50 protein-coding genes and 12 tRNA genes (2 of these 62 running past the window's edge) are annotated in these 55,910 nt (G+C 65.2%); 16 read left to right on the top strand and 46 right to left on the bottom strand.

The window, feature by feature from the left end; genetic code table 11:
- On the top strand, positions 1–1,162 hold the 3' portion of the coding sequence (locus ABD024_RS09090) for a 3-hydroxyacyl-CoA dehydrogenase NAD-binding domain-containing protein (RefSeq protein WP_343851815.1). 920 nt of this gene lie to the left of the window's left edge; the window shows 1,162 of its 2,082 coding nt (coding positions 921–2,082); its start codon lies beyond the left edge, outside the window; its stop codon occupies positions 1,160–1,162.
- Between the two features lie 67 nt (positions 1,163–1,229).
- On the opposite strand, the gene ABD024_RS09095 is transcribed toward ABD024_RS09090, so the two are convergent.
- The 5 genes from ABD024_RS09095 to ABD024_RS09115 form a co-directional block, all read right to left on the bottom strand.
- The gene (locus tag ABD024_RS09095; protein WP_343851817.1) at positions 1,230–1,814 is read right to left on the bottom strand and encodes a DUF2058 domain-containing protein; all 585 of its coding nucleotides are present in this window, start codon (positions 1,812–1,814) and stop codon (positions 1,230–1,232) included.
- Between the two features lie 44 nt (positions 1,815–1,858).
- Complete coding sequence (locus ABD024_RS09100) at positions 1,859–2,083, bottom strand: SlyX family protein (RefSeq protein ID WP_343851819.1); 225 nt, start codon at positions 2,081–2,083, stop codon at positions 1,859–1,861.
- Complete coding sequence (locus ABD024_RS09105) at positions 2,080–3,423, bottom strand: UDP-glucose dehydrogenase family protein (protein ID WP_343854580.1); 1,344 nt, start codon at positions 3,421–3,423, stop codon at positions 2,080–2,082. Before ABD024_RS09105 ends, ABD024_RS09100 begins: the two co-directional genes overlap by 4 nt.
- A gap of 150 nt (positions 3,424–3,573) precedes the next feature.
- Positions 3,574–4,326 (bottom strand): FKBP-type peptidyl-prolyl cis-trans isomerase N-terminal domain-containing protein, encoded by a 753-nt coding sequence (locus ABD024_RS09110; protein WP_343851821.1) that lies wholly within the window; start codon positions 4,324–4,326, stop codon positions 3,574–3,576.
- A 162-nt stretch (positions 4,327–4,488) separates the two neighbouring features.
- Positions 4,489–6,255 carry a cation:proton antiporter gene (locus tag ABD024_RS09115; protein WP_343851823.1) on the bottom strand — a complete coding sequence of 589 codons (1,767 nt, stop codon included), beginning with the start codon at positions 6,253–6,255 and terminating at the stop codon, positions 4,489–4,491.
- Positions 6,256–6,425: 170 nt separating this feature from the next.
- Between ABD024_RS09115 and ABD024_RS09120 the strand changes: the two genes are divergently transcribed.
- From ABD024_RS09120 to ABD024_RS09130, 3 genes are all read left to right on the top strand, one after another.
- Positions 6,426–6,501 (top strand) — tRNA-Ala (locus ABD024_RS09120).
- Between the two features lie 9 nt (positions 6,502–6,510).
- Positions 6,511–6,586 (top strand) — tRNA-Glu (locus tag ABD024_RS09125).
- A gap of 36 nt (positions 6,587–6,622) precedes the next feature.
- A tRNA-Asp gene (locus ABD024_RS09130) sits at positions 6,623–6,699 on the top strand.
- 171 nt (positions 6,700–6,870) lie between these two features.
- On the opposite strand, the gene ABD024_RS09135 is transcribed toward ABD024_RS09130, so the two are convergent.
- Together ABD024_RS09135 and ppsR are read right to left on the bottom strand one after the other, a co-directional pair.
- A complete protein-coding gene (locus ABD024_RS09135) occupies positions 6,871–7,359 on the bottom strand; it encodes a DUF1249 domain-containing protein (RefSeq protein WP_343851825.1) in 489 nt (162 codons plus the stop codon).
- Between the two features lie 27 nt (positions 7,360–7,386).
- Entirely contained in the window at positions 7,387–8,202 is an 816-nt protein-coding gene (gene ppsR, locus ABD024_RS09140; RefSeq protein WP_343851827.1) for a posphoenolpyruvate synthetase regulatory kinase/phosphorylase PpsR, read from the bottom strand.
- Between the two features lie 219 nt (positions 8,203–8,421).
- On the opposite strand from ppsR, the gene ppsA reads away from it, so the two are divergent.
- Complete coding sequence (gene ppsA / locus ABD024_RS09145) at positions 8,422–10,794, top strand: phosphoenolpyruvate synthase (RefSeq protein ID WP_343851829.1); 2,373 nt, start codon at positions 8,422–8,424, stop codon at positions 10,792–10,794.
- Between the two features lie 77 nt (positions 10,795–10,871).
- Here ppsA and ABD024_RS09150 read toward each other — a convergent pair whose 3' ends face one another.
- A complete protein-coding gene (locus ABD024_RS09150) occupies positions 10,872–11,573 on the bottom strand; it encodes a PP2C family protein-serine/threonine phosphatase (protein ID WP_343851831.1) in 702 nt (233 codons plus the stop codon).
- A 111-nt stretch (positions 11,574–11,684) separates the two neighbouring features.
- Between ABD024_RS09150 and ABD024_RS09155 the strand changes: the two genes are divergently transcribed.
- Positions 11,685–11,774: transfer RNA gene (locus ABD024_RS09155), tRNA-Ser, on the top strand.
- Between the two features lie 209 nt (positions 11,775–11,983).
- Here ABD024_RS09155 and dnaQ read toward each other — a convergent pair.
- From dnaQ to ABD024_RS09170, 3 genes are read right to left on the bottom strand one after another with little or no spacing between them, the layout of a single operon-like run.
- On the bottom strand, positions 11,984–12,694 hold the full coding sequence (dnaQ, locus tag ABD024_RS09160) for a DNA polymerase III subunit epsilon (protein WP_343851833.1): 711 nt from the start codon (positions 12,692–12,694) through the stop codon (positions 11,984–11,986).
- Positions 12,691–13,134, bottom strand: a complete 444-nt coding sequence (gene rnhA / locus ABD024_RS09165) for a ribonuclease HI (RefSeq protein WP_343851835.1) — start codon at positions 13,132–13,134, stop codon at positions 12,691–12,693. The genes dnaQ and rnhA overlap by 4 nt, the downstream gene beginning before the upstream one ends.
- 25 nt (positions 13,135–13,159) lie before the next feature.
- Positions 13,160–13,846, bottom strand: coding sequence for a methyltransferase domain-containing protein (locus ABD024_RS09170; RefSeq protein WP_343851837.1), 687 nt, complete (start codon positions 13,844–13,846; stop codon positions 13,160–13,162).
- Positions 13,847–14,096: 250 nt separating this feature from the next.
- Here ABD024_RS09170 and gloB point away from each other — a divergent pair, with 250 nt between their 5' ends.
- The 3 genes from gloB (at position 14,097) to ABD024_RS09185 (ending at position 16,938) form a co-directional block, all read left to right on the top strand.
- The gene (gloB, locus tag ABD024_RS09175) at positions 14,097–14,861 is read left to right on the top strand and encodes a hydroxyacylglutathione hydrolase (protein ID WP_343851839.1); all 765 of its coding nucleotides are present in this window, start codon (positions 14,097–14,099) and stop codon (positions 14,859–14,861) included.
- 203 nt (positions 14,862–15,064) lie between these two features.
- A complete protein-coding gene (locus ABD024_RS09180; protein WP_343851841.1) occupies positions 15,065–16,057 on the top strand; it encodes a transglycosylase SLT domain-containing protein in 993 nt (330 codons plus the stop codon).
- Positions 16,058–16,155: 98 nt separating this feature from the next.
- Positions 16,156–16,938, top strand: coding sequence for an enoyl-ACP reductase FabI (locus ABD024_RS09185; protein WP_343851844.1), 783 nt, complete (start codon positions 16,156–16,158; stop codon positions 16,936–16,938).
- A gap of 91 nt (positions 16,939–17,029) precedes the next feature.
- Here the strand turns inward: ABD024_RS09185 and ABD024_RS09190 are convergent, their stop codons facing one another.
- From ABD024_RS09190 to rlmE, 16 genes are all read right to left on the bottom strand, one after another.
- Positions 17,030–18,931, bottom strand: coding sequence for a SurA N-terminal domain-containing protein (locus ABD024_RS09190; protein WP_343851846.1), 1,902 nt, complete (start codon positions 18,929–18,931; stop codon positions 17,030–17,032).
- 149 nt (positions 18,932–19,080) lie between these two features.
- Positions 19,081–19,157: transfer RNA gene (locus ABD024_RS09195), tRNA-Asp, on the bottom strand.
- An 8-nt stretch (positions 19,158–19,165) separates the two neighbouring features.
- A tRNA-Val gene (locus ABD024_RS09200) sits at positions 19,166–19,240 on the bottom strand.
- 19 nt (positions 19,241–19,259) lie between these two features.
- On the bottom strand, positions 19,260–19,532 hold the full coding sequence (locus tag ABD024_RS09205) for an HU family DNA-binding protein (protein WP_007511239.1): 273 nt from the start codon (positions 19,530–19,532) through the stop codon (positions 19,260–19,262).
- A gap of 343 nt (positions 19,533–19,875) precedes the next feature.
- Positions 19,876–22,350: an endopeptidase La gene (gene lon, locus ABD024_RS09210; protein ID WP_343851849.1), complete on the bottom strand. Its 2,475-nt coding sequence runs from the start codon at positions 22,348–22,350 to the stop codon at positions 19,876–19,878.
- A 172-nt stretch (positions 22,351–22,522) separates the two neighbouring features.
- Positions 22,523–23,815 (bottom strand): ATP-dependent Clp protease ATP-binding subunit ClpX, encoded by a 1,293-nt coding sequence (gene clpX / locus ABD024_RS09215; protein ID WP_056385389.1) that lies wholly within the window; start codon positions 23,813–23,815, stop codon positions 22,523–22,525.
- A 109-nt stretch (positions 23,816–23,924) separates the two neighbouring features.
- Positions 23,925–24,554 carry an ATP-dependent Clp endopeptidase proteolytic subunit ClpP gene (clpP, locus tag ABD024_RS09220; RefSeq protein WP_343851852.1) on the bottom strand — a complete coding sequence of 210 codons (630 nt, stop codon included), beginning with the start codon at positions 24,552–24,554 and terminating at the stop codon, positions 23,925–23,927.
- A gap of 38 nt (positions 24,555–24,592) precedes the next feature.
- Positions 24,593–25,885, bottom strand: a complete 1,293-nt coding sequence (tig, locus tag ABD024_RS09225; RefSeq protein ID WP_343851855.1) for a trigger factor — start codon at positions 25,883–25,885, stop codon at positions 24,593–24,595.
- A 90-nt stretch (positions 25,886–25,975) separates the two neighbouring features.
- A tRNA-Leu gene (locus ABD024_RS09230) sits at positions 25,976–26,060 on the bottom strand.
- Positions 26,061–26,332: 272 nt separating this feature from the next.
- Positions 26,333–26,408, bottom strand: a tRNA-Lys gene (locus ABD024_RS09235).
- A 20-nt stretch (positions 26,409–26,428) separates the two neighbouring features.
- Positions 26,429–26,505: transfer RNA gene (locus ABD024_RS09240), tRNA-His, on the bottom strand.
- A 14-nt stretch (positions 26,506–26,519) separates the two neighbouring features.
- Positions 26,520–26,596, bottom strand: a tRNA-Arg gene (locus ABD024_RS09245).
- 25 nt (positions 26,597–26,621) lie between these two features.
- Positions 26,622–26,698: transfer RNA gene (locus ABD024_RS09250), tRNA-Pro, on the bottom strand.
- Between the two features lie 186 nt (positions 26,699–26,884).
- Positions 26,885–26,961 (bottom strand) — tRNA-Arg (locus ABD024_RS09255).
- Positions 26,962–27,231: 270 nt separating this feature from the next.
- Entirely contained in the window at positions 27,232–29,190 is a 1,959-nt protein-coding gene (gene ftsH, locus ABD024_RS09260) for an ATP-dependent zinc metalloprotease FtsH (RefSeq protein WP_343851857.1), read from the bottom strand.
- Positions 29,187–29,837 (bottom strand): 23S rRNA (uridine(2552)-2'-O)-methyltransferase RlmE, encoded by a 651-nt coding sequence (gene rlmE / locus ABD024_RS09265; RefSeq protein WP_343851859.1) that lies wholly within the window; start codon positions 29,835–29,837, stop codon positions 29,187–29,189. The genes ftsH and rlmE overlap by 4 nt, the downstream gene beginning before the upstream one ends.
- An 81-nt stretch (positions 29,838–29,918) precedes the next feature.
- Here rlmE and yhbY point away from each other — a divergent pair, with 81 nt between their 5' ends.
- Both yhbY and ABD024_RS09275 read left to right on the top strand, forming a co-directional pair.
- Positions 29,919–30,215 carry a ribosome assembly RNA-binding protein YhbY gene (gene yhbY / locus ABD024_RS09270; RefSeq protein ID WP_343851861.1) on the top strand — a complete coding sequence of 99 codons (297 nt, stop codon included), beginning with the start codon at positions 29,919–29,921 and terminating at the stop codon, positions 30,213–30,215.
- Positions 30,215–30,592, top strand: coding sequence for an Mth938-like domain-containing protein (locus ABD024_RS09275; protein WP_343851863.1), 378 nt, complete (start codon positions 30,215–30,217; stop codon positions 30,590–30,592). Before yhbY ends, ABD024_RS09275 begins: the two co-directional genes overlap by 1 nt.
- A gap of 39 nt (positions 30,593–30,631) precedes the next feature.
- On the opposite strand, the gene ABD024_RS09280 is transcribed toward ABD024_RS09275, so the two are convergent.
- Genes ABD024_RS09280 through surE form a run of 4 tightly spaced genes read right to left on the bottom strand, consistent with a single transcriptional unit; the run spans position 30,632 to position 33,757 of the window.
- On the bottom strand, positions 30,632–31,615 hold the full coding sequence (locus tag ABD024_RS09280; protein WP_343854584.1) for a peptidoglycan DD-metalloendopeptidase family protein: 984 nt from the start codon (positions 31,613–31,615) through the stop codon (positions 30,632–30,634).
- A 52-nt stretch (positions 31,616–31,667) separates the two neighbouring features.
- Positions 31,668–32,276, bottom strand: a complete 609-nt coding sequence (locus tag ABD024_RS09285; protein WP_343851865.1) for a YqaA family protein — start codon at positions 32,274–32,276, stop codon at positions 31,668–31,670.
- A complete protein-coding gene (locus tag ABD024_RS09290; RefSeq protein WP_343851867.1) occupies positions 32,276–32,956 on the bottom strand; it encodes a protein-L-isoaspartate(D-aspartate) O-methyltransferase in 681 nt (226 codons plus the stop codon). Before ABD024_RS09290 ends, ABD024_RS09285 begins: the two co-directional genes overlap by 1 nt.
- A 3-nt stretch (positions 32,957–32,959) precedes the next feature.
- On the bottom strand, positions 32,960–33,757 hold the full coding sequence (gene surE, locus ABD024_RS09295; protein WP_343851868.1) for a 5'/3'-nucleotidase SurE: 798 nt from the start codon (positions 33,755–33,757) through the stop codon (positions 32,960–32,962).
- 159 nt (positions 33,758–33,916) lie between these two features.
- Here surE and ABD024_RS09300 point away from each other — a divergent pair, with 159 nt between their 5' ends.
- A complete protein-coding gene (locus ABD024_RS09300; RefSeq protein ID WP_343851870.1) occupies positions 33,917–34,462 on the top strand; it encodes a Smr/MutS family protein in 546 nt (181 codons plus the stop codon).
- 96 nt (positions 34,463–34,558) lie between these two features.
- Here the strand turns inward: ABD024_RS09300 and truD are convergent, their stop codons facing one another.
- The 8 genes from truD to pyrG all read right to left on the bottom strand — a co-directional run bounded on the left by truD (position 34,559) and on the right by pyrG (position 42,440).
- The gene (gene truD / locus ABD024_RS09305) at positions 34,559–35,590 is read right to left on the bottom strand and encodes a tRNA pseudouridine(13) synthase TruD (RefSeq protein ID WP_343851872.1); all 1,032 of its coding nucleotides are present in this window, start codon (positions 35,588–35,590) and stop codon (positions 34,559–34,561) included.
- Positions 35,591–35,631: 41 nt separating this feature from the next.
- A complete protein-coding gene (gene mgtE, locus ABD024_RS09310; RefSeq protein WP_343851874.1) occupies positions 35,632–37,026 on the bottom strand; it encodes a magnesium transporter in 1,395 nt (464 codons plus the stop codon).
- Positions 37,023–37,496 carry a 2-C-methyl-D-erythritol 2,4-cyclodiphosphate synthase gene (gene ispF, locus ABD024_RS09315; protein WP_343851876.1) on the bottom strand — a complete coding sequence of 158 codons (474 nt, stop codon included), beginning with the start codon at positions 37,494–37,496 and terminating at the stop codon, positions 37,023–37,025. Before ispF ends, mgtE begins: the two co-directional genes overlap by 4 nt.
- On the bottom strand, positions 37,496–38,191 hold the full coding sequence (ispD, locus tag ABD024_RS09320) for a 2-C-methyl-D-erythritol 4-phosphate cytidylyltransferase (protein ID WP_343851878.1): 696 nt from the start codon (positions 38,189–38,191) through the stop codon (positions 37,496–37,498). Before ispD ends, ispF begins: the two co-directional genes overlap by 1 nt.
- A complete protein-coding gene (ftsB, locus tag ABD024_RS09325; RefSeq protein ID WP_343851881.1) occupies positions 38,188–38,523 on the bottom strand; it encodes a cell division protein FtsB in 336 nt (111 codons plus the stop codon). The genes ispD and ftsB overlap by 4 nt, the downstream gene beginning before the upstream one ends.
- A gap of 10 nt (positions 38,524–38,533) precedes the next feature.
- Positions 38,534–39,832, bottom strand: a complete 1,299-nt coding sequence (gene eno, locus ABD024_RS09330; RefSeq protein ID WP_343851883.1) for a phosphopyruvate hydratase — start codon at positions 39,830–39,832, stop codon at positions 38,534–38,536.
- A gap of 101 nt (positions 39,833–39,933) precedes the next feature.
- Positions 39,934–40,773, bottom strand: a complete 840-nt coding sequence (kdsA, locus tag ABD024_RS09335) for a 3-deoxy-8-phosphooctulonate synthase (protein ID WP_343851885.1) — start codon at positions 40,771–40,773, stop codon at positions 39,934–39,936.
- On the bottom strand, positions 40,770–42,440 hold the full coding sequence (pyrG, locus tag ABD024_RS09340; protein WP_343851887.1) for a CTP synthase: 1,671 nt from the start codon (positions 42,438–42,440) through the stop codon (positions 40,770–40,772). Before pyrG ends, kdsA begins: the two co-directional genes overlap by 4 nt.
- A 146-nt stretch (positions 42,441–42,586) precedes the next feature.
- On the opposite strand from pyrG, the gene ABD024_RS09345 reads away from it, so the two are divergent.
- Positions 42,587–44,386, top strand: coding sequence for a M24 family metallopeptidase (locus ABD024_RS09345; protein WP_343851889.1), 1,800 nt, complete (start codon positions 42,587–42,589; stop codon positions 44,384–44,386).
- A gap of 9 nt (positions 44,387–44,395) precedes the next feature.
- Here the strand turns inward: ABD024_RS09345 and ABD024_RS09350 are convergent, their stop codons facing one another.
- From ABD024_RS09350 to ABD024_RS09370, 5 genes are all read right to left on the bottom strand, one after another.
- Positions 44,396–45,346, bottom strand: a complete 951-nt coding sequence (locus ABD024_RS09350) for a PLP-dependent cysteine synthase family protein (RefSeq protein WP_343851892.1) — start codon at positions 45,344–45,346, stop codon at positions 44,396–44,398.
- 1 nt (position 45,347) lies between these two features.
- Positions 45,348–45,689 carry a carboxymuconolactone decarboxylase family protein gene (locus tag ABD024_RS09355; RefSeq protein WP_343851894.1) on the bottom strand — a complete coding sequence of 114 codons (342 nt, stop codon included), beginning with the start codon at positions 45,687–45,689 and terminating at the stop codon, positions 45,348–45,350.
- A 40-nt stretch (positions 45,690–45,729) separates the two neighbouring features.
- Positions 45,730–46,719, bottom strand: a complete 990-nt coding sequence (gene lipA / locus ABD024_RS09360; protein WP_343851896.1) for a lipoyl synthase — start codon at positions 46,717–46,719, stop codon at positions 45,730–45,732.
- A gap of 105 nt (positions 46,720–46,824) precedes the next feature.
- The gene (locus ABD024_RS09365; RefSeq protein WP_343851898.1) at positions 46,825–49,506 is read right to left on the bottom strand and encodes a putative bifunctional diguanylate cyclase/phosphodiesterase; all 2,682 of its coding nucleotides are present in this window, start codon (positions 49,504–49,506) and stop codon (positions 46,825–46,827) included.
- Between the two features lie 139 nt (positions 49,507–49,645).
- Positions 49,646–50,422: an iron-containing redox enzyme family protein gene (locus ABD024_RS09370; RefSeq protein WP_343854589.1), complete on the bottom strand. Its 777-nt coding sequence runs from the start codon at positions 50,420–50,422 to the stop codon at positions 49,646–49,648.
- Positions 50,423–50,820: 398 nt separating this feature from the next.
- Here ABD024_RS09370 and ABD024_RS09375 point away from each other — a divergent pair, with 398 nt between their 5' ends.
- The 3 genes from ABD024_RS09375 to ABD024_RS09385 all read left to right on the top strand — a co-directional run bounded on the left by ABD024_RS09375 (position 50,821) and on the right by ABD024_RS09385 (position 54,274).
- Positions 50,821–53,115 carry a nitric-oxide reductase large subunit gene (locus ABD024_RS09375; RefSeq protein WP_343851900.1) on the top strand — a complete coding sequence of 765 codons (2,295 nt, stop codon included), beginning with the start codon at positions 50,821–50,823 and terminating at the stop codon, positions 53,113–53,115.
- A gap of 164 nt (positions 53,116–53,279) precedes the next feature.
- A complete protein-coding gene (locus ABD024_RS09380) occupies positions 53,280–53,846 on the top strand; it encodes an SRPBCC family protein (RefSeq protein ID WP_343851902.1) in 567 nt (188 codons plus the stop codon).
- Between the two features lie 68 nt (positions 53,847–53,914).
- A complete protein-coding gene (locus tag ABD024_RS09385; RefSeq protein WP_343851904.1) occupies positions 53,915–54,274 on the top strand; it encodes a DUF1428 domain-containing protein in 360 nt (119 codons plus the stop codon).
- A gap of 3 nt (positions 54,275–54,277) precedes the next feature.
- Here the strand turns inward: ABD024_RS09385 and ABD024_RS09390 are convergent, their stop codons facing one another.
- Positions 54,278–54,943, bottom strand: a complete 666-nt coding sequence (locus tag ABD024_RS09390; RefSeq protein ID WP_343851906.1) for an NAD-dependent epimerase/dehydratase family protein — start codon at positions 54,941–54,943, stop codon at positions 54,278–54,280.
- A gap of 2 nt (positions 54,944–54,945) precedes the next feature.
- Positions 54,946–55,910, bottom strand: the 3' portion of a protein-coding gene (locus ABD024_RS09395) for an FAD-binding oxidoreductase (RefSeq protein WP_343851908.1). It continues 868 nt past the right edge of the window; the window shows 965 of its 1,833 coding nt (coding positions 869–1,833); its start codon lies beyond the right edge, outside the window; the stop codon is at positions 54,946–54,948.

The following is a 55,910-nucleotide window of genomic DNA, read 5'->3' on the forward strand; positions in this document are numbered from 1 at the left end:
GATCAAGCACGTGCACGTGGTCGGCGCCGGCGTGATGGGCGGCGACATCGCCGCGTGGGCCGCATCCAAGGGTTTCGACGTGACCCTGCAGGACCGCGAGATGAAATTCATCCAGCCTGCGCTGGAGCGTGCCCGAGCGCTGTACGAGAAGAAGCTGAAGGCGCCGGAAAAAGTCGAAGCCGCCATGCGGCGCCTGCGCGCGGACGTCGAGGGCAACGGCGTGGCCTCGGCCGACCTGGCGATCGAGGCGATCTATGAGAACGCCCGGGCGAAGGAAGCGCTGTACGCCGGCATCGAACCACGGCTCCAGACCGGCGGGATCCTCGCCAGCAATACCTCCAGCATCCCGCTGGACGAGTTGCGCAAGAACCTCGCCGCACCGCAGCGCTTTCTCGGCCTGCATTTCTTCAACCCGGTGGCGCAGATGCCGCTGGTCGAGGTGGTGCGCCACGACCAGCTCGACCCGGTCATCGAGAAGCGCGCGCTGGCGTTCTGCAAGGCGATCGGCAAGCTGCCCGTGGCGGTCAAGGGCACGCCGGGCTTCCTGGTCAACCGCATCCTGATGCCGTACTTGCTTGAAGCAATGCGCCTGTACAGCGAAGGCGTGCCCGGCCCTGTGCTCGATCGCGAGGCGAAGAAGTTCGGCATGCCGATGGGCCCGATCGAACTGGCCGACACCGTGGGCCTGGACGTCTGCGCCTCGGTCGGCAAGGAACTGGCGCCGTTCCTGGGACTGCAAGTGCCACCGGGGCTCGACGAGAAGCTCGCAGCCGGCAAACGCGGCAAGAAGGACGGCCAGGGCCTGTACGTGTGGCAGGACGGCAAGCCGCAGAAACCCGAAGTCGACAAGGACTACGTGACACCACCGGACCTGCAGGAACGCATGATCCTGCCGATGATCAACGAGGCGATCGCCTGCCTTGCCGACGGCGTGGTCGACGACGCCGACCTGCTCGACGCCGGGGTGATCTTCGGCACCGGCTTCGCGCCGTTCCGCGGCGGTCCGATCCAGTACACGCGCAGCGAAGGCGCCGACAAGCTCAAGGCGAAACTCGAACAGCTGGCACGGCGCTACGGCGATCGGTTCAAGCCGAAGAACGGCTGGGATCATCCGGCGCTGGTGCAGAGTGGTTTCGAGTTGCCGGCCTCTTCCGTCAACTGAGCAGTTCGCGATTACCGGCATGAAAACGCCCGGCATGGCCGGGCGTTTTCGTTGACGCAGATCGACATCACCACATCAGATCGTCGGGCACGCCGTCATCGCCCACGCCAGCGGCCGCCGGGTCAACCAGCAGCGCCAGCTGATGTGGATCGATGTCACGCACCTGCTCGGCAATGTCGCGGTTGACCAGGAGATAACGGCCGCCCTGCTGCACCACGCCGAGTTCGCCGGCATTGAGTGCGGACAGTTGCGCGGCATCCACGTGCACGCGGCGGATCTTGCCGCCGTATTCGAAATTGCGCGGCTGGTCGGCGTCGACCTTGTTCAACACCTTGCCGTCGAGCAACTGCTGGATTTTCTGCTTGCGCTCACGCCGCAGCCGGGCCTGTTCGGCAGCCTCCTGCTCGACCCGCTGGCGTTCGCGAGCTTCGGTTTGCGCGCGCAGCGCATATGCCTTGGCCAAGTCGATGTCCTGCTGGCTCTGCCCCGATGGTCGTGCGGTATGCGACGCGGCGTGTGGCTTGCCGCCCTTGCGTGCGGCAGGCTTGCCAGACGACGGCGGGATCGGGCGCTTCGGCTCGCGCGCCCGGTCCTGTTGAACCTGTTTGACGATGCCGCTCTTGAGCAGCTGATCGCGCAGGGAATCGGCCATGCGGGTATTCCGTGATCGGTGGCTGGGTGCCGGGTGGGTTCGGGTCAGTAATGTGGCGGCGGCGGCTCATTGTGCGGATCGTCGCCTTGCGCGATACGCATCGACGCCATCTCTCCGCGCAGGTCGCGCAAGGCACGCTCCAACGCAGCGATCCGCTGCGACTGGTCGGCATCCGCCGTGGTCAGCGCCTGCACCGCCTCATCGATGAAGGTCAGCTTGACCTCCATCTCGTCGAGTCGACGGACAAGCGCGTCATTCGAGTTGTTCATCGTGAGATCTGCAGGCTGCGGCCCCGGCCGATGCCGTAATAGGCCAAGCCTGCTTCCTCCACCACGACCGGGTCGTACAGGTTACGCCCGTCGAAGATCGCCGGCACGCCCAGCGTGGCACGGATGGCCCTGAAGTCCGGGCTGCGGAAGGCCTTCCATTCGGTGACCACCGCCAGCACATCGGCGCCTTGCAGGGCATCCATGGCGTCTGCGCACAGCACCAGGTCGTCGCGATCGCCGTACAGCCGCTGCGCTTCCTCGCGCGCCTCCGGATCGAACGCGCGGACCTTCGCACCGGCATCCCACAGCAACTCCATCAGGCGCCGGCTGGAGGCTTCGCGCATATCGTCGGTATTCGGCTTGAACGCCAATCCCCACAGCGCCACCGTCCTGCCGGCCAGCTTGCCGTCGAGATGGCGCGAGATCAGGTCGAACAGCTTGCTCTTCTGCTGCCGGTTGACCGCCTCGACCGCACCGAGCAGGCGCGCCTCGTAGCCATGAGCGTACGCGATGCGCTCCAGCGCCTGCACGTCCTTGGGGAAGCACGAACCGCCGTAACCGGCACCCGGATAGATGAAGCTGTAGCCGATGCGCGGGTCCGAGCCGATGCCCTGGCGTACCAGTTCCACGTCGGCGCCCACCCGCTCGGCGATGTTCGCGATCTCGTTCATGAAACTGATCTTGGTCGCCAGCATCGCGTTGGCGGCGTACTTGGTCAGCTCGGCCGAGCGCTCGTCCATCACCACCATGCGGTCGTGATTGCGGTTGAACGGCGCGTACAGCTTGCGCAGCAACGCCACCGCCCGCTCGCTGGAAGCTCCCACGATGATGCGATCGGGGCGCAGGCAGTCTTCCACCGCCGCGCCTTCCTTAAGGAACTCCGGGTTCGACACCACGTCGAACTCCACCGTGGCCTGGCGCGCCGCCAGCTCGGCCGCCACGGCCTCGCGCACGCGATCGGCGGTACCCACCGGCACGGTCGACTTGTTCACCACCACGGCGTAGCGGTCCAGGTGCTGGCCGATCGTGCTGGCCACCTTCTGCACGTATTGCAAGTCGGCACTGCCGTCTTCGTCCGGCGGCGTGCCGACGGCGATGAAGATCAGCTCGCCGTGCGCGATCGCCGGCGCCGCTTCGGTGGTGAAGTCGAGCCGGCCACCGGCGTGGTTGCGCTGCACGATCGATTCCAGGCCCGGCTCGTAGATCGGAATCTCGCCGCGCTTCAGGCGCTCGACCTTGGCCGCATCAATGTCGACGCAAAGCACATGGTTGCCCATCTCGGCCAGGCAGGCACCCGTGACCAGGCCGACATAGCCGGTACCGAAAATCGTGACCTTCATCATCGTCGCAACGTTCCTTGAAAGCGTGAGCCGCCCATTCTAACCGCGCACCACGCGCTGCATGGCATCTGCACCGCTCAAAAGCAGAGGGGCGCGAATCGCTTCGCGCCCCTCCGGCTTGCCACGGCCGTTAAACCGTGCCGACCCAGATTACTTGCCGCCAGGAGCAGCGGCACCTGCCGGCGTCGGGCCGGTCTTGACCAGGGTCACGTCGAAGATCAGCGTGGCATTCGGCGGCATCGGCGGCTGCGGCTCGGCGCCGTAGGCCAGCGCCGCCGGGATGAACAGCTTGTAATGACCACCCACCTGCATCAACTGCAGGCCTTCGCGGAAGCCCGGGATCACGCCAGCCAGCGGAATCTTGGCCGCACCCGGCGGGTTGTGCTTGGCGGAAGCATCGAACACTTGGCCGTCGACGAAGGTACCGGTGTAGTTGATCTCAACGGTATCGTTCGGACCCGGACGGGCGCCCGTACCCTGGCTGACCACCTGGTACTGCAGGCCCGACGCGGTCGTCTTCACACCCGGCGCGGTCTTGTTCTTGGCCAGGAAGGCGTCGCCTTCAGTCTTGTTCTTGGCCGCCAGCTTGGTCATCTCGGCCTGGTACTTGGCCTGGATCTTGGCCATGAAGGCTTCGTGCACCTGCTTGGCTTCGGCTTCGCTCATGGTCGGCTTCTGGCCGGACAGCGCCGCCTTCACCGCATTCGCCACGGCGTTCGGATCCAGCTCATCGCGCATGATCGGCGGAACCTGGGAAGCAATCTCCCAACCCACAACATAGCTGGCCTTCGCCTTGTCGACGGTACCGGCAGCGCCGGCGGTCTGAGCGGCGACGCCGGCCGTCATGCCCAGCGCAACGGCCATCGCGACCGCCGTCAGCGTGGGACGCAGAAAGTGCTTCATTCGTAACTCCCTCATGTATGGATATGCCGGCGTTGCCGGCCGGGCCCCCCCGATGGAGGCAGGCCTCGCATTGTGCGGTGCTTGTCCGGTCTTGGCAACGATTCAGGGTTCAGACCGTCAGTCGGGATAAAGGTTCACGCCACTCCCGGCCGGCCCCGCCTATCAGCCCGCGCCGCCCCCGGAAGGGCCCGGCTTCTCCAGGGTCTCCTTGAGCGCCGCCTGCAGACGCGCATGCATCTTCACCAGGCCGCGCCACAACACCACCGCCAGCACCACGCCCAGCACGACCAGGGACAGCGCGATACCGCGTGGCGGCAGAATCGCCGAACTGAGCCCACTCACCAGCAACGCCAGCGCCAGCAGCGTCGCCAGCGGGATGACCCTGGCCAGCACGTTGCGGATGGCCTGGGTATACGAACCGGCAAACCGCTCGCGTATGCCGATCTCCGCCAGCAACATGCCCAACGCCTCGGCCTTGCGGTAGACCGCGATCAGCATCGGCAGGGACAGGAACAGCGCACCCGCCCAGATCAGCGTATGGCGCAGGTCCCGATCGATGCCGAGCATCGAGAACCAGCTCCAGTTGTGCGCATTGATGTAGGCACCAATGACGAACAGCGCCACCACCAGCAGAACGTTGATCCCGATATGCCACAGCAGGCGCCGGAACATGGCGGCTATCGCTGCGTTTTCGTTGACCGGCTTGAGATTTTCCAGCCAGCCGCTGTAGCTAGTCGCCAGCAACCTCAGTGAGCGCGGCGTCACTCGACGCAGGCCATTCGCCAACCCGTCGGCCGAACGATTCAGATAGGACGATGCGGCCATGCACAGTACCGAGACCGCCACCGCTATCGGATAGATGAAATCGCTGATCACGCCAAGCGAAAGCCCGAGCGTGGCGATCACGAAGGAGAACTCGCCGATCTGCGCCATGCCCAGCCCCGAACGCAGCGCCGTGCGCGCATCGTGCCCGACAACGAAGATACCCAGGCTGCACGCCAGCGTCTTGCCGACGATGACGACCGCCGCGATGAGCAGCGCCGGCAGTGCGTACTGCAGCAACATCGCCGGATCGATCTTCAGACCGATCGCCACGAAGAACAGCGCCGCGAACATGTCGCGCAACGGTTCCACCAGGTGCAGCACACGGCCCACGCTGCGCGACTCGGCCACCACCGCGCCTGCCAGGAAGGCGCCCAGCGCCACGCTGAAACCCATCCAGGCCGCGAACAGGCTGGCACCGAAACAGATGCCGAGCACGCTGACCAGCAACGTTTCGTCGCGATCGAAACCGGCCACGTAATCCACCAGCCGCGGCAACAGCAGCAGGCCGAGGATCATCCCGACGATCACGAACAGGCCCAGGTGGCCAACCAGCGCGAACGCGGTCTCCGCCTGCACCGAGCCGCCGATCGCCACTGCCGTGAGCAAGGTCAGCATGACGATGGCCAGCATGTCCTCGGCCACCAGCAACCCCACCACCAACTGGGCAAACGGTTGCTGTCGCTGCCCGCTCTCCGCCAGCATGCGGGTGGCCACCATCGTGGACGAGAGCGAGATGATCGCGCCAAGAAAGAGCGCGTCCATGCCGGTCCAGCCGAACAGGCCGCCGATGCCGTAGCCGATCCACAGCATCAGCCCGACTTCGGCCACGGCCGCGGCCAGCACGCCGATGCCGACCTCGCGCAGCTTGCGCACGCTGAATTCAAGGCCCAGCGTGAACATCAGCAACACCACGCCGAGATTGGAGATGTCATCGATCGCGCGCGGATCGCCGACCAGCATCCCAGGCGTGTGCGGCCCGATCAGCACGCCGGCCAGGATGTAGCCCAGCAGCACCGGCTGCCGCATCCGCTGAAACAGGATCGTGGTGGCGCCCGCCACGATCATCACCACGGCAAGGTCACGAATGAATCCGATTTCGTGCATTCGTCAATTCTTCAAAACGACGCGAGTCGCTGCAGCTTAAACGAAGCACGGCGGTACTCGGCCGGCCGTCGAACGAGGCGATGGACGACGGACGATTCTTTAGGCCGGGATGCTGAAAAAAAGCTTGACGGATATGTGGCCCGCACCTATTCTTCTCGGCTTCCAGCGGCGGGGCCATAGCTCAGCTGGGAGAGCGCCTGCATGGCATGCAGGAGGTCGGCGGTTCGATCCCGCCTGGCTCCACCAACTTAATCCGTCCCCATCGTCTAGAGGCCTAGGACATCACCCTTTCACGGTGGCGACCGGGGTTCGAATCCCCGTGGGGACGCCAAGTTGGCTCGCAGAAGCTGGAAGCTGTTGCAAATGCGGAGTGGTAGTTCAGTTGGTTAGAATGCTGGCCTGTCACGCCGGAGGTCGCGGGTTCGAGTCCCGTCCACTCCGCCACTCTATCAAGTAGAAAGCCCGCCTTGCGCGGGCTTTTTGCTGTCGTGTATTTGTGCGCTCATCCATGTGCGCAAAGATCAAGAAGCAGCCATCCATGGCTGCACTTGCTGTACTTGTGCGCTCATCCCTGAGCGCGGGAAAGTTAAAAGGCGGCCATCTCTGGCCGCACTTTCAAACGAGGCCGCCGCTTTCTGATTGTCCTGTTTGCGGTTCCAGCGTGCCGATGGAATGCCCCTGCTCGGCCAGGTACTCCAGCCAGCGCGACAGGAATCCGTTCATGCGCAGGCGATGCTGGAACACGGTGTGTGCCGGCGAGAACGGTCCCAGCACCTGCCACAGGTGCCGGCCGGGATGGCAGTGCAAGGCCTCCGCCACATGCGCATCGGTATACATGCGCAACTGCGCCGACGGCGCGCGCTGGCCGGTATGCGCGTCGACGAAATCGTAGGTGAGTTCCAGTTCCAGCGTGTATGGATGGCATTCCTGCACATGCAGATGCACGTCGAGCCCATCGCCCACGTCGGAAACATACCGGCCCGGCGCCAGCTGCTGCGGCGCAAACAGTCGCGTCAGCCGGTGGTAGTTTTCCGCATACAACCCCATCAGGAACTCGAAGCGTCCAGGCAGCAGGCTGTTGCGGTTGTCCAGTACGGCGCTCATGGCGGGCTCGCAGACTCCTGGTGGCAATCAGAACATGGTCCGCTCGATGCCGAAGCGGTCGAAGATCTTGCTGGCGATTTCCTCGATCGACACGTGCGTGGTGTTGAGGCTGGGAATGTTGGCCTGGCGCATCAACCGGTCGGCCTGTTCCAGTTCCCAGCGGCACTGCTGCAAGGTGGCGTAGCGGCTGCCGGCGCGGCGCTGTTCGCGGATCTGCGCCAGCCGCAGCGGGTCGATGGTCAGTCCGTACAGTCGATCCCGGTACGGCCGCAGGCGTGCCGGCAGCTCGAGCTTCTCGAGGTCTTCGTCGGTCAGCGGATAGTTGGCGGCACTGACGCCGTAATGCAAGGCCATGTAGAGGCAGGTCGGCGTCTTGCCGGAACGCGACACGCCGACCAGGATCAGGTCGGCCTCGGCGTAGTTCACGTCGATGCCGTCGTCATGCGAGAGCGCATAGTTGGTTGCATTGATGCGCGCCTCGTACTTGTCGAAATCGACCAGGCCGTGCGAACGGTTGACCGCACCGGAACGCTTGGTCCTCAGTTCGTCCTCCAGCGGGCCGATGAACGGCGCGAACACATCCAGCATCAACGCGCCGCTGGCGGCCACGATATCGCACAGCGCGCGGTCGGCCATGGTGTTGACCACGATCGGCCGCTGCCCGCTTTGCGCGTACTTGGTCTTGATCCGCAGCGCAGCGGTTTCCGCCTTGTGCGCGTTGTCGGTGAACGGCAACCGGTGCTTGTCGAACTTCACGCCTTCGAACTGCGCCAGGATGCTGTTGCCGATCGTCTCCGCGGTGATACCAGTGGAGTCGGAGATGAAAAAAACCGTTCGCTGCATAAAGGGTCCTGATCGCGGGGAGGCACTTGTCTGCACCTTAGCGCAAGCATGAAATCCACCGCCAGCCGACTGGTATGCCGTTGGAATGACATCTCTCGGCACTGGTCTTCTTGTGCTGTGCACCATCCGCAGCGGACAATACCAGTTCTTTGCAACCCGCTCCGGGCCTTCGTGCCGCGCCCATTCCACTTACCTGCAAAGCTTTCTAAGGAGACACCCTTGAACGACTTGGTGCTTTGGCTCGACCAACTGCGCATGACCGACCTGGGCAAGGTCGGCGGCAAGAATGCCTCCCTCGGCGAAATGATCGGCAACCTCGCCAAGCTTGGCGTCTCCGTACCCGGCGGCTTCGCGACCACGGCCAGCGCGTTCCAGCAGTACCTGGAAAGAAGCGGCCTGGCCAAGCGCATCCAGGATCGGCTGGCCACACTCGATGTCGACGACGTCGACACCCTGGTAGCCGCCGGCAAGGAGATCCGCGGCTGGATCGTCGACACCGCCCTACCCGCCGAGCTCGAACAGGCGATCCGCGCGGCCTACATCAAGCTGTGCAAGGATGCCGGCGCCGACGACATTGCGGTCGCGGTTCGTTCCTCTGCAACCGCCGAGGATCTGCCCGACGCCTCGTTCGCCGGCCAGCAGGAAACCTTCCTCAACGTGGTCGGCATCGACGACGTGCTGCACAAGGTGAAGGAAGTCTTCGCCTCGCTGTACAACGATCGAGCCATTGCTTATCGAGTCCACCAGGGCTTCAAGCACGAGGACGTGTTCCTCTCCGCCGGCGTGCAGCTGATGGTGCGCTCGGACGTGGGCGCCGCCGGCGTGCTGTTCACGCTGGACACCGAATCGGGCTTCCGCGACGTGGTGTTCGTCACCGGCTCGTACGGCCTCGGCGAGATGGTCGTGCAGGGCGCGGTGAATCCGGACGAGTTCTATGTGTTCAAGCCGACCCTGAGCGACGGCAAGCCGGCCGTCCTGCGTCGCAATCTCGGTGCCAAGCAGCTGCGCATGGTTTATTCCAGTGCGCCGAGCGAACGGGTCAGGACCGAGGACACCCCGGTCGAACTGCGCAACAAATTCTGCATCAGCGATGAAGATGTGCAGGAACTCGCCCGCCAGTCGCTGATCATCGAAAAGCATTACGACCGGCCGATGGACATCGAGTGGGCGAAGGACGGCCACACCGGCAAGCTGTACATCGTGCAGGCGCGCCCGGAAACGGTGAAGTCGCGTTCGCACGCGACCCAACTCGAGCGCTTCCACCTCAGCGAGAAGGGCAAGGTGCTGGCCGAAGGCCGTTCGATCGGTCAGAAGATCGGCGCCGGCAAGGCGCGCGTAATCCGTTCGCTGAGCGACATGAACAAGGTGCAGGTCGGCGACGTGCTGATCGCCGACATGACCGACCCCGATTGGGAGCCGGTGATGAAGCGCGCCTCGGCGATCGTCACCAACCGCGGCGGTCGCACCTGCCACGCGGCGATCATCGCGCGCGAGCTGGGCGTGCCGGCGGTGGTCGGCACCGGCAACGCGCTGGAACTGATTCCCGACGGCGCCGACGTCACCGTGTCCTGCGCCGAAGGCGATACCGGCACGATCTACGAAGGCATCCTGAAATTCGAGCGGATCACCGCCGACCTCGGCGCCATGCCGGAAGCGCCGCTGAAGATCATGATGAACGTGGCCAACCCGGAACGTGCGTTCGATTTCGGCATGCTGCCGAACGCCGGCATCGGCCTGGCCCGACTGGAAATGATCATCGCCAGCCACATCGGCGTGCATCCGAAGGCACTGCTGGAATACGCCACGCAGGACGCCGAAACGAAGGCAAAGATCGACGCGCGCATCGCCGGCTACGCCGGGCCGGTCGAGTTCTACGTCGATCGCCTCGCCGAAGGCATCGCCACCATCGCCGCCTCGGTCTACCCGAAGCCGGTGATCGTGCGCCTGTCGGACTTCAAGTCGAACGAATACGCCGGCCTGCTCGGCGGCTCGCGCTACGAGCCGCACGAAGAGAACCCGATGATCGGTTTCCGTGGCGCCAGCCGTTACGTCGACCCGAGCTTCGCCGAGGCGTTCGCTCTGGAGTGCGAGGCGGTCAAGCGCGTGCGCGAAGTGATGGGCCTCTCCAACGTATGGGTGATGATCCCGTTCGTGCGCACCCTGGGCGAAGGCCGCAAGGTGATCGAGGTGCTGGCGAAGAACGGCCTCAAGCAGGGCGAGCACGACCTCAAGGTCATCATGATGTGCGAGGTGCCGTCGAACGCCCTGCTCGCCGACGAGTTCCTCGACATCTTCGACGGCTTCTCGATCGGCTCGAACGACCTCACCCAGCTCACCCTGGGCCTCGACCGCGACTCCAGCATCGTCGCCAGCCTGTTCGACGAACGCGACCCGGCGGTGAAGAAGTTGCTGGCGATGGCGATCAAGACCGCCCGCGCCAAGGGCAAGTACATCGGCATCTGCGGCCAGGGCCCCAGCGACCACCCCGACCTGGCCGAATGGCTGATGGAACAGGGCATCGAGTCGCTCTCGCTGAATCCGGATACGGTCGTCGACACCTGGTTGCGGCTGGCGAAGAAGAAGGCCGGCTGAGCCGCCGAACACGCCGCTGATCACCAAAAGGCCGGATGATTCCGGCTCTTCTGGTGATCAGCGGCGCTTGGCCGGATTCAGCTGAAACGCACGATCAGTACCGTGATGTTGTCGTCGCCGCCACTGTCGAGTGCGCTCAGCAGCAGCAGATCCACGCACTCCTGGGCGGCCAGGTCGGTGCGCGCCATCGTGCGCGCGATCGAGGTGTCGCTGACGCCTTCGGTCAAGCCGTCGCTGCACAGCAGGAAGCCCATACCCGATTCCACCTGACCACGCGCCATGCCGATATGCAGTTGCTCGATGGCGGTCACTCCCAGTGCCTGGGTCAGCACGTTGCGCTGCGGATGCTGGGCAGCCTGCGCCGGGTCAAGCTGGCCGGCCTCGACCAGCGCCTGCACCAGCGAGTGGTCGTGGCTGATTTGCCGCAACTCCTTCCTCCACAGGTAGATCCGGCTGTCGCCGACCCAGGCGACCTCGTAGCTGTCGCCGATGACCCGCAGCACGGCGATGGTCGTGCCCATCGGCAACACGTCGAAGCTGTGCCGGGTATGCGCAAGCAGCCGCTCGGCGGCGCCATGTACCGCCTCGATCAGACTGTGTCCCTGGCCGACCAGGTCGACCACCACGTCGCGCACCAGCGCCGACGCCACCTCGCCATGCTGATGCCCGCCCATGCCGTCGGCCACCAGGAACAGGCCAAGCGAGGCATCGGCGTAGTAAGTGTCCTCATTGCGCGTGCGGCGCAGGCCGACATGCGTTCCGTGTCCGAATTCGATCATGGGCTTTCAGTTGATGCGAGCCGTTGCAGCATGCCGGAAGACCCGGTTGTTGTCACGGCAAGTTCGCTCGCGTATGATTCCCGGCTCGCATGCGCCACCATGCACTACACCGGAGAGGTGGCAGAGTGGTCGAATGTACCTGACTCGAAATCAGGCGTACGTGTAAGCGTACCGTGGGTTCGAATCCCACCCTCTCCGCCAGAAAAGCAAAACGCCCCCGTGTGGGGCGTTTTGCTTTTCTAGTGGTGACGGCGGGGATGAGAGCCCACCCGGTTCGACAAATTCGCCGGGAGCGAATTTGGACAGCCGCAGGCTGGCCCCGCAGCGCAAAGCGCGGAGGGGTTCGGCCCAAGGATGGGCCGAACAATCCCACCCGTGGCCGTGGATGCTGCGCACCGCACCACCAAAGCTCACCCCAACCGTCGCCACACGCTCTGCCCATCCCCACTGCTCTTGTCCAACGCATCCAGCCGCGCCTCATGTTGCGACAACTCGTCTGCCGACGCCGGCAACACGCGTGGCCGCGCATGCAACACCACCGGTGCCGTCACCACCACGTCGCGCTGCTCGCCGGCACCCTCGAAGCCGAGGTCGAACGCCACCTGCCCCGAGGTCATCGCCAGATAAACGTCGGCCAGCAGTTGGGCGTCGATCAAACCGCCATGCAGGCCGCGTCGCGAGTTGTCCACGCCAAGCCGTTTGCACAGGGCGTCGAGACTGTTGCGCTGACCGGGGTAGCGCTCGCGCGCCATCGCCAGGGTATCCAGCACGCTGCAACGGTCGCCGATCCGGCCCGCATCATTGCCCAGCCGGGCCAGTTCGGCATCGAGGAAGCCGATGTCGAAACTGGCGTTGTGGATGACCAGTTCCGCACCATCGATGAAAGTCAGGAACTCATCCACCACCTCGGCAAAATGCGGCTTGTCGAGCAGGAACTCGTCCTCGATACCGGTGACCAGCCGGGCGCCTTCGTCGATCGCCCGATCCGGATTCAGATAGGTCTGGTAGTGCCGACCGGTAAGCCGGCGCTCGACCAACTCGACGCAGGCGATTTCCACCAGTCGATGGCCCTGGCGCACTTCCAGGCCGGTGGTTTCGGTATCGAGAACGATCTGCCTCATGCCCTGCCCTTCATCAGCTCCGCCTGTTCGCGCGCGGCTTGGTCGACCCGCTCGTTCTCAATATGGCCGTTGTGGCCTTTCACCCACTTCCAGCGCACCTGATGGGCGCTGACCGCATCGGACAGACGCTGCCACAGGTCCTGGTTCTTGACCGGCTTCTTGTCCGCGGTGCGCCAGCCGTTCGCGCGCCACTTCGGCATCCACTGCTCGATGCCCTGCATCACGTAGCGCGAGTCGGTGGTGAGGGTCACCTGGCACGGCCGTTTCAACGCCTCCAGTGCACCGATCGCCGCCATCAGCTCCATCCGGTTGTTGGTGGTGGCCGGCTCACCGCCAGCCACCATGCGTTCGCTGCCCTTCGCCCGCAGCAGGGCGGCCCAGCCGCCCGGACCTGGGTTGCCCAGGCAGGCCCCGTCGGTAAATGCATCCACTTCGCTCATCGTTGCTCACGTATTCCATCGAAAATCACAGGGCCGAACTGCGCCGGGTACCCGGCGACAGTCGACCGTTCGCCGGCACGTGCACCGGCGCCGGCCTGAGCCGCAGCGGCGTGGCCAGGCGCCGTCGCTTGCGCGCAACCAGCACGTAGCCACCACCGAAGGCGCCGGCAAGGGTTGGCCTCGTCGCAGTCGGGCCGGGCCACACATTGCCGACCCGCTGCACCTGCTCGATCACCAGTCCGGCCAGCTCGAGTTGACGCCGGAGCCGCCATGGCATCTGCAGTGCCGGCGACTTGCCGCGCACACGCCAGTAGAACCAGGGCGACCAACCGCCGAACGGGTGCACGCCGGTCAATGCAAGCACGCCGCCGGGCGCCAGCACGCGGATGGCTTCGTCGAGCAGGGCCGCTGGCAGCGGCGCCACTTCCAGCGCATGCCGCAACAACACCAGCTCAAACGCATCGTCAATGAATGGCAGTGGTTCATCCGCCGCTGCCTGCAAGTCGCCCAGGTAACGACCGTTCTCCAGGTGCAACGTGGTCCAGCAGCCAAGCATCGGCAATGCCGGTGGCGCATCGTCGAGGGACGCGCCCAACAGTAGCGCATGGGTACCAAAACACCGTTGTAGCTCCGGCTTCAGCGCGCGCGTCTGCTCATCCAGCAAGCGGCGCAGCGGCGCACTGGCGTAGATGTCGTCATCGCGTTGTTGCATGCAGCCGGCCCGGTCTTTCATGTAGACCCAGAGTGTAATAGCTGACGACATCCGGCAGCAGGTCGCAAGCGAGGCGGAACTGCCGCACGCTGCTGAACAGTCCCCCGACTGGTTAACGTTCTGCTAACGAGTAGGCAGCAGCGTCAATTTATAGTCGACCGCCTCATGCGCGCCCCGGATGGTTGCGTCTGTCGTTCCACAGGGAAAACACCGGCCCGCCGGATATTCCTCAAACGCAGCGGAGCCCATCGTGCACCTCATACCGTTACCGGCGTTGGCCGACAACTACATCTGGCTGCTGCATGACGATGACGGCAACGCCATCGTGGTCGATCCGGGTGATGCCGCTGTCGTCGAACAGGCGCTGGCTGCGCGCCGGCTGCGGCTGCGCGCGATCCTGCTGACCCATCACCATCACGATCACATCGGCGGCGTGGCGGCCTTGCGCGCACGTCACGGCGTGCCGGTCCATGCACCCGTCGACGAACGCATCGACGAGGCCACCGAACGTGTGCGCGACGGTGACCGGGTCGAACTGGCCGCACCGGCCGTGCGCTTCGAGGTGATCGCGATTCCGGGCCATACGCTCAGCCACGTCGCCTACGTCGGGGCCGGCCTGCTGTTGTGCGGCGACACCTTGTTCAGCCTGGGCTGCGGCCGCCTGTTCGAGGGAACACCGGCGCAGATGCTCGCCTCGCTGGATCGCCTGTCGCAGTTGCCTAGAGAAACCCTGGTTTGCGGCGGGCATGAGTACACCGAAGCGAACGGCCGTTTTGCGCACACCATCGAGCCGGCCAATTCCGAATTGCAGCAACGGCTGCAGGAAGTCGCCGCACTGCGTGAACGCCTCCAGCCCACCTTGCCGGTACCGCTCGCCCGCGAGTTGGCGACCAACCCGTTCCTGCGAACCGACACCGATGCCGTCGTCGCATGGTGCCGGCAGCACGGGGCCGGCAACGACCGGGTCGCCCGTTTCGCTGCCGTGCGCAGCGCCAAGGATGGGTTCCGCGGATGAGGCAGTACACTCGACTCCTGCCGTTGCTCCTGTCGCTCGCGCTGGCTGCCTGTGCCGGGGTGCCCTCACAGACAGCGCAGCGACCGAGCGGTGAAACCTCGCCGGCAACCATTGCCGCACCCGAGACCGCTCCACCGACCAGCAAACCACCCGCACCATCGCCAGGAACCGACGTCTGGGATCGGCTGCGCAGCAGCTTTGCCATGCCGGGTTGTGACGCCGACCCCGCGGTGCTGGCCTGGGCCAAGCGATATACACGCCACCCACAGCAGTTCGAAAGCCAGCTGCAGGCCGTATTACCGCACCTGGTCTATGTGCAACAGGTGGCCGACCGCTACGACGTCGCAGGCGAATTCGTGCTGCTGCCCTGGGTGGAAAGCCATTTCCGGCCGGTGCTCGCTCGCAAGCACCGGCCGGCCGGCATGTGGCAGATCATGCCGATGACTGCCGGTGCCATGGGGTTGCGTGTCGACGGCCACTACGACGGCCGTCTCGATGGTCCCGCCGCCACCAATGCCGTGATGAAACTGCTTGAGCAGTATCACGACCAGTTCCGCGACTGGCGGGTGGCCGACTACGCTTACAACGCCGGTGAGTTCACCATACGCAAAATCATCCGGACACATGGCATGCCGGCGGATCAGCCGGCCATTCCCCACTGGCCTGTGCGCAAGGTGACGCGCGAACACCTGACCAAGCTGCTGGCGATCGCTTGCGTGGTGCGCGAACCGGCGCGCTTCAATGTCAGCCTGCCCACGCTGCCGAGCGAGCAGCACCTGGTACAGACCGAGATATACCATTCGATGCCGATCGCGCGGGCGGCCAACCATGCCGGGATGTCGGTCGAGGCACTGAAACATCTCAACCCGGCGTTTCGCAGCAACATGATCGACGCCAGCGCTGCGTCGTACCTGATCCTGCCCGCCGGGCATGCCCGCCAGTTCCGCGATGCCCTGCTGGCACACGCCAGCAGCACCCATGGCGACGGCCTCCTGGACGGCGTGGGCGCCGCAACGGTCGGCTCGGCACCAGGCGAGAAGGTGGCGCGGAAGACCCACATCGTGAAGCGCGGCGAAAGCCTGTGGCAGATCGCCCGCAATTACTCGGTCAACGTCAGCCAATTGCAGCGCTGGAACCGTCTGGGCGGCCACGCGCTGAAGCCCGGCCAGGCGCTGATGGTAAGCGCACCGAACTAGACCCGACGCGCAAACAGCCATAGTCTTGCCGCAGGGGCCGACCTGTCCGCCCGGCCTCCTCGTTGCATCGCCCGCATGGCTCATCCTCGGGAGGGCGCATGGGATTCCTGCACGGCAAGCGTGCCCTGATCGTCGGCATTACCAACCAACGCTCGATCGCGTGGGGCATCGCCAATGCGATGTACCGCGAGGGTGCACAGCTCGCCTTCACCTGTCAGAACCAGCGACTGAAGGACCGGGTCGACGAAGCAGCCAACAGCTTCGGGTCGAACATCGTGTTGCCATGCGACGTTGCCGAAGACGCGCAGATCGACGACCTTTTCGTCGAACTCGCCCGGCACTGGAGGAACGACGGCTTCGACATCCTCGTGCATTCGGTCGGCTTCGCGCCGCGCGAAACCATCCAGGGTTCGTACCTCGACGGTCCGACCCGCGAGAACTTCGCCATCGCGCACGCCATCTCCAGCTACAGCCTGGCCGCATTGGCCAGGGCTGCACGTCCGATGATGGCCGGCCGCAACGGTGCGATTCTCACCGTGAGCCATCTCGGTGCCGAGCGCGCGCTATCCAGCTACGGCGTGATGGGTCCGGCCAGCCTGGAAGCGAACGTGCGCTACCTGGCATTCGACCTCGGCCCGGAAGGAACCCGCGTCAACGCGATCTCGGCCGGCCCGATCAGGACCTTGGCCGCCGCCGGCATCGCCGACTTCCGTAGGTTGCTCGACCACGTCAACGCGAATGCACCGCTACGCCGCAGCGTCACCATCGACGAAGTCGGCAACGTCGGCGCCTTCCTGTGTTCCGACCTGGCCTCGGGCATCACCGGCGAAGTCACCCATGTTGATGCCGGTTACAACATCCTGGGCATCGCCGGCGTCTGACCGTCCGACCAGTCCGTTGGCCACAAACGAAAAGGAGCGACCGCCGGCCGCCCCTTCTTTCGTGATGCCGGCTGCGCCAGGCAGCCAGCACTTACAACCGTTGCTGGTTGATCTTGATCTCGGCCTTTGCCTTGAGCTGGTCGATCAGCTCGCGCGTTGCTTCATAGCCATAGGCCTGGGCCATCTGCTGGCGCAGCGATTCACGCTGTTCCGGCAACACCTTGGACAAGTCGCCGTCCTGCACCCTGTCCACGGCCAGCAGTGCATAGGTGCCATCCAGCATGTCCACGGCGGCAAACTGCGGCTTGTCCGCCACCGGATGCGGCAACAGGAACGCCTGGGTCAGCAGCGGCGCCGGAATCTGCGCCTGCCGGACTGCCTCGTTCACGCTGGTGACGCTGGCACCCAGCGACTTCGCCACGTCCTCCATCGCCTCGCCCTTGCGCAGACGCGCCAGTGCCTCATCGGCCTGCTTCTTCTCGACGACAGCGGCGCGCTCGTCGAGGATCTTCTGCTGCACGTCGGCCCGAACTTCCGCGAGCGGCTTGGCGACCGCCGGCACATGCTGGTCGATATGGATCACCGCCGAATGATTGTTGCCCAGATCGACCAGGCCGGAATTGTTGCCCTGAACCAGCACGTCGTCACTGAACGCTGCGGCGACCAGCTTGGGGTTCGCGGCCATGCCTTCGCCGCCTTCACGCGAAAACAGCGGCGTGGTCTTGATCGGCAGCTTCAACGCAACCGAAGCCGGCTCCAGCGAAGTCGGATTCTGATAGGTGCTGTCGGACATCTTGCCAGCAACTTCGTTGTAGGTGCGGTCGCGATCGGCCGTCGTCGTTTCCTTGACCAGTTGGTCGCGCACTTCCTCGAACGGCTTGGATTCGCCACTGCGGATATCACGCAACCAGATGATGTGGTAGCCGTCCGACGACAGCACCGGCTTGGAGATCTGGCCTTTCTGCATCGCGAACAGGGCCGAATCAAAAGCCTCGTTGGTCACGCCCTTTTCCAGCCAGCCCAGCTCGCCACCCAAGCGACGGGAGCCCAGGTCCTGCGAGTCCTGTTCGGCCAGCTTGGCGAAGTCACCGGGATTGGCTTCCGCCGCGATCTTCTCGGCCTTGGCCAGGGCCGCCTTTTGTTGCTCCGGCGTGGCGTTGGCCGCCACGTTGATCAGGATATGCGAAACCAGCCGTTGCTCCGGTTGTACGAAGCGCTGTTTCTCGCTCGCATAGCGCTTCCGCAACTCGTCGTCGCTCGGTTCGGCGGCCAGCGGCAGGTCGGCGCCGACAACCTCGATATACTTCACCGAAACCTGCTCGGGGTTCATGTAGTTGGCCTGGTGCGCCTTGTACCAGGCTTCAATCTCGGCATCGCTGACCGCGTTGTTGTCCAGCGTGGGACGCGGCAACTGGAAGTAGCGCAGGTCGCGGCGCTGGGTCAGCAGTTTCAGGAAACGATCGAGCTGGGCATCGCTGGCGATGGTGGTGTCCTCGATCGCCGAGGGCAGCAACTGGATGGCCAACGACGAACGGATCTCGTTCTCGAACATCTCCGGCGTCTTGTACTGGCTGGTGAGCCACGCACGGTAGCTGGTTCCATCGAACTGGCCATTGACCTGGAAGGCAGGGATCGACGAGATGTAGTCGCGCATCGCCAGGTCCGACACCCGCAGGCCCCAGTCCGCGTTGGCCTGGAGCAGCAGCTGCTCGTCGACCATCCCGTCCAGGATGCGCAGCTTCGTCTCGTTCTTCTCGAAAACACTGGAATCGAAGTGCTCCCCCTGTTGCTCGGCTGCCTGCTGCCGCAACTGGTTCACCCGATCCTGGAAGGCGCGCTGGTCGATTTCGTGCTTGCCGACCTTCGCCACGAAGACATCGTCGCGCGACATGAAGTAACTCTCCATGCCGAACAGTGACATCGCGAAAACGCAAACGCCAAGAAGGATGATGGACGGCCATCCGTGCATCTTGTTACGCATTGCCAGCAGCATTGAGATCTTCCCGCAAGATGGTGAGGGCGCACTAGGCGCGTGGCGCGCGGAGGGTCAGGCCACCGCATTGGCGCGCGTCCGTCCAACGCACGACACGGACACGTGTTGCTTAAATGGCAAGGGCGCCACACGGGCGCCCTTGCGAACTGTGGCGGAGTGGACGGGACTCGAACCCGCGACCTCCGGCGTGACAGGCCAGCATTCTAACCGACTGAACTACCACTCCGCATTTTCTGGTGGGTGCTGTAGGGATCGAACCTACGACCACCGCCTTGTAAGGGCGACGCTCTACCGCTGAGCTAAGCACCCGAAACCAAGCGTTAGCCGCTTAGTTTAGGGCATCCTTGAGGGTCTTGCCAGCCTTGAAGGCAGGCACCTTCGAGGCCTTGATCTTGATCGCTTCATTGGTACGCGGGTTACGGCCGGTACGGGCAGCGCGCTTGCGCACAGTGAACGTACCGAAGCCCACCACCGAGACGTCCTCGCCTTTCTTCAACGACTTCTGCACGGTCTCGAAAAAGGCTTCGAGGGCACGACCGGCGTCGGCCTTGGTCAGCTCGGCTTTCTCGGCGATGGCATTGATCAGATCGGTTTTATTCATTGAAAAACTCCCTTATTCGGATTTCGTCAGTGCGGCCAGTCCGGAGACGAGACAGCACCGGCATGGATGGTTGGCTCTTGCCAGGGCCGTAACGCAACCCCGCATCGCTGCGCTGACATACAACGCCGGGACTGCGGTATCGCCTTTATACCAGTGCCTTGCCGGAATCCGCAACACAAGCCACAGCAACGTTTCCGGAAGATCCGCGGCTTGCGAAACCGCTTGCAAAACGAGCGCCAGGGGACTATGCGAAAACTTCGTCGACCGACGGCGAAAAAGCACAAAGTGCCCTGCCGCAGCAGGGCACTTTGACGGAAACCGGCAGGAAGGCGAACCGATCGAATCAGTGCGTCAGCGAGTGCCCTTCCGTCGGCTCACCGGCAACCGCGGCAGGAGCCGCATCCTTGGCCGGGTTCGGCTGCAGCGGGCGCTCCAGCGCGATATCCAGCACCTCGTCGATCCAGCGCACCGGATGGATCTCCAGCGACGAGGTGATGTTGGCCGGCATGTCCACAAGATCCTTCTTGTTGTCCTCGGGAATGATCACTGTGGTAATCCCGCCGCGATGCGCCGCCAGCAGTTTTTCCTTGAGGCCACCGATCGGCAGGACGCGGCCGCGCAGGGTGATCTCGCCGGTCATCGCCACTTCGGAACGCACCGCCACCTTGGTCAGCACGGAGACCAGCGCCGTGCACATGGCGATGCCCGCGCTGGGGCCGTCCTTCGGCGTGGCGCCTTCCGGCACGTGGATATGCACGTCGAGCTTCTGGTGGAACTCCGGATCGATGCCCAACTGGTCGGCGCGCGCGCGCACGACCGACAACGCCGCCTGGATCGATTCCTTCATGACGTCGCCAAGCTGACCGGTGTGCACCAGCCTGCCCTTGCCGGCCACCACCGAAGCTTCGATGCTGAGCAGTTCGCCGCCGACCTGCGTCCAGGCCAGCCCGGTGACCAGGCCAACCTCGTTCTGCAGTTCCTTGCGGCCGAAATCGAACCGGCGCACACCCAGGTACTGATCCAGGTTGGCCGAATCCACCTTGACCTTGCCGGTAGTGGCTTTCGCCTTGCCCTTGACCGCCTTCGCGGGCGACGCCTTCGCCTTGGCCTTCTTCACCTGGCCCAGGGTCAGTTCCTTGACCACCTTGCGGCAGATCTTGGAAATCTCGCGCTCCAGGTTGCGCACGCCCGACTCGCGCGTGTAGTAACGCACGATGTCACGCAATGCGTCTTCGGCAATGCTGAGCTCTTCCGGCTTCAAGCCATTCGCCTTGAGCTGCTTCGACAGCAGGTACTTCTGCGCGATGCCGAGCTTCTCGTCCTCGGTGTAGCCGGGGATGCGGATGACTTCCATGCGGTCGAGCAGCGGGCCGGGGATGTTCAGCGAATTCGCGGTGGCGATCCACATCACCTCGGACAGGTCCAGATCGACCTCGAGGTAATGATCGTTGAACGCGTGGTTCTGCTCCGGATCGAGCACCTCCAGCAGCGCCGATGACGGGTCGCCACGGAAGTCCATCGACATCTTGTCGATCTCGTCCAGCACGAACAGCGGGTTCTTGGTCCCGACCTTGTTGATGTTCTGCACGATGCGACCGGGCATCGAGCCGATATAGGTACGCCGGTGGCCGCGGATCTCGGCCTCGTCGCGCACCCCACCGAGACTCATGCGCACGAATTTCCGGTTGGTCGCCTTGGCGATCGACTGCCCCAGCGAGGTCTTGCCCACACCGGGCGGACCGACCAGGCACAGGATCGGCCCCTTCATCACCGATACGCGCTGCTGCACGGCGAGGTATTCCAGGATGCGGTCCTTGACCTTTTCCAGGCCGAAGTGGTCGGCGTCGAGCACTTCCTGCGCCAGCTGCAGATCCTTGCGCACCTTGCTGCGCTTCTTCCACGGCACGCCGACCAGCCAGTCGAGGTAGTTGCGCACCACGGTGGCCTCGGCCGACATCGGCGACATCTGCTTGAGCTTGCTGAACTCCTGCCGTGCCTTGGTCAGCACGGCCTTGGGCATGCCGGAGCCCTCGATCTTCTTCTGCAGTTCCTCGACTTCGTTCGGGCCATCCTCACTGTCACCGAGTTCCTTCTGGATCGCCTTCATCTGCTCGTTGAGGTAGTACTCGCGCTGGCTCTTCTCCATCTGCGACTTGACCCGGCCGCGGATGCGCTTCTCCACCTGCTGCAGGTCCATCTCGCCATCGACCAGGCCGATCAGCAGCTCCAGCCGCTGACCGACGTCGGCGGTCTCCAGCACCTTCTGCTTGTCGGCCATGCGCACGGACAAATGTGCAGCGATGGAATCGGCCACGCGCGACGGATCGTCGATGCCGGACAGGCTCGCCAGTACTTCCGGCGGCAGCTTGCGGCTCTGCTTGACCAGCTGTTCGAACAGCGAGATCAGCGTGCGCGAAACCACGTCGAGCTCACGTTCCTTGGCGTTGTAGACCGGTTCGATCACGCGCGAACGGGCGGTCAGCATGCCATCCTCTTCCTTGAAATCCTCGACCGCCACGCGCGACTGACCCTCGACCAGCACCTTGACCGTGCCGTCGGGCAATTTCAGCAGCTGCAGCACGCCGGCCAGCGTACCGACCTGGTGCAGGTCGGCGATCTCCGGATCGTCGATATCCGGGCTCCTCTGCGCGATCAGCAGGATCTGCCGCTCGCCTTCCATCGCGCGCTCCAGTGCACGCATGGACTTGTCGCGGCCGACAAACAACGGAATGACCATGTGCGGATAAACCACCACGTCGCGCAACGGCAACACCGGCAGAGCGTCCAGCGCAACAGGTAGGGGGGCGTTCTTGGCCATGAAAGAGGGGTCCCTCGGATTCGGATCTGGTTTCGTCCCGACACTGCGCCGGGCCTGTCAACTCGTCAAGTGGAGGCGACCGGGAGTCTACTCAAGGCAGGCGGGTCGCCAAAAACGGAACGGCCCCGGCGAAATCACCGGAGCCGTCGTCGCCGCAGATGGGACTGAAAGGTCAGGCAGCGTCGCTGCCATCACTTGCGACCCGTTGCTGCAGATTGCCGCGATAGATCAGATAGGGCTCGGCCTGACCTTCGATCACGGCGTCGTCCACTACCACCTTGCTGACATGCTCCAGCGACGGCAGCTCGTACATCGTATCCAGCAGTACCTGTTCCAGGATGGTGCGCAAGCCACGGGCGCCGGTCTTGCGCTTGAGCGCCTTGCGGGCAATCGCCTGCAGCGCCTCGGGGCGGAATTCCAGTTCCACCTCCTCCATCTCGAACAGCTTCTTGAACTGCTTGGTGACCGCATTCTTCGGCTCGGTGAGGATCTTCACCAGCGCCGCCTCGTCCAGCTCGTCCAGCGTGGCCACCACCGGCAGGCGCCCGACGAATTCCGGGATCAGGCCGAAGCGCACCAGATCGGCGGGTTCCACGTCGGCCAGCACCTTGCCCAGGTTCTCGGTGCGCTCCTTGCTGCGCACCTCGGCGGAAAAGCCGATGCTGGTGTTCTCGGACCGCTGCTGGATGACTTTTTCCAGACCGGCGAACGCGCCGCCGCAGATGAACAGGATGTTCTTGGTGTCGACCTGCAGGAATTCCTGCTGCGGATGCTTGCGTCCACCCTGCGGCGGCACCGAGGCCAGGGTGCCCTCGATCAGCTTCAGCAACGCCTGCTGCACGCCTTCGCCGGACACGTCGCGGGTGATCGACGGGTTCTCGCTCTTGCGCGAGATCTTGTCGATCTCGTCGATATAGACGATGCCCGACTGCGCCTTCTCGACGTCGTAGTCGCACTTCTGCAACAGCTTCTGGATGATGTTCTCGACATCCTCGCCCACGTAACCGGCTTCGGTCAGCGTGGTAGCGTCGGCGATCGTGAACGGCACGTTGAGCAGGCGTGCCAGCGTTTCTGCCAGCAGCGTCTTGCCCGAGCCGGTCGGGCCGATCAGCAGGATGTTGGATTTGCCCAGCTCGATGTCGTCGCTCTTCTGGCGCGACTCGATCCGCTTGTAGTGGTTGTACACCGCCACCGCCAGCGCCTTCTTGGCGCGGGTCTGGCCCACCACGTACTGATCCAGCGATTCACGGATCTCGCGCGGCTTCGGCAACTGGGTGCGCCCGGAGGCAGCCTTTTCTTCCAGTTCCTCGCGGATGATGTCGTTGCACAGCTCCACGCACTCGTCGCAGATGAACACGGACGGACCCGCGATCAGCTTGCGCACTTCATGCTGGCTCTTGCCGCAGAAAGAGCAATAGAGAATCTTGCCGCTGTCGCTGGAACGCCCCTGCCGGTCGTCGCTCATACTTTCGATCCCGCTGGTAAATCTGAGTGCGTCGCGAGAATAACACAGGGCCCCGCGTCTGCCTGCAGACGCGGAGCCCATCTCGCAACTCTAGGGTAAAACCTGGAAATCAGGCCGATTTAACCGTCTCGCCGGCGCGCTTGTCGAGCACCTCGTCGATCAGGCCATAAGTCTTCGCGTCGGCGGCGCTCATGAAGCGATCGCGCTCCATGTCCAGCTCGATCTTCTCGATCGGCTGGCCGGTATGCTGGACATACAGCCTGTTCAGGCGCTCGCGCACATACAGAATTTCGCGTGCCTGGATCTCGATGTCGGTCGCCTGGCCCTGCGCGCCGCCGGAAGGCTGGTGGATCATGATCCGCGAGTTCGGCAGGGCGAAACGCTTGCCCTTGGCACCCGCCATCAACAGGAACGAACCCATGCTGCAGGCCTGGCCGATGCACATCGTGCTGACGTTCGGCTTGATGAACTGCATGGTGTCGTAGATCGCCAGACCAGCGGTGACCGCGCCACCCGGGCTGTTGATGTAGAAGTTGATGTCCTTGTCCGGATTCTCCGACTCCAGGAACAGCATTTGCGCAACGATCACGTTGGCGACCTGGTCGTTGACTTCGCCGACCAGGAAGATCACCCGCTCCTTCAACAGGCGCGAGTAGATGTCATAGGAGCGCTCGCCGCGAGCCGTCTGCTCGACGACCATCGGTATCAAATTGAGGTTCTGGATCGGATCCATGGCCATGTTTGCAGCTCTCCGCTTGATGGGCCTGGCGCGATTGCTCAGGCGTTGACCGGGCGCATCACGTCGTCGAAGCTCAGGTCCTGCTGGGTGGTCTTGGCATGTTCCGCCACCCACTCGGCCACCTGGTCTTCCATCACGCGATTCTGCAACCCAGACATCAATTGGGGGTCGCCGTTGTAGAGTTCAATGACCTTTTCCGGCTCCTCATAGGTCGAAGCAATCGCCGCAAGCTGTTCGGCCAGGCGCTTGCGATCGATCTTGATCTCCTGCTTGCGGGCGATTTCACCCATCAGCAGGCCGGCAATCACCCGCTTGCGCGCGATCGGCATGGCGGCCTCGATCAACTGCGGCGGCGGCTGCTGGCCCTGCGGCACGCTGCCGGCGGCCATGTTGCGCGCCTCGGACTGCACCATCAGCTTCGGCACATCCAATTCGGCGTGGACAATAGACAGCTTCTCGGCAACCTCGGACTTCAGGCGCGCCATCAGCGCCGCCTTCAACTCACGCTCGAGGTTCGCGCGGACTTCCTTGCGGAACGTCTCCAGATCGCCGTCCGCGATACCGAACAACTTCGCGAACTCGGCGTCGACCTCGGGCAGCTTCGGCTCCTGCACCTTGAGGATGCTGAAGCTGACCTTGGCGCTCTTGCCAGCCAGCTGCGCGTTGCGGAAGTCTTCCGGGAAGGCAATCTCGGTCTCGAAGCTGTCATCCGCCTTGCGACCGGTCAGCGCCTCGTCCAGTGCCTTGAACAAGGTGCCTGAGCCCAGCACGCTGCCGGCACGCTCCAGGCCCTCGGCTGGGAAACGATAGTCGCCGGTTCCGGCCGAGTACTCGAACATCACGAAATCACCCTCGGCCGAGGCACGATCCACCTCGTCGAAGCTGCGACGCTGCTGGCGCAGAGTCTCCAGCATCTTGTCGATGTCGGCATCGGTCACCACCGCCACCGGGCGGTTGATCTCGAGCGCGGCTACGTCGACCAGCGGGAACTCCGGCATGATCTCGAACGTCGCGGTATAGGCGATTTCGCCGTTTTCCGGCCGGCCGGTGGTGTCGATCGCCGGGTTCGCGATGGGCTGCAGCTTCTCTTGCGCCACCGCCTCGCGCAGCGTGCTGCCGATCAGGTCGGACAGCACTTCGCCACGGACCTGGTCGCCGAAACGCTGCTTGATTACCGTCGTCGGCACCTTGCCTGGGCGGAAACCCTTCAGACGAACCGTGCGGCCCATTTCCGCAATGCGCGCGCTCACCTGCGTCTCGAACCGCTCCGCGGGAAATTTCACCGTGAGCTTGCGCTCGAGCGTGCCGATGTTCTCAACCGAAACCTGCATGACGTCTCCTGGTACTACCTGATGTTGTGGGCCTGCCACAGGCGCCATGGCGGCCGTGCCGCCCGAAAAACAAAGAAAACCAGCGGGGCATGGTGCGAAAGGGGGGACTCGAACCCCCACGGGGTTAACCGCCAGAACCTAAATCTGGTGCGTCTACCAATTCCGCCACTCTCGCCTTGCCATCCTCGCCAAACGCGCGTAACCACCGGATTCTCAACCCGATTGTCACTCGCCGGAGTCGTCCGGCGAGCGCCTCGACCCCCTGCGGTCACGCCCATCGTCTAAGTCGATGATTCGCTTACACGAAAGCGGGCCATTTTACGGTCGCACGACCTTGCAGCACAAGCGCTGGGGCGATGTCGAACCGCGCCATCGCCGACCTGCTCCGCCGCCGTTCCGCCTACGCAAAACAAAACGCCGATCGCAGGCGATCGGCGTTTTGTCGATTGGTGGGCCGTGAAGGATTCGAACCTTCGACCAATTGATTAAGAGTCAACTGCTCTACCAACTGAGCTAACGGCCCAGGAAACCTGGGTTTGAAACTGGGGTGGATGATGGGATTCGAACCCACGACAACCGGAATCACAATCCGGGACTCTAACCAGCTGAGCTACATCCACCATCGACCTGATACTGGTGCGCCAGACAGGACTCGAACCTGCAACCGTCGGCTTAGAAGGCCGATGCTCTATCCGGTTGAGCTACAGGCGCAGTCACTGCAGGTAGAACGTGTCGCTGGTCGGGGTAGAGGGATTCGAACCCCCGACTTTTGCGTCCCAAACGCAACGCTCTACCAGACTGAGCTATACCCCGCTTTCGAACCACCGGCCATGCCGCCACCGGAGCCTTGAAATGTTACGGGTGCCGCCTCGCTCAGTCAATCCGTATCGAAGCACACCTTGTGTTTCTTGAACCTTTGTTTTCGCCGGGAGTCCTGCAGCGCAGACTTCCTGTTGAAAACAAAACGGGGTGCAAGCACCCCGCCTCGCAGAATAAAAATGGTGCGCCCGGAGAGATTCGAACTCCCGACCACCTAGTTCGTAGCCAGGTACTCTATCCAACTGAGCTACGGGCGCACTAAAAACCTTTTTCCCCATCGCCAGAATGTCTGGGCATTGAGGCGGTGAAGCAAGAAGCGGAATTATTCAGACTCCGCCCGCTTGCGTCAACCCTTTTCGTAAAATTTCTTCACCGAATTTTTCACGCCCGGCAAATAAAGCCTGCGGCGCGGCAGTCCCACAAACACCACGTACGTGCATGGCGACAGGGTCGCCCCACGCACACGCGAAAAGGGCGGCCAGTGACCGCCCTTTTCCATTGCAACGGTATGGCCGTCCAAACCGCGATCAGTTTTCCAGACCGGTCCGGCTCTGCGGCGCGGGGTCGCCGACCTTGCCGACGGTCGAACCCGTATCGCTCTTCGGTGGCGGTGGCGGTGGTGTGGCTCCGGTCGAGGCGTTCTTCGTCCAGTCGGCGGGTGGCCCGGGTACGCGACCGGCCATGATGTCGTCGATCTGATGTGCGTCGATCGTCTCGTACTGCAGCAAGGCCTCGGCCATGGCATGCAGCTTGTCGAGATTCGCAGTCAGCAGCTCTTTGCTGCGCGCATAGGCACGATCGAGGATGCCACGCACGACTTCATCGATCTTGCTGGCGGTCTCGTTGGAGATGCTCTTGTGCTGGGTTACCGAACGACCCAGGAACACCTCATCCTCGTCCTCGCCGTAGGTGATCGGGCCGAGCTCGTCGGACAGGCCCCACTTGGTGGCCATGTTGCGTGCCATCTTGGTGGCCCGCTCGATGTCGTTGGACGCGCCGGTAGTGACCTTGTCGGCACCGAAGATCAATTCCTCCGCCACCCGGCCGCCGTACAGCGAACACAGCTGCGACTGGATCGCCACGCGGTTGATGCTGTACTTGTCGCCTTCCGGCAGGTACATGGTGACGCCCAGCGCGCGCCCGCGCGGGATGATCGTGACCTTGTAGACCGGATCATGCTCCGGCACCAGCCGACCGACGATGGCATGGCCGGCCTCGTGATAGGCGGTGAGCTTCTTCTCGTCCTCGCTCATCGCCATCGAGCGACGCTCGGTACCCATCAGGATCTTGTCGCGTGCCTTGTCCAGATGGCTCATGCGCACTTCGCGCGCGTTCTCGCGCGCGGCGAACAACGCCGCCTCGTTGACCAGGTTGGCCAGGTCGGCGCCGGAGAAGCCGGGCGTGCCGCGCGCGATGGTCATCGCGTTGACGTCGCTGGCGGTCGGCACCTTGCGCATGTGAACCTTGAGGATCTGCTCGCGGCCGCGCACGTCGGGCAGGCCCACCACGACCTGGCGGTCGAAACGGCCCGGGCGCAGCAGCGCCGGATCCAGCACGTCGGGACGGTTGGTCGCGGCGATCACGATGATGCCTTCGGTACCTTCGAAACCGTCCATCTCGACCAGCAACTGGTTCAGCGTCTGCTCGCGTTCGTCATGACCGCCGCCCAGGCCGGCGCCGCGATGGCGGCCGACCGCGTCGATCTCGTCGATGAAGATGATGCACGGCGCATGCTTCTTGGCCTGCTCGAACATGTCGCGCACGCGGCTGGCGCCGACGCCGACGAACATTTCGACGAAGTCGGAACCGGAGATCGCGAAGAACGGCACCTTGGCCTCGCCGGCGATCGCTTTCGCCAGCAGGGTCTTGCCGGTGCCCGGCGGGCCGACCATCAGCACGCCGCGCGGAATCTTGCCGCCCAGCTTCTGGAAACGGCCCGGATCGCGCAGGAACTCGACCAGCTCGCCGACCTCCTCCTTCGCCTCGTCGCAGCCGGCAACGTCGCTGAAGTTGACCTTGATCTGGTCCTCACCCTGCAGCTTGGCGCGCGAACGGCCGAAGCTCATTGCCCCGCGCCCGCCGCCACCGGACTGCATCTGGCGCATGAACCAGATGAACACGCCCACGATCAGCAGCACCGGCAGCCAGCTGATCAGCAAGCCGAGCAGCGAGAAGCCCTCGGATGGATCCTGACGGACTTCGACGCCCTTGTCCTGCATCTGCTTGACCACCTCATTGGTGGAGAAGCCGAGCATCGGGGCAACCGTGCGGAACGCGCTGCCATCCTTCAGCTTGCCGCTGATGGTGGCCGGCTGGTCGGCGCTGATCGTGGCGGTGGCGACGTTGCCGTTGTCGACACTCTGCACGAACGAGCTGTAAGGCAGCTCGGACGAGGTCGCGCCACGCGGATTGAAGCTCTGGAACACGGTGAACAGGACCACCGCGATGATCACCCAGAGCAACACATTTTTTGCTGTTTCATTCATGCACGGTTCTCGCCGGTGACGCCAGTGGCGGGCTTGCGGCCCACCGCCAGCGCATATACCTCACGCGAACGTGCGCGCGAGGCCTTGGGTTTACGCATCGTTACGCGGGTGAAGTCCGCGCGCAAGCTGCGCAAGTAATCGTCAAAGCCGACTCCCTGGAACAACTTGATCAGGAACGAACCGCCCGGCTTGAGCCACTGCCGGCTGAAATCCAGCGCCAACTCGGCCAGATCCATGGCCCGGATCTGGTCGGCCAGTGCCACACCACTCATATTGGGGGCCATATCGGACAGTACAAGATCCACCCTGAGTCCTTCCAGCCGTGACTCCAACTCGCGCAGCACCGATTCCTCGCGGAAGTCGCCTTCCAGGAAGTCCACTCCGGCGATGCTCTGCATCGGCAGGATGTCCAGTGCGAACACCTTGCCGCTGTCGCCCAGCCGGTTGCGCACCAGCTGCGACCAGCTGCCCGGCGCCGCGCCGAGGTCGACCACGTTGATGCCCGGCTTCAGCAGGTGGTCGCGTTCGATCAGTTCCTCCAGTTTGTACACCGCACGCGAACGCAAGCCCTCGGCCTGGGCTTTCTTCACATATTCATCATTGAAGTGTTCGCGCAGCCAGACTGCGCTGCTCTTGCTGCGGGCCATGTCGTCACAGTCGCCGATTGGGGAACGGGATGGCGCATGATACCCTTTGCCGTTCACTGACCGCGAATCGAGCACCAGCGCATGGCCCTTTCCTCCTCGCAGATCCGCTACCTGCGCAGCCTCGCCCATGACCTGAGCCCGGTGGTCCTGCTTGGCAACAAGGGCGCCACCGCAGCCGTGGTCAAGGAACTGGACCAGGCGCTGGGCATCCACGAACTGGTCAAGGTGAAGCTTTCCGGTGGCGACAAGGATGAACGGCAGGCCCAGATCGACGTGCTGACCACGGGCACCGCGGCCGAAAAAATCCACCAGATCGGCCATGTCGTCGTGCTGTTTCGTCGCAACGCCGACGAGCCGAAGATCGCCCTGCCACGCTGATGGACCTGTCGCTCGAACGCCCCGAAGGTTATCTCTATGTGCGCCGCGTCGGCGCGCGTGGGGTCACCCTGATCGATCGCGAGCTCACCAGCAGTTTCCTGCTGGCGCCCGATCGGGCGATCGAGAACTGGCCGGTGAGCGCCGCCGATACGCTGGACGCCAGCCACGTCGAGGCCCTGCTGGCGTTGCAACCCGAACTGGTGCTCCTGGGCACCGGCGAGCGCCAAGTGTTTCCGGCCGCCGCATTCATGGCCGGTTTCCTGCGCAAGGGCATCGGCATCGAAGTGATGGACAACGCCGCCGCCGCACGCACCTACAACCTGCTGGCCGGTGAAGGGCGCCGGGTCATCGCCGGATTCATCCTGCCGCCGGCCTGATCGTCGGCACGGCGCGATCCCGATCAATCAACGCCGCCGTCAACGCGGCGGCAGATAGCCCAGCGGGTCGACCGGATTGCCATCCTTGCGAATCTGGAACTCCAGCTCGTTGCGGGTACTGCCGGTCGAACCCATCTCGGCGATCTGCTGACCACCGCTGACCCGTTGGCCTTCCTTGACCAGGCGCTTGCGGTTGTGACCATAAGCGGACAGGAAGCTGTCGTTGTGCTTGATGATCACCAGTTCGCCGTAGCCGACCAGGCCGTTGCCGCTGTACACGACCACACCATCGGCGGCAGCACGCACCGGGTCGCCGGACTTGCCCGCGATCTCGATGCCGGGAATCGCGTCACCACTCTGGAAACGGCCAGCCAGGCTACCATCGGCCGGCCAGCGCCATTGCACGCCGCTGACCGCACGTGAAGCCCCGGCTGCCACCGGCGCCGGTGGCGGCATGGTCGCCGGCGCCACAGCCGGTACACCCGCTACCGGAACCACGGTCGTCGCCGTGGCAGCGACGACTGGTGCGGCAGACTTTGCCGGCGGTGGCGCGGTCGCCAAGGGCGCAGCCGGCACGCTCGCAGACGCTGCCGCAGACGTCCCGGCTGGCGCTGTCACCGGCTCGAATACCGGTGCGGTCGCCACTGGCGTACCGCCCGCGTGGCTTGGCGTGGCAGCCACCGGTGCGGCCGCGCCCTTCGTCGGCGGTGAAAGGGTCAGTCGCTGTCCCGGCCAGATCGTGTATGGCGCGGCGACTCCGTTCCATTGCGCCAGATCACGGAAGTCCACGCCCTTGCGGAACGCGATCGAGTACAGCGTGTCGCCCTTCATCACCGCATAGCTGCCACCGGGAATCGGTGTGCGGGCCGGTACCGCCGCGCCGGCGGCAGGGTGGTGGTCGTAATAGCCGCCGGCCGCCGGTTCCACCACGACCGAACTGCGCATGGTGCCGCAAGCGGCAAGCAGCACGGTCACAGCCAGAGTTGCGCACCACTGAAGATATCGATCCATGCGCACCAGCATACCGAGGCGGGCAGTCTTTTTCATGCGACGTCGCTCCCCCGGACAGCGCCGCTCAATGCAGCCAGAACCACCACACCAGCAGCAGGGCCAGCGCGACCAGCGCGGCCCAGCCGATCCATTCGACGTACTTGTGCAGGATCCGCTCGGCGCGTTCGCCGAACAGGCGGATCAACAACGCCAGCAACCACACGCGCTTGCCGCGGCCGAGCCCAATGCAGGCCAGGAACGGCAGGATCGGCACGCCGATGATGCCGCAGGCCCAGGTGACGAACTTCATCGGCACCACCGGCTGCAACGCGGCCAGGATCAGCACGCCGTACATGCCCCAGTGATGCTCGACCATCTGCCTGCTCAAGGTCGCCACGCCCTGCTCGATCGGGGCCAGCAGGTGCAGCGTGTCAAGTACCGGCCGCAGCGCATGGAACGCCCAGTGGCCCAGCACGTAGCCCACCAGCGCGCCCAGCAGCGAGAACAGCAGGCTGATGTTCGCGAAGAAGAACGCCTTGTGCCGCTTGCCCAGCATCATCGGCGCCAGCATCACTTCCGGCGGAATCGGGAAGATGAACGACTCCACGAAACTCAGCCCGGACAGGTAATACAGCGCCCTTGGCTCGCGTGCCCAGCTCAGCGCACGCGCATAAAGTGCCCCGAACAGACGCATCAGCCGATCCCGCCCAGCAGCGGCACGAAACTGACCGCGCCCAGTTCCTCCTGGATGAAGTCGCCCTGGCCGTCGCCGCGCATGCGGATCAGCGTCTGCCGGCTGGGCGAGCCGACCGGCGCCACCAGCACGCCGGTGGGGCTGAGCTGGTCGAGGATGCGGGTGGGAATGGTGTCGCCGGCGGCGGTGAGGATGATCGCGTCGAACGGCGCCTCGTCCGGCCAGCCGAGCTTGCCGTCGTCGTAGCGCGAACGCAGGTTGGTAAGACCGAGCTGGCGGAAACGTCGGCGCGCCTGGCGCAGCAGGGCCTCGATCCGCTCCACCGTGAACACCTGCGGCACCAGCGCGGCCAGCACCGCCGCCTGGTAGCCGGAGCCGGTGCCGATCTCCAGCACCTTCTGCGGAATGCCGAACTCGATCAGCGCCTCGGTCATGCGCGCCACCACCCACGGTTGCGAGATGGTCTGGCCGTGGCCGATCGGCAGCGCGTCGTTCTCGTAAGCGCGCGAATGCAGCGCCTGGTCGATGAAGTGGTGGCGTGGCAGGTTGCGGATCACCTCGATCACGCGCAGATCGCGGATACCGCCATCTTTCAGGGTCGCCGCGAGGCGATCGCGTGCGCGCTGCGAGGTCATCCCCTCGCCCTTCAGGTCCGCGGCAGGCAATGGATACATGGTCATGGCTCAGGCCGCCTCGTCGTTGCTGGTCCGGCTCACCGCCATCGCGTCGCTCAACGGCTGCATCCAGCTGCTGACCTTCTCCAGCGCCTGGAACCGGGTCAGGTCGACATGGATCGGCGTGACGGAAACAAAGCCGCGCCGCACGGCATTGAAATCGGTGCCGGGACCGGCATCGTCCACCTCGCCGGCCGGACCGATCCACCAGATCGGCCGCCCGCGCGGATCGGTCTGTGCGATGCACGGCGCGGAGCGGTGACGCCGCCCCAGCCGGGTGACCTCGAAGCCTTCGATCTCCGCCCACGGCCGATCCGGCACGTTGACGTTGAGGATGGTGTCGGCCGGCAGCGGATCGACCAGCAGGCGCTGCATCAGCAGCAGGACCGCTTTCGCCGCCGAGTCGTAATGCTCGCCCTTGTGGTCATGGCTGACCAGCGACACCGCGATCGCCGGCAGTCCCAGGAAACGCCCCTCCATCGCCGCCGACACTGTGCCGGAATAGATCACGTCGTCGCCGAGGTTCGCCGAATTGTTGATGCCGGACACGACCATGTCGGGCTCTTCGTCCAGCAACCCGGCCAGCGCCAGGTGCACGCAATCGGTCGGCGTACCGGCGACGCGGTAGTAGCCGTTGCCCATCGGCAGCACGCGCAACGGCGCATCGAGAGTAAGCGAATTGCTGGCCCCGGAACGATCGCGATCGGGTGCCACCACCGTCACCTGGGCCACTTCGCCGAGGCGCTCGGCAAGCACGCGGATGCCAGGTGCATCCACGCCATCGTCGTTACTGACCAGAACTCGCATGATGCTCCGTCGAAAGCTGACTGCGGGCGCGCCCTTCGTCTCACGACAGCGCACCTTACATTCCCTGAAGTCTACCGGAGCGTGCCGCCGGTTTCACGTCGATTGTGTGCCGTCCGCGCCCATTCGCCGCGGGCGTTCGGCTTTGGTTAGCATGGATGGATGAAGCGCCGCGCACCCGCACCGATCAACGACGACGACAGCCGCCTGTTCCGCGAAGCGATCGGCGACGTGCGTCCGCTCGCCCCGACGCCGCCACCGCCGGCAACCGCGAAACCCGCACCGCACCCGCACATGCTGGAAGCGGACGAAGCCGCGGTACCCGGGGAGTTGCTGGACATGGCGTTCGACCCGGCCGTGCTCGAGGTGGGCGAGGAACTGGGTTACCTGCGCGACGGCTATCCGCCGAAGCTGCTGCGCCAGCTCAAGCGCGGCCAGTTCAGCGTGCAGGACGATCTCGACCTGCACCAGATGAACGCCGCTGCCGCACAGGCCAGCATCATCGCCTTCCTGGCCGAGGCGAAACAGCACGGCCTGCGCTGCGTGCGCATCGTGCACGGCAAGGGCCTGCGCTCGAAAGCCGCCGGACCGGTACTGAAGGGCCTCACCGACCGCATGCTGCGCCGGCGCGACGACGTGATCGCGTTTGCCTCCGCGCGACCGGCCTTGGGCGGCACCGGCGCGGTGATCGTCCTGCTCAAGGGCTGAGTGCAGGCGCGCACCCGGCGCGCGAATGCGCTTATCGATGCGAGATCAAAGGCATCGCGCGCGATAAAGGAGGTCCCTTGTGGGCAGGCCGCGCTCCTATACGATCGAGGCCAGTTCGCGCACCACCACCGTGGCATACGCGCCGGCCGGCAACTCGAACGACAGTTCCAGCGCGTCGTCGCCCTGCCAGTGCCAGCGCAGGTCCTTCGGCAGCAGCCGCAGCGGTCGACGTTCCTGATCCATCCGCGCCGCCGCCAGGCCGGCGGCCAGGTCGTCGTACGCCGCGCCGATCTCGCGCTCCAGCGCGCCCGCTTCGCCCTGGCTCGGCGGCTCGCCCTGTCCCCACAACGGACCGGACGGATGGATGTCGGCACGGGCCAGCCGTTCGGCCAGCAGTTCGGTGAACGGTTCCGGCCCGAACCACGAGCGCGAACCGGCCAGCGACCAGATCTCGCCATCCAGCGGGCTGTCCCAGGCGCCGCGTTCGACCCGTGCCGCCAGTACGCTGTTGAAGATCTGCGAGCGCGCCGCCGACAGCAGGAACGAACGCTTGTCGCGATCCACCCGACGCCCGCCGAACATCGCCCGCGCCTGCGCCACGTTGCCGCCCTCGCGGCCGAAGCGCTGCTCGCCGTAGTAATTCGGCACGCCGCGCGCGGCGATCTGCGTCAGCACCTGTTCGGCCGCCGCGCGGTCGCCGTGCACCTCGCGCAGCACGAGTACGAAACGGTTGCCGCGCAACGCGCCGCGCTTCAGCTTGCGCGAATGCCGCGTCGCCGCCAGCACTTTCACTTCCGCGTGCGGAAACGCCGACCAGTCCGGATCGGGCTTGCCGGCCAGTTGCACCGAGAACGTCTGCCGGGTCACCGCATGGCGATCCTTCATGCCCGCATAGCCCACCGCGACTTGCGGGACACCGGCGAATTTCGCCAGCTCGCGGGCGACCCAGTCGGTATTCGCGCCGCGCTTTTCCACCCACAGCAAGGCGTGCTCGCCGGTACCGTCGGCGTCGTAGCCGAGAATCTCCTCGACCTGGAAATCCTCCGGCGCGCTGCGCAACCGCGCCTGCAGCGGCGGGACGCCGTAGGCCCACGGCAGCGGGGCCTGGGCAAGTTCGGATTCGGACATGGCACTCCACCGGCCGCACCGGCATTCGGGTCAGGCCGGCATCACATCAGAAAGATGGTGGCCAGGCCAAGGAAGATGAAGAAACCGCCGCTGTCGGTCATCGCGGTGATCAGCACGCTGGAGCCCAGCGCCGGGTCGCGGCCGAACTTCGTCATCAGCACCGGGATGCCGACGCCGGCGAACGCGGCCAGCAGCAGGTTCAGCGTCATCGCCGCGGTCATCACCAGACCCAGCGAGAGGCTGTCATACAGTAGCCACGCCACGATGCCGATCACGCCGCCCCAGATCAGCCCGTTCAGCAGCGACACGGTCAATTCCTTGCGCCACAGCCGCTTCGCGCTTTCGGCGGTGATCTGGTTCAACGCCAGCGCGCGCACGATCATGGTGATGGTCTGGTTGCCGGAGTTGCCGCCGATGCCGGCCACGATCGGCATCAGCGCGGCCAGCGCCACCAGCCGCTCGATCGAGCCCTCGAACAGGCCGATCACGCGCGAGGCGATGAATGCGGTGACCAGGTTGATCGCCAGCCACGACCAGCGGTTCTTCAGCGAGGCCCATACCGAGGCGAAGATGTCCTCCTCCTCGCGCAGGCCGCCGCGGCTGAGCGCTTCGCTCTCGCCTTCCTCGCGGATCACGTCGACCATCGCGTCGATGGTGATGCGGCCGATCAGGTGGCCGCGCTCGTCGACCACCGGCGCCGTCACCAGGTCGTAGCGCTCGAATGCCTGCGCCACGTCATAGGCGTCGTCGGTGGGGTGGAAGGTGTTGACGTCCGGCGCCATCACCGCGCTGACCATCTTCTCCGGCGGGTTCACCAGTAGCCAGTGCAGCGGCAGCACACCGGTGAGCAGGTTGTCATGGTTGATCACGAACAGCTTGTCGGTCTGCGCCGGCAGCTCGTCCCAGCGGCGCAGGTAGCGCAGCACCACTTCCAGACTGACGTCCTCGCGGATGGTGACCATCTCGAAGTCCATCAGCGCGCCCACCTGGTCGTCCTCGTAGGACAGCGCCGACTGCACCTGCTCGCGCTGCTGCGTGTCCAGGCTCGCCATCAGCTCCGGCAGCATCGCGGTCGGCAGATCCTCGACCAGGTCGGCCAGCTCGTCCGCGTCCAGCGGCTCGACTGCGGCGAGGATCTCGTGGCGGTCCATGTCCGCGATCAGCGATTCGCGCACCGCGTCGGACACCTCCAGCAGGATGTCGCCGTCGCGATCGGCCTTGACCAGCTGCCAGACCGCCAGGCGGTCGTCCAGCGGCAGCGATTCGAGGATGAAGGCGATGTCGGCCGGGTGCAGCTCGTCCAGCTGCCGGCGCAATTCGGCCTGCGATTCGGCCGGCAGCGGGCTCTCGTCGTCGTGCCGGCGCAGCACCTCGACGATGGCTTCGAGCTGGTCGTGCAGCCGGCTTGCGGCGCTGCGGGCTTCTACTTCGCTCACGCGCGCTCCAGCAGGACGCACGCCTGCGCGGCGATCCCCTCGCCCCGGCCGCAGAAGCCGAGTTTTTCGGTGGTGGTGGCCTTGACACTGATGCGACCGATCTCGCTGTCCAGGTCGGCGGCGAGGTTCTCGCGCATCGCCTGCGCGTGCGGGCCGACCTTCGGCGCCTCGCCGATCACGGTGATGTCGGCATTGCTCAATGTGTAGCCATGTTGCGCCATCAGCATCGCCGCATGGCGCAGGAACTGGCGGCTGTCGGCATCGCGCCAGCGCTCGTCCGACGGCGGAAAGTGCTGGCCGATGTCGCCCAGCGCCAGCGCGCCGAAGATCGCGTCGCACAGCGCATGAATCACCACGTCGCCGTCCGAATGCGCCATCACGCCGCGACGATGCGGCACGCGCACGCCGCCCAGGGTGACGTGGTCGCCCTCGCCGAATGCATGCACGTCGAAACCCTGGCCTATGCGCATCATGCTGTCCTTGAAAGCAGGAACTCGGCCAGCGCAAAGTCCGCCGCCGTGGTTACCTTGATGTTGTCCTCGGCACCTTCGACCAGCAACGGCGCGAAGCCGGCCAGCTCCATCGCCATCGCCTCGTCGCTGACGTTCACGCCGCACCGTGCCGCATCGCGCAGCGCCACCGCCAGTTGACCACGCCGGAACATCTGTGGCGTGAAGGCGCGCCAACGCAGGTCGCGCGGCTCGGTCGACTCGCTGCGGCCTGTCGCATCCGCCCGCTTCAGCGTGTCGCGCAGCGGCGCGCCCAGCAGGCCTCCGTCAGCCGCACTGGCCAGTTCGATCAACTTGCCGATATCGGCCAGCCGCACGCACGGTCGTGCGGCGTCGTGCACCAGCACGAAATCATCCGCGCCCACCGACGCGGGCAAGGCGTCGATCCCGGCCAGCACCGAATCGCTGCGCTCGGCCCCGCCCATCGCAGTCAGCACCGGCTTGCCGTTGAGCGTGTCGATGCCGGACCAGTGCGCATCGGCCGCGGCCAGGGTCACCAGCAGGCCGGCGATCCGCGGATGCGCGGCGAGCCGCTCCAGCGTGTGCGCGATCAGCGGCCGTCCAGCCAGCGGCAGGTATTGTTTCGGGCAGTCGCCGCCAACCCGGGTGCCGCGCCCCGCGGCCGGCACCACGCACCACAACGTCGGCGCGCTCATGGCGATCCGGCAGGCGTGGCGGGTGGTGGCGGCGGCAGCGAGCTGGCGGCGCGGGCCGGAGGCTCGACCACCTGGTAGAACACTTCGCCCGGCTTGATCAGCCCCAGTTCGGTGCGCGCACGCGCCTCGACCGCCTGGTCACCGTGCTTGAGGTCCAGCACGTCGGCACCAACCGCCTGGTTGCGCTGCAACAGCTTCGCGTTCTCGTCGGTCTGCTTCTTCACCGCTACGCGCAAGCCGTCCACTTCGTGCATGCTGCCGCTGCCGGTCCACAGCTTCAGCTGCAGTCCGATCAGCAGCAGGATCAGAATCAGGGCGATCCAGCGCAGCATGGGTGGCCGTTCAGCCCGGCAGGCGGGTCAGGTTCGGGAAGGCGTCGCGACCGGCGTAGCGCGCGGCCGAACCCAACGCCTCCTCGATGCGCAGCAGCTGGTTGTACTTCGCCACGCGGTCGCTGCGGCACAGCGAGCCGGTCTTGATCTGGGTCGCCGTGGTGGCCACCGCGATGTCGGCGATGGTGGTGTCCTCGGTCTCGCCGGAGCGATGCGAGATCACCGCCGAATACTTCGCCGCGTCGGCCATCGCGATCGCTTCCAGCGTCTCGGACAGCGTGCCGATCTGGTTCACCTTGATCAGGATCGAATTGGCGATCTTCTTCTCGATGCCTTCGCGGAAAATCGCGGGGTTGGTGACGAACAGGTCGTCGCCGACCACCTGCACGCGCTCGCCGATCGCGTCGGTCAGCAGCTTCCAGCCGTCCCAGTCGCCTTCGGCCATGCCGTCCTCGATGGTGACGATCGGGTACTGCTTCGCCCAGCCGGCCAGCAGGTCGACGAACTGCGCCGAGCTGTACTGCTTGCCTTCGCCGGCGAGGTCGTACTTGCCGTTCTTGTAGAACTCCGAGCTGGCCGCGTCGAGACCGAGCAGGATCTCGCTGCCGACCTTGTAGCCGGTCTTGCCGATTGCTTCCAGGATGGTGTCGATCGCCTCGACGTTGGAGCGCAGGTTCGGCGCAAAGCCGCCCTCGTCGCCCACCGCGGTGCTGAGGCCGCGGCCATGCAGCACGCTCTTCAAGGCATGGAAGATTTCCGCACCGGCGCGCAGCGCCTCGGCGAAGCTCGGCAGGCCGACCGGCAGGATCATGAACTCCTGCACGTCGACGTTGTTGTCGGCATGCGCGCCGCCGTTGATGATGTTCATCATCGGCACCGGCAGGGCGCCGGGCTTGCCGTTCGACAGGTAGCTCCACAGCGGCTCGCCGCGCGAAACAGCCACGGCATGCGCCGCCGCCATTGACACGCCGAGCAACGCGTTCGCACCGAGCTTGCCCTTGTTCGGCGTGCCGTCCAGTGCGATCAATTTTGCATCCAGGCCTTTCTGGTCGGCCGCATCGAAACCCTTCAGCGCATCGGCGATCGTGCCGTTGACGTTGGCCACCGCGTTCTTCACGCCCTTGCCGCCGTAACGCAACTTGTCGCCGTCGCGCAGCTCGACCGCCTCGCGTGAACCGGTGGACGCGCCGCTGGGCACCGCGGCGCGACCGAAGCCGCCGCCGGCCAGGGTGACTTCGGCTTCCAGCGTGGGGTTGCCGCGCGAGTCGAGGATTTCACGGGCGTGGATGCGGGTGATCTGGGTGCTCATGCGGTGTCCGTCAGTCGAGTGTTGGCGTTCTTGTAGGAGCCCGCTCGCGGGCGATGCTCCTGATTGGGATGGCAAGAAAAGCATCGCCCGCGAGCGGGCTCCTACAACGGCAGGTCCTGTTCGAGGAAACCGTGCCGCTTGGTCACGGCATCCAGCTCCAGCAGGGTTTCCAGCAGCGCCTCCATCTTGCCCAGCGGCCACGCGTTCGGGCCATCGCTGAGCGCCTTGCTGGGATCGGGATGCGTCTCGGCGAACAGGCCGGCCACGCCGACCGCCACCGCCGCACGCGCCAGCACCGGCACGAACTCGCGCTGGCCGCCGGAGCTGGCACCCTGCCCGCCCGGCAACTGTACCGAATGGGTGGCATCGAACACGACCGGGCAACCGGTTTCGCGCATCACGCTGAGCGAGCGCATGTCCGACACCAGGTTGTTGTAGCCGAAGCTGGCGCCGCGCTCGCACACCATGATGTCGTCGTTGCCGACGGCCTTGGCCTTGGCCACCACGTGCTTCATGTCCCACGGCGCCAGGAACTGGCCCTTCTTGATGTTCACCGGCTTGCCGGCGCGCGCCACCTTCTGAATGAAGTCGGTCTGCCGGCACAGGAAGGCCGGCGTCTGCAGCACGTCGACCACCGATGCCACCTCATCCATCGGCGTGTACTCGTGCACGTCGGTGAGCACCGGCACACCGATCTGCCGCTTCACTTCGCCGAGGATGCGCAGGCCTTCTTCCAGCCCCGGCCCGCGGAAGCTCTCGCCGGAGGAACGGTTCGCCTTGTCGAAGCTGGACTTGAAGATGAAGTGGATGCCGAGCCGGCCGGTGATTTCCTTCAACGTGCCGGCGGTGTCCAACTGCAGTTGCTCGGACTCCACCACACACGGGCCGGCGATCAGGAACAGCGGGCGGTCCAGTCCGATCTCGAAGCCGCAGAGTTTCATGCCACGTGCTCCCTGGCCAGCTTCTCGCTGTCGCGCACGGCCTTGAACTCGCGCGCGGCGTGCACGAAACCGATGAACAACGGGTGGCCGTCGCGCGGGGTCGAGGTGAACTCCGGGTGCGCCTGGCAGCCAAGGAACCATGGATGCTGTTGCCGCGGCAATTCGACGATCTCGACCAGCAGGTCGTCCATCGACTTGCCGGAGATCACCAGGCCCAAGTCCTCGAACGGCTGGCGGTAGCGGTTGTTGAACTCGTAGCGGTGGCGATGGCGCTCGCGCACCACATCCTGGCCGTACAGTTCGCGCGCCAGCGTGCCGGCCTTGAGGCGGCACTCCTGCGCGCCCAGGCGCATGGTGCCGCCGAGGTCGGAACGGTCGCTGCGCTGCTCGACTTCGCCGCTGGCCGTGGTCCACTCGGTGATCAGGCCGATCACCGGGTTCGGCGTGTTGCGGTCGTTCTCGCTGGAGTCCGCATCTTCCAGACCGGCAACGTGGCGAGCAAAATCGATCACCGCCGCGTGCATGCCGTAGCAGATGCCGAAATACGGCACGCCATGCTCGCGCGCATATTTCGCGGCGAGGATCTTGCCCTCGAAACCGCGCTTGCCAAAGCCGCCGGGCACCAGGATTGCGTCGGCCTTGCCGAGCACCTTGGCCGCGCCTTCGGCCTCGACCTGCTCGGAATCGACCCAGTCCAGGTTCACCCGCGTCAGCTGCTTGATGCCGCCATGACGCAACGCCTCGCCCAGCGACTTGTAGGCATCCTTGTGCTCGACGTACTTGCCGACGATGGCGACGGTGACCTCGTCCTTCGGATGCTCCACCGCGTCGACCGTGCGCTGCCAGGCGGACAGATCCGCGGGCTTGGCATCGAGGCCGAGCTTCTTCACCACGATGTCGTCCAGGCCCTGCTGGTGCAGCCACAGCGGCTGCTTGTAGATGACGTCCACGTCGACGGCACTGATCACCGCGTTTTCGGGCACGTTGGTGAACAGCGCGATCTTGCGCCGCTCGCCCTCGGGCAGTGCCTGCTCGCAGCGGCACAGCAGGATGTCCGGCTGGATACCGATCGAGCGCAGTTCCTTCACCGAATGCTGGGTCGGTTTGGTCTTCAGTTCGCCTGCAGCCTTGATGAACGGCACCAGGGTGAGGTGCATGAACACCACCTTCTCCGGACCATGCTCGATGCGCAGCTGGCGGATCGCCTCCAGGAACGGCAGCGACTCGATGTCGCCCACGGTGCCGCCGATCTCCACCAGCGCCACGTCGAAGCCGCGGGTGGCCTCGTGGATGCAGTGCTTGATCTCGTCGGTGATGTGCGGGATCACCTGCACGGTGGCGCCGAGATAATCGCCACGGCGCTCCTTGCGGATCACGCTCTCGTAGATCTTGCCGGTGGTGATCGAATTCTTGCCGGTCAGGCGGGTGCGGACGAAGCGCTCGTAGTGGCCGAGGTCGAGGTCGGTCTCGGCACCGTCGTCGGTCACGTAGACCTCGCCGTGCTGGAATGGACTCATCGTGCCCGGATCCACATTGATATAGGGATCGAGCTTCATCATGGTGACCGAAAGGCCGCGCGCTTCGAGAATGGAAGCGAGTGACGCCGCAGCAATGCCCTTGCCAAGCGAGGACACCACACCGCCGGTGACGAAAATCAGGGGGGTCATGGAAAGCAGCCGTGCTGGAAATTAGGCATTTTAGCTGCAGAAGCGTTCCACTGCGAGATGGCAATGCAGAATTCGTCGCGATTGGTTCATTTCCAGCTCCTCCGCCGCGGATGAAACGGCCGTGGGGCGCCTGCTAGCATGACCGGATGAACAATCCCGTCCCCGCCCGTCTCGCCGCCTTGCGCGCGGCCATGCAGCAGCACGGCATCGCCGCCGTGCTGGTTCCCAGTGCCGATCCGCACCTGTCCGAATACCTGCCCGCCCATTGGGCTGCGCGCGAATGGCTGTCCGGCTTCACCGGTTCGGCCGGCACCCTGATCGTCAGCCGCGACCAAGCCGGGTTGTGGACCGATTCGCGCTATTTTTCGCAGGCCGAGCAGCAACTGGCCGGCAGCGGCATCAGTCTGATGAAGCTGCGCGTGCCGCACACACCCGAGCATCTCGAGTGGCTGCAGCGGCAACTGCATGACGGCGACGTGTTGGCCGTGGCCGGCGACAGCGTGGCGGTGACCACCCAGCGCCAGATCGAGCGCCAGCTTGCCGCCAGCGGCGCCACGGTGCGCACCGACCTGGACCTCCCAGGTGCGATCTGGGCAGACCGCCCAGCCCTGCCGCAGGCGCCGGTGGTCGAGCACGACCTGGCTTGGGCGTGCATTCCGCGCGCCGACAAGCTGGTCCGCCTGCGCAAGGCGATGCACAGGCTCGGCGCCACCCACCACTTGCTGTCCAGCCTCGACGACATCGCCTGGCTGACCAATCTGCGCGGCAGCGACGTGGAGTGCAACCCGGTGTTCCTGGCCCACCTGCTGGTGCAGGCGGAGCAGCACGCCACCTTGTTCGTCGGTCGCGCCAAGCTCGGCGATGCGCTGGTCGCGACGCTGGCCGCCGACGGCATCGCCATTGCCGACTACGCCTCGATCACCTCGACCCTGCAGGAGCTGGGCGCGAACGATCGCCTGCTGCTGGACAGCGGCCGGGTGGTCAGTGCCATTGCCGCGGCGATCGCGCCCGCCGTCACCCGGGTCGAAGCCGCCAATCCGAGCACCGCCTTCAAGGCAGTCAAGGGCGCCGCCGAACTCGACCATATCCGCGACGTGATGCGTCGCGACGGCGCCGCCCTGGTGCGCGGTTTCCGCCGACTGGAACAGCGCCTCGCCGCCGGCATGACGGTGACTGAGCTCGACGTCGACACCTTGCTGCACGAGGAACGTTCGGCCCAGCCCGGCTGGGTCGGCGAAAGCTTTGCCACCATCGCCGGTTACCAGGCGAACGGCGCGCTGCCGCATTACCGCGCCACGCCGGAATCGCACAGCACGCTGCAGCCCAAGGGCTTGCTGCTGATCGATTCGGGCGGCCAGTACCTGGGCGGCACCACCGACATCACCCGCGTGCTGGCGCTGGGCGAGACCACGGCGGAACAACGCCGCGACGCCACCTTGGTGCTGAAAGGCATGATCGGGCTGTCGCGCGCACGCTTCCCGAAGGGTGCCAGCGGCCCGCAACTGGATGCGCTGGCGCGCGCGCCACTGTGGGCTTCGGGCATGGATTACGGCCATGGCACCGGCCACGGCGTGGGCTACTTCCTCAACGTGCACGAGGGCCCGCAGTCGATCCGTCCGCCGGTCGCCGGCGGCGCGCTGGTGGCGCTGGAACCGGGCATGATCAGCTCGATCGAACCGGGCCTGTACAAGCCCGGCCGGCACGGCATCCGGCATGAGAACCTGGCGGTGGTGGTCGAGGCCGACCGCACCGAGTTCGGCGAATTCCTCGCCTTCGAGACGCTGACGATGTGTCCGTTCGACCGACGTGCGCTGGAGCCGGGCCTGCTCAACCCGGAAGAACGCGCCTGGCTGGACGACTACCACGCCAGCGTGCGTGCCGCGCTCAGCCCGCTGCTGGACGATGCCGACCTGGACTGGCTGCACCGCCACTGCGCACCGCTGTAGACGGCAAGTTCACTGGAAGTGCGTCGCGTCCACGTCGACCGCGGCGGCCTGCATGAAGTACTCGTGCAGGTATTTCTCGCCTTCGTCGCAGAACACCGTGACCACGGTCTTCAGCTCCGGGAAATTCTGCCGGATGCGTTTGGCGGCCAGCAAATGCGCGCCGGAACTCGGCCCGCAGAACAACCCGTACGTACGCGCCAGCCGTTTCATTTCGGTCACGGCATCGGTGCTGGACACGCTCAGCACCTCGTTCACCAGTCCCGCGTGACGCTGGAAGATGCCCGGCACGAAGCCGTCGGAAATGCCCTCGATGGTGTGCGCCGCAATCTCGCCGCACAGGATCGTGCACGACTCGGACGGCTCCATCGCGAACAGCCGCACGTCCGGATTGACCGCACGGAACGCCTGGCCCACGCCGATCAGCGTGCCGCCGGTGCCCACACCCAACACCAGCGCATCGGGCGTACGGCCCGGCGGCAGCTGGGCGAGGATTTCCGGGCCGAGGATCAGCCGGTTCTCCTCCACGTTCCATTCCGACTCGAACTGGCTGGGGCAGAAGTAGCCCGCCTGCTGGCCGAGCCGCTGCGCGCGCACCAGCGCCTCGTTGACATGGAAGTTGCCGCAGAACAGCACGTCCGCGCCGTAGGCCCGCGAGATCGCCACGCGCTCGCTGGACATGCCCTCGGGCATCACTACCAGCATGTGGTAGCCCTTCACCGCCGCCACCATCGACAGCGCGTTGCCGGTGTTGCCGCTGGTCGCCTCCACGATGGTGTCGCCGGGCTTGAGCAAACCTTCCTGTTCCGCCCGCTCGATCATGTACTTGGCGATGCGCGCCTTGATCGAGCCGGAGGGATTGAGGAACTCGATCTTGGCGTAGACGCCCTCGATCTCCAGCAGCGGCGTGTCGCCCACCGCGTCGAGGATGCTGTTCGACACCGTGGCAAAGCGCGTGGCCATTTCAGGCGGCCTCGTGCGCGTGCTGCATCACGTCCAGCGCCAGGGTGGAATGCGCATACGCGCCGCCCGCGCGCATCTCGGCGGCGACCCAGATCGCTTCCATGATCTGCTGCTCGCTGGCCCCCTGCTTCAAGGCTTCGGCCGTGTGGCCCTTGATGCAGTAGGGGCATTGGGTGACATGCGCCACCGCCACCGCGATCAGCTGCTTGGTGACGTTCGGCAGCGCGCCGTCGGCAAATACCGCCGCGCTGAACGCCTTGAACGCCTTCAGCGGTTCCGGCGCCAGTTCACGGCGCTTGTGCGCCAGTTCCGCAGTGGATGACGGATACATCGGATGCTCCATGGCGACACTCCTTGCAGATGACCGACCGGCCGCACGCTGCCTACACACCCAGCTGCAGTCCGAGATTGTTGTGCTCCAGCACGCGTTCGGCGCGATAGCTCGAACGCACCAGCGGCCCGGCGACGGCCTCCAGGAAACCCTTGCCGAGCGCCAGTTCGCGGTAGTGCCGGAACTCGTCCGGGGTGACGAAACGCTGCACCGGCAGGTGATGCGGGCTGGGCCGCATGTACTGGCCCAGCGTAACGACGTCGACGTGGGCGCCGCGTATATCGTCCAGCGTGCGCTCGATCTCTGCGTCGGTCTCGCCCAGGCCCAGCATCAGGCTGGTCTTGGTCAGCGTTTGCGGCGCATGCCGCTTGGCGAAGGCCAGCACGCCGAGCGTCTGCGCATAGCCGGCGCGCGGATCGCGCACGGGATGGGTCAGTCGTTCCACCGTCTCGATGTTCTGCGCATAGACAACCAGTCCGGCGTCGAGCACGGTCGCCACGGCGTTGTGGTTGCCGGCGAAGTCCGGGGTCAACGCCTCCACCGCGGTCTGCGGCGAGCGCTGGTGGATCGCCTGCACGCAGGCGGCGTAGTGCGCCGCGCCGCCGTCGGCCAGGTCATCGCGATCGACCGAGGTCAGTACCACGTACTTCAGCCCCATCAGCGCCACCGCGTCGGCGACCTGCAGCGGCTCCAGCGGGTCGAGCCAGCCGTTCGGGTTGCCGGTGCTCACCGAGCAGAACTTGCACGCGCGCGTGCACACCGAGCCCATCAGCATCAGCGTGGCGGTGCCGCGGCCCCAGCACTCGGCGATGTTCGGGCATTTCGATTCGGCGCATACCGTATTCAGCTTGTGGCTGCGCACGATCTCGTGCACCGCTTCGTACTGCGCCCCGCCCGGCAGCTTGACCCGCAGCCACGGCGGCTTGCGATCGACATCCGGCGTGCCGGTGGCGGCGTTCGGGCGAATGCCGCCCTTGACCGCACGGGTGCCTTGCGGGCTGACGTACTTGCTACCGTCGGGAACGGATTCGCTGCTGGACATGAAATGCACGGTTCGGGGAAACCCACGCAGTCTCCCGCGACCTCCGCTCGGGCGCCCTGATGCATATCAAGGCAGCCGGAGCGACCCCGTGCGTGGTTTGCCGGATCAGCCGCGCTTCGGCGGCACCAGCTTCAGCCGTGCCGGTACCAGTGGCTGGCTCGGACACAGCAGGTGCTGCACTTCCTCGGGCCGCAACGGATAGGAATACAGATAACCCTGCCCCTCGACACAACCGCTGCACAGCAGGAAATCGTGCTGTGCCTCGGTCTCGATGCCCTCGGCGATCGTGGTCAGGCCGAGGCTTTTCGCCATCGCCAGCATCGCCTCGGTGATCGCCGCGTCGTTGCTGTCGCCCGGCAGGCCGGTGACGAAGGAGCGATCGATCTTCAGATACGCCACCGCGGGCAGCTTGAGATAGGCCATCGAGGAGTAGCCGGTGCCGAAATCGTCGATCGCCACTTCGATGCCGAGCGTGTGCAGGGTCTGCATGGTGCGCTCGATGTCGTCGCCCAGGCGAAGCATCGCACTCTCGGTAATCTCCAGCAGCAAGCGGCTCGCCGACAGGTGCCGCGCCTGCAGGGCCCGGCTGATCCCGTCGACGAAGGCCGGATGGCCGAACCAGCGCGCCGAGATGTTCATCGCCACGCGGATCGGCGGCACGCCGGCCAGGTCCCAGGCCTGGATCTGCGCGCAGGTAGCCTGCATCACCCATTCGTCGATGCGGCGGATCAGGCCCAGGCCTTCCGCCACCGGGATGAATTCGGCCGGCAGCACTTCGCCGCGTTCCGGATGCTGCCAGCGCACCAGCGCCTCCACCGCCACGATGCGACCGGTACGCAATTCCACGCTGGGCTGGAACACCAGATGGAATTCGTTGCGCGCCAGCGCCTGGCGCAGCTCGGTGGCCAGCTGCAGGCGCCGGCGGGTATCGGCGTGCATCATCGGGGTATAGAAACGGAACGCATTGCGTTCCTCGGTCTTCGCCGCATACATCGCCGCGTCGGCATTCGCGATCAGCGCTGCCGCGTTGTCGCCGTCCAGCGGATAGCCGGCCACGCCGATGCTGGCGCTCAGCACGATCTCGTAATCGTCCACCAGCAACGGCTCGGACAAGGTGGTAAGCAGGCGATTGACGATCGCCCGCGCGTCCTCGCGCAGGATCAGCCGCGGGATCAGCACGGTGAACTCGTCGCCACCGATGCGCCCGGCCACGTCGCCCTCGGACAACTGCCGGCGGATCCGTTCCGCCACCTTCATCAGCAGGCGGTCGCCGATCGCATGGCTGTAGCTGTCGTTGACGATCTTGAAAGCATCCAGGTCGATGAACAACACGACCACGGCCAGCCGCTCGCGTTCGGCCACCGCGATCGCCTCGGCGCAGTGCCGCTCGAACTCGGCGCGGTTGACCAGGCCGGTCAGCGGGTCGTGCCGCGCCATGCGCTCCAGCCGGTGCTGGTTCGCCTTCGCCTCATGGATGTCGGTGAGCACGGCGACGTAGTAGACCATCTGGCCTTCGGCGTCGCGAATTGCGCTGATGCTCAGGTGCTCGGGATAGCTGCTGCCGTCGCTGCGGGTGCTCAGGACCTCGCCCATCCAGTTGTGGCCCATCGCCACACTGTCCCAGATCGACTGCGGCAGCGGTTTGCCGTCGGGCAGGCGGCGGCTGTCGTCGAGACGCTTGCCCTGCAGCGACTGGCTGGTGAAGCCGGTCAGTTCGGTATGCGCCGCATTGGTCGAGATCACCCGCCGCCCGGCATCGGCAATGATCACGCCCTCGGCAATGCTGGCCAGTGCCTCGGCGGCGACCCGGCGCTCCTGTTCCATCGCCACCCGTTCGGAGATGTCGCGGATGATCGCCTGGCGCACTGGCCGGTTACCCCAGTTGGCCACGCTGGTCTGGGTCTCCACCGGGCGTGTCTGGCCATCCCGGCCCAGCAGCGCGTTGGTGGCAGCCCGGCCGGCCTGCTGCCCCGCCATGGACTGCATGAACAGGTGCACGAAACGGTCGCCGACAAGCTCGGCCGCGCTGCGCCCGGTCCACGCCGTGGCGGTCCGGTTGACGTCCAGGATCCGCCCGCTGGTCTCGTCGACCATCACGATCGCGTCGGCCGCACTGTCGAACAGCAGGCGGTAGCGTTCCTCGGTACCGCGAATGCTGGCCAGGATGCGGCGTGCCATACCAAGCCACAAAAGGGCCGCGATGGCTGCCGCCGTCAATACGCCGCCAAAAAGCACCCCCCCTATCCAGACGGCACCATCGGCAATCGCGCGCGAAAACAATTTGCTGCGCGGCTCGATATAGCTGTTGATCGCAGCGATGCGTTCGCGCTGGCGGGTGACTTCTGCGTAGCTGATTCCGCCAGTTGCGTAACCAGCCTCCAGCGAGGCCGCTATAGCATTGAGTTGCGCAATGGAGCTGTCGGTCGAACGCCAGGCTTGCAGCGCATCACGCATGTAGGGTGCATCTGCAAAATGGTGCAATATGAAGACCACACTGGGGATCGCAATCGTGACCGTCTTGCTATTTCGCAGTGCGCCGGCCACCGCTTCGTAGTCATAGTTGCCTGTCGCAATCTGATCACGCGCCCATTGATCGGCCATCAACACTTCGTAGTTGAGCTTGTAGTCGGCCAGATCCGCCGCCCCGCCTTTCGCTGCGTAGGCATCCAGGGATATCACGGTCTGCTTCTGTGCCTTAGACCAAATGCTCTCGCCGTTGAGGAACCCGGCGAGAGCCACCTGAACCTGCAATGCCCCCCAAGTCAGCGCCAGGATCAGCCCGACCATGCCCACCAACGCATACGCAAGTGGTATCAAGCGTCGTGACAACGGTCGTTGCAAAGTAATTGTGGAATTACGCACTGCATCCCCTGTTTCGCGACCAGCGAATCAATTCCCGGGCACTGCACTAAGGCGTAACCAACCGTCAGGCAGCGGCGCCGCTCACCACCTCCAACAGACGATGTGGCTCAACACAGCGATCAGCGAGAATCCGCATGCTGGTATAGCTTCGCTTGATGCACTCGCCGATATAAGCCACTTCATCGACTGCCGGGTTTGTGCCCATCAGTGTACAGACTATCTCCAGTGCCTCCCACGGATGTGTGTCGTCGTAGGCAGCGTGAAGCTGCAGCCAGCGCAATGTTCCTGCCCTGATCCTGGAAGGGAAGCTTTCCGCGTAGCTTTTGCTTTCGAAGATCAATTGCGACCATTCGCCCGTTGCGCCTTCGACCGCATAGTTGGTGGCCGCGATGCTCGCAGCCAGCGTGTCGCGGGTGCTGACATCCTCACACCAGTTCGCCAGCACCTCGGTACCGCGGGGTGGAGTCCCCAGCAGCAACTTTTCACGGGGGATACCCGCCCCTTCTGCCCAGTTGAGCCAATATTCGGCGTGATTCTGCTCGACCCGGATATTGCGAACCAACCAGCGGCGCGCAAGATTGTCTCCGGGGCTGCGACCGAAGCGTGTCTTGAGCAGACTCTTGGCCATATAGGCGGGAAAGCGTTCGATCACCGGCCAGATGCCCACCATGAAATTGGTGGTACCGGACATGCCCAATGTTCCGTTGCTCATTCTTTCCCATAGCTCATGGGTAACCACACTCTGCTTGGTGCTTTCGCAATCGGCCACCATATCCTGCGCCCACTGCGGGTAGCTGCTCAGTTCGGTCAGGGGGCCGGTACGCTCGAAAAGGGTATTCATTTGATTCACCTCGGTCGTCAATGGAGCTGCAGTCGACTGCAGCGTGATGGCCGGCAGGCAGCACAGAGCCTCCCCTGCCGGCCGTGATCCGGCATCGTGGGTGATGCCGAAATTCCTGGACACATCGTGGTCGCGGCTCCTATCGCGCAAGCCATGCCCCAGGGCGTACGCGGAGTACGCCGGCGTGCCTGTTCTTGTTGCGGCCTGGTTCGCACCGACCGGATGATGGACGGCCAATCCAGCCCGCTCCGTTCACATGTCGTCCACGGGAAGAAGAAAATGCTGGTTGCGACACGCCGGGGGGAATCTGCGCAGACCATGGCCCGCTTCCGGCACCGGCGGGCAACTGTGCCCCTGCCACCAGATACTCGCCCACACACCGTCGAAGGGGAAGCTCCATGAGCACTGCCGCCCAGCCATTGACTCCGGAAGATCCCGAACTGTCGCCGTGGTGGCTGCGCACGGTGGTGATCGTGATGGTGCTGGGTTTCGCCGGATTGCTCACGATTACCTCGCTGGCTTATCGCAATGCCCCACCCATCCCGGCCCAGGTGGTGGACGCGCAAGGCAACCGGCTGTTCAGTGGCGACGACATCAGCGAGGGCCAGACAGTCTTCCTGAAATATGGACTGATGAACAACGGCAGCATCTGGGGCCACGGTGCCTACCTCGGGCCAGATTACTCGGCCGAGGCCTTGCACCGTATCGGCGAGGACACCGCAGCGGCGATCGCACAACAGCAATACCAGCAACCGCTGTCAGCACTGACTCCGGGCCAGCGCGCGGCAGTGCATGCGGAAACGGCTGTCGAATTGAAGACCAACCGCTACGACGCCGCCAGCGGCACGTTGCAGCTGACCGCACCGGAAACCGCAGCCTATCGCCAGCAGGTCCCTTACTGGACCGACTACTTCCTGCACCCGGAGCGCAACGGCGGGCTCAAGGCAGGGTTGATCAGCGACCCCACCGAGCTGCACCAGTTCACCGCGTTCGTGAGCTGGGCCGCCTGGGCTTCAGTGGCGAACCGCCCCGGCGAAAACTACTCGTATACCAACAACTTTCCGTACGACCCCGACGTCGGCAACATCGCGGTGCCGGGTGCGCTGCTGTGGAGCGCGCTGAGCCTGATCGTGCTGCTGGCCGGCATCGCCGTAGTGCTGCTGATGTTCGGCAAGTTCGACTACCTCGGCTGGATCAGCCGTGGCCAGCACATCCACCCGCACCTGCTGCCGGGCGTGGCCAGCCCCGGCCAGCGCGCATTGGTGAAGTTCTTCGTGGTGGTGGCGCTGCTGTTCCTGGCACAGACCTTGGTGGGCGGTGCGGTAGCGCACTACCGCGCCGACCCGGGCAGCTTCTACGGCTTCCAGCTGGAAACGATCTTCCCCAGCAACCTGATGCGCACCTGGCACCTGCAGACGGCCATCTTCTGGATCGCCACCGCCTACGTCGCCGCCGCGCTGTTCTTGGGCCGCACGCTGCGCAACGACGAGCCGCGCTGGTTCGCCCCGTGGGTGCACCTGCTGTTCGGCGCGTTCGTGGTGGTGATCGGCGGCAGCCTGCTCGGCGAGTGGCTGGGCATTTCGCAGATGCTCGGCAAGTGGTGGTTCTGGCTGGGCAACCAGGGCTGGGAGTTCCTCGAACTGGGTCGGATCTGGCAGTTGCTGCTGGTGGTCGGCCTGCTGGCGTGGTTCGCGATGCTGTGGCTGCTGGTACGGTCGCGCACGCTGGCCAACCCGGAATCGAAACCCCTGGTGAAGATGTTCCTGTTCGCCGCGGTGGCGATTCCGCTGTTCTACATTCCGGCGCTGTTCTTCGGCGCGAAGACGAACTACACCGTGGTCGATACCTGGCGCTTCTGGATCATCCACCTGTGGGTCGAGGGCTTCTTCGAATTTTTCGCCACCACGGTGGTGGCGCTGACCTTCTACCAGCTCGGCCTGACCCGCCGCAACGTGGCGCTGCGGGTGATCTACCTGGATGCCATCCTGTACTTCGGCGGCGGCCTGATCGGCACCGGCCACCACTGGTATTTCACCGGCCAGACCAGCGTCAACATGGCGATGTCGGCAATGATCTCGGTGCTGGAGGTGGTGCCGCTGACCCTGCTCACGCTGGACGCGTGGGACTTCGTGCACACCACCCGCGGCCAGTGCGACGTGTGCGGCAAGTCGGTGGCGGTGCCGCACAAATGGACGTTCTACTTCCTGATCGCGGTGGGCGTGTGGAACTTCGTCGGCGCCGGCATCTTCGGCTTCCTGATCAACCTGCCGATCGTCAGCTACTACGAAGTCGGTACCCAGCTCACGCCGAACCACGGCCACGCCGCGATGATGGGCGTGTTCGGCATGCTGGCGCTGGCGCTGATGGTGTTCACGCTGCGCCAGACCAGCAGCGACGAGCGTTGGGCCGGCATGGAGAAATATGTCAAGGTCGGCTTCTGGGGCAGCAACATCGGCCTTGCCATGATGGTCGTGTTCAGCCTGTTCCCCAGTGGTGTGCTGCAGGTATGGGACGTGGTGCAGCATGGCTACTGGCACGCTCGCTCGCTCGACTTCATCGGCAGCCCGCGCTCGCACCTGATCGAGTGGATGCGCCTGCCCGGCGACCTGGTCTTCATCATCTTCGGCGCGATCCCGCTGACCATCGCCGCGATCAAGGGCTATCTTGGCGTGCGTGCCCCGCCGCACCAGTGACGGGCCTGCCATCGCTCGGGGTGCGCTTGACGCGCCGATCCCTGGTCGTCATTTATCGTTGGGTAAATAATGGCCAGGCACCCCGCCGCCCCGGTCCCGGCAGCGGGCGAAAAAGCCGCTGCGCACCCACCACGCGCGCACAAGGCCGCAGAGGTAACCCCGCCATGAGTCCATCCGAGGCTGCTACCGGGCCATTGGCCCAAGTCGACTGCCAACGCGATGTCGACGGCTGGACCCTGGTCTTCGCGCGCGAGTTGCCGCGACCACCCGAACGCGTATGGGACGTGCTCACCGACCCCGCCCAGCTGCGCGCCTGGTCGCCGTATACCGCGAACCGCAATCTCGGCGCGGTCGGCGACGCCAGCCTGAGCATGCTCGACAGCGAGCAGCCGGACATCCCCACCACGGTGACCCGTGCCGAGCCGCCGCGCGTGCTGGAATACAGCTGGCAGCTGGAGCAGTTCGGCCGCAGCGTGCTGCGCTGGGAGCTGGAGCCGAGCGCGAGCGGTACGCGGCTGACCCTGCGCCAGACCATCCGCGACCAGGACTGGATCCCCAAGGTCGCCGCCGGCTGGCACCTATGCCTGTTCGTGGCCGAACGCCTGCTGCAGGGCCGGCCGGTCGCGCCGATCATCGGCGAGATCGCACTGGCCCATGGCTGGGCCGGACTGCGTGACGCCTACGCGGCGGAGTTGCACATCGCCGGCAAAGACCCGCCGCACGACCACTGAACGGCCGGCACCCGGTGACTCATCCCGAATCACTGCTGCTGGCCGGCATCACCCACGGGAGAACGCTCATGAGCTACGTCGATGGTTTCGTGGTCCCCGTTCCGCAGCAGAACCTGGCGGCTTACCGCACGATGGCCCGCAAGGCAGGCAAGGTCTGGCGCGAGCATGGTGCGCTGGAATACGTCGAATGCGTCGCCGACGACGTCCACCCGGGCAAGCTCACCTCGTTCCCGCAGGCGGTGAAGCTCAAGGATGGCGAGGTGGTGGTGTTCTCGTGGATCGTCTACCGCTCGCGCAAGGATCGCGACCGCATCAACAAGCTGGTGATGGCCGATCCGCGGCTGGCATCAATGATGGATCCGAAAGCACTGCCGTTCGACGGCAAGCGGATGTTCTTCGGCGGCTTCAGGACGATCGTCGAGTTGTAGCGATCATCGGCCAAGCGCACTGATATCCGCCGCTTCCAGCACCGGCTTCGGCGCCCCGTGCCGAGCCACCGACAGCATCGCACGGCCGACGATTTCGGTGCTCAGCACGGTGCCCGGCATCAGCGCGCGCAGCAACGGCAGCAGCGGCCGGCTCAGCGTGTAGAACCAGCGGTACGTATCCGTCTTCGAGCGGATGCCGTGCAGCGGCTGGATGATGCCGGGGCGGAAGACATATATCGCCTTGAACGGCAGCCGCTGCAGCGCGTTCTCCAGCCGCCCGCGCACCCGTTTCCACATGGTCGTGCTGGTTTCGCTGCTGTCCGCGCCGGCACCGGATATGTAAACGAAGCACATCGACGGGTTGAGCCGGGCCAGTGTCTGCGCCACCGCCAGGGTGAGGTCGTGGGTGAGCCGGGTGTACTCGGTCTCCGCCATGCCGGACGAGGTCATCCCGATGCAGAAGAAGCCGGCGTCGAAACCGCTCAGCTGCGCCTCGATCGCACGGCAGTCGAACAAGTCCGCGTGCACCAGCTCGCGCAGCTTCGGATCCTGCTGCCCGGTCGGCGTGCGGCCCAGCGTCACCACCTCGGTCACGTCATCGGCCAGCAGGCATTCGCGCAACACGCCTTGCCCCACCATGCCGGTGGCACCGAGCAACAGCACCTTCATGCTCAAGCTCCTTTCAGTCGGGTGAACCCGTCCGCGCTCCACGCCTCGCTGCCCACGCCGTGGTGCACGAAGAACAGGCCGGCCGGGTCGTACTTTCGCTTCGCCGCCGCCAGCCGCGGGTAGTTTGCACCCCAGAACGAGGTCGACCAATCGCGCTCGAAGTAGTCACTCTCCGATACATACGACCCCGCACCAGGCGCTGCACGCCGCAGCGCGTCGATCGCCTTGCCCATGGCTGTGGCGCGATCGCGCGCGCGCGCCAGATCCGGCGTCGGACCAGGCATGCCGGGGAACGCCGGCGGGCCGTCGCCGGCGATGATCGTGAGCGCGAACGCGTCCAGCACCTGCGGATTCGTCGCGGTGTCCTTCGCTGAGGCAATCTCGGGCGCAGCGGCACCGGCCAACCCCTTGTTGAAATGAAAGCCCACGTCCCAGTGGCGTGTGCAGGCAAACAACGCGTCGACCAGCTGCGCTTGCCGCTCCTTGCGCAACAGCGACGCCGGCAACCATGCCGATTTGTAGCCGTGGATGAACCAGCCCACCTGGCCTTGGTCGCCCGCCCATAGCACATGGTTCCGCGGCGCGCCGGGGCGGTCGTCGTCGACCATGATTCCGGGCGCGTGTTGCCGGAAGAACTCGGCATCCCAGAAATGCCGGGCCGGCAGCGCCAGTGTCTGAAAAGGTTTCTCGAAGGAATACGGCTTGCGCGCGCGAACCCAGTCGAGCAACGGCGCCCAGGTCTGCTCGGCCTGCTGCTGGCTCAGGCCCTGGAACACCATATTGATATGCACGGTGTTGTCCGACCCGAAGCTGATCTGCTCGCCCCAGTGCGGGTTGAACAGCACGCCCTGGTAGAAGTCGATCACCTGCGCGATCAGGGCACGGTACGCCGCATCCGACGAGGCCTTGATCGAGCCGAACGCCCCGCCGAAGAACTCCGGCAGTTCGCGCGTACGCAAGGTCAACC

The organism is Rhodanobacter soli, assembly GCF_039523495.1.
GTDB lineage: Bacteria > Pseudomonadota > Gammaproteobacteria > Xanthomonadales > Rhodanobacteraceae > Rhodanobacter > Rhodanobacter soli.

What these genes read in the sequence shown, in the direction of transcription:
- ABD024_RS09095 (WP_343851817.1), bottom strand. Translation starts at nt 1,814, where the DNA reads ATGGCCGATTCCCTGCGCGATCAGCTGCTCAAGAGCGGCATCGTCAAA.
- ABD024_RS09100 (WP_343851819.1), bottom strand. Translation starts at nt 2,083, where the DNA reads ATGAACAACTCGAATGACGCGCTTGTCCGTCGACTCGACGAGATGGAG.
- ABD024_RS09105 (WP_343854580.1), bottom strand. Translation starts at nt 3,423, where the DNA reads ATGAAGGTCACGATTTTCGGTACCGGCTATGTCGGCCTGGTCACGGGT.
- ABD024_RS09110 (WP_343851821.1), bottom strand. Translation starts at nt 4,326, where the DNA reads ATGAAGCACTTTCTGCGTCCCACGCTGACGGCGGTCGCGATGGCCGTT.
- ABD024_RS09115 (WP_343851823.1), bottom strand. Translation starts at nt 6,255, where the DNA reads ATGCACGAAATCGGATTCATTCGTGACCTTGCCGTGGTGATGATCGTG.
- ABD024_RS09135 (WP_343851825.1), bottom strand. Translation starts at nt 7,359, where the DNA reads ATGAGCGCCGTACTGGACAACCGCAACAGCCTGCTGCCTGGACGCTTC.
- ppsR (WP_343851827.1), bottom strand. Translation starts at nt 8,202, where the DNA reads ATGCAGCGAACGGTTTTTTTCATCTCCGACTCCACTGGTATCACCGCG.
- ABD024_RS09150 (WP_343851831.1), bottom strand. Translation starts at nt 11,573, where the DNA reads ATGATCGAATTCGGACACGGAACGCATGTCGGCCTGCGCCGCACGCGC.
- dnaQ (WP_343851833.1), bottom strand. Translation starts at nt 12,694, where the DNA reads ATGAGGCAGATCGTTCTCGATACCGAAACCACCGGCCTGGAAGTGCGC.
- rnhA (WP_343851835.1), bottom strand. Translation starts at nt 13,134, where the DNA reads ATGAGCGAAGTGGATGCATTTACCGACGGGGCCTGCCTGGGCAACCCA.
- ABD024_RS09170 (WP_343851837.1), bottom strand. Translation starts at nt 13,846, where the DNA reads ATGCAACAACGCGATGACGACATCTACGCCAGTGCGCCGCTGCGCCGC.
- ABD024_RS09180 (WP_343851841.1), top strand. Translation starts at nt 15,065, where the DNA reads ATGCCGGGTTGTGACGCCGACCCCGCGGTGCTGGCCTGGGCCAAGCGA.
- ABD024_RS09185 (WP_343851844.1), top strand. Translation starts at nt 16,156, where the DNA reads ATGGGATTCCTGCACGGCAAGCGTGCCCTGATCGTCGGCATTACCAAC.
- ABD024_RS09190 (WP_343851846.1), bottom strand. Translation starts at nt 18,931, where the DNA reads ATGCTGCTGGCAATGCGTAACAAGATGCACGGATGGCCGTCCATCATC.
- ABD024_RS09205 (WP_007511239.1), bottom strand. Translation starts at nt 19,532, where the DNA reads ATGAATAAAACCGATCTGATCAATGCCATCGCCGAGAAAGCCGAGCTG.
- lon (WP_343851849.1), bottom strand. Translation starts at nt 22,350, where the DNA reads ATGGCCAAGAACGCCCCCCTACCTGTTGCGCTGGACGCTCTGCCGGTG.
- clpX (WP_056385389.1), bottom strand. Translation starts at nt 23,815, where the DNA reads ATGAGCGACGACCGGCAGGGGCGTTCCAGCGACAGCGGCAAGATTCTC.
- clpP (WP_343851852.1), bottom strand. Translation starts at nt 24,554, where the DNA reads ATGGCCATGGATCCGATCCAGAACCTCAATTTGATACCGATGGTCGTC.
- tig (WP_343851855.1), bottom strand. Translation starts at nt 25,885, where the DNA reads ATGCAGGTTTCGGTTGAGAACATCGGCACGCTCGAGCGCAAGCTCACG.
- ftsH (WP_343851857.1), bottom strand. Translation starts at nt 29,190, where the DNA reads ATGAATGAAACAGCAAAAAATGTGTTGCTCTGGGTGATCATCGCGGTG.
- rlmE (WP_343851859.1), bottom strand. Translation starts at nt 29,837, where the DNA reads ATGGCCCGCAGCAAGAGCAGCGCAGTCTGGCTGCGCGAACACTTCAAT.
- yhbY (WP_343851861.1), top strand. Translation starts at nt 29,919, where the DNA reads ATGGCCCTTTCCTCCTCGCAGATCCGCTACCTGCGCAGCCTCGCCCAT.
- ABD024_RS09275 (WP_343851863.1), top strand. Translation starts at nt 30,215, where the DNA reads ATGGACCTGTCGCTCGAACGCCCCGAAGGTTATCTCTATGTGCGCCGC.
- ABD024_RS09280 (WP_343854584.1), bottom strand. Translation starts at nt 31,615, where the DNA reads ATGCTGGTGCGCATGGATCGATATCTTCAGTGGTGCGCAACTCTGGCT.
- ABD024_RS09285 (WP_343851865.1), bottom strand. Translation starts at nt 32,276, where the DNA reads ATGCGTCTGTTCGGGGCACTTTATGCGCGTGCGCTGAGCTGGGCACGC.
- ABD024_RS09290 (WP_343851867.1), bottom strand. Translation starts at nt 32,956, where the DNA reads ATGACCATGTATCCATTGCCTGCCGCGGACCTGAAGGGCGAGGGGATG.
- surE (WP_343851868.1), bottom strand. Translation starts at nt 33,757, where the DNA reads ATGCGAGTTCTGGTCAGTAACGACGATGGCGTGGATGCACCTGGCATC.
- ABD024_RS09300 (WP_343851870.1), top strand. Translation starts at nt 33,917, where the DNA reads ATGAAGCGCCGCGCACCCGCACCGATCAACGACGACGACAGCCGCCTG.
- truD (WP_343851872.1), bottom strand. Translation starts at nt 35,590, where the DNA reads ATGTCCGAATCCGAACTTGCCCAGGCCCCGCTGCCGTGGGCCTACGGC.
- ispF (WP_343851876.1), bottom strand. Translation starts at nt 37,496, where the DNA reads ATGCGCATAGGCCAGGGTTTCGACGTGCATGCATTCGGCGAGGGCGAC.
- ispD (WP_343851878.1), bottom strand. Translation starts at nt 38,191, where the DNA reads ATGAGCGCGCCGACGTTGTGGTGCGTGGTGCCGGCCGCGGGGCGCGGC.
- ftsB (WP_343851881.1), bottom strand. Translation starts at nt 38,523, where the DNA reads ATGCTGCGCTGGATCGCCCTGATTCTGATCCTGCTGCTGATCGGACTG.
- eno (WP_343851883.1), bottom strand. Translation starts at nt 39,832, where the DNA reads ATGAGCACCCAGATCACCCGCATCCACGCCCGTGAAATCCTCGACTCG.
- kdsA (WP_343851885.1), bottom strand. Translation starts at nt 40,773, where the DNA reads ATGAAACTCTGCGGCTTCGAGATCGGACTGGACCGCCCGCTGTTCCTG.
- pyrG (WP_343851887.1), bottom strand. Translation starts at nt 42,440, where the DNA reads ATGACCCCCCTGATTTTCGTCACCGGCGGTGTGGTGTCCTCGCTTGGC.
- ABD024_RS09345 (WP_343851889.1), top strand. Translation starts at nt 42,587, where the DNA reads ATGAACAATCCCGTCCCCGCCCGTCTCGCCGCCTTGCGCGCGGCCATG.
- ABD024_RS09350 (WP_343851892.1), bottom strand. Translation starts at nt 45,346, where the DNA reads ATGGCCACGCGCTTTGCCACGGTGTCGAACAGCATCCTCGACGCGGTG.
- ABD024_RS09355 (WP_343851894.1), bottom strand. Translation starts at nt 45,689, where the DNA reads ATGGAGCATCCGATGTATCCGTCATCCACTGCGGAACTGGCGCACAAG.
- lipA (WP_343851896.1), bottom strand. Translation starts at nt 46,719, where the DNA reads ATGTCCAGCAGCGAATCCGTTCCCGACGGTAGCAAGTACGTCAGCCCG.
- ABD024_RS09365 (WP_343851898.1), bottom strand. Translation starts at nt 49,506, where the DNA reads ATGGTCGGGCTGATCCTGGCGCTGACTTGGGGGGCATTGCAGGTTCAG.
- ABD024_RS09370 (WP_343854589.1), bottom strand. Translation starts at nt 50,422, where the DNA reads ATGAATACCCTTTTCGAGCGTACCGGCCCCCTGACCGAACTGAGCAGC.
- ABD024_RS09375 (WP_343851900.1), top strand. Translation starts at nt 50,821, where the DNA reads ATGAGCACTGCCGCCCAGCCATTGACTCCGGAAGATCCCGAACTGTCG.
- ABD024_RS09380 (WP_343851902.1), top strand. Translation starts at nt 53,280, where the DNA reads ATGAGTCCATCCGAGGCTGCTACCGGGCCATTGGCCCAAGTCGACTGC.
- ABD024_RS09385 (WP_343851904.1), top strand. Translation starts at nt 53,915, where the DNA reads ATGAGCTACGTCGATGGTTTCGTGGTCCCCGTTCCGCAGCAGAACCTG.
- ABD024_RS09390 (WP_343851906.1), bottom strand. Translation starts at nt 54,943, where the DNA reads ATGAAGGTGCTGTTGCTCGGTGCCACCGGCATGGTGGGGCAAGGCGTG.